The 41,761-nt window shown below is 72.1% G+C and carries 31 protein-coding genes, 1 tRNA gene and 2 pseudogenes; 15 read left to right on the top strand and 19 right to left on the bottom strand.

Annotated features, from left to right (window positions below; genetic code table 11):
- Window positions 1-131: 131 nt before the first annotated feature.
- The 3 genes from ACFWTE_RS19095 to ACFWTE_RS19085 all read right to left on the bottom strand — a co-directional run bounded on the left by ACFWTE_RS19095 (window position 132) and on the right by ACFWTE_RS19085 (window position 4,510).
- Window positions 132-1,889, bottom strand: coding sequence for an LCP family protein (locus ACFWTE_RS19095; RefSeq protein ID WP_378780887.1), 1,758 nt, complete (start codon window positions 1,887-1,889; stop codon window positions 132-134).
- A 446-nt stretch (window positions 1,890-2,335) separates the two neighbouring features.
- A complete protein-coding gene (locus tag ACFWTE_RS19090; RefSeq protein ID WP_378780886.1) occupies window positions 2,336-3,010 on the bottom strand; it encodes a hypothetical protein in 675 nt (224 codons plus the stop codon).
- Window positions 3,011-3,322: 312 nt separating this feature from the next.
- On the bottom strand, window positions 3,323-4,510 hold the full coding sequence (locus tag ACFWTE_RS19085; protein ID WP_378780885.1) for an ROK family transcriptional regulator: 1,188 nt from the start codon (window positions 4,508-4,510) through the stop codon (window positions 3,323-3,325).
- Window positions 4,511-4,713: 203 nt separating this feature from the next.
- On the opposite strand from ACFWTE_RS19085, the gene zwf reads away from it, so the two are divergent.
- From zwf to eda, 3 genes are all read left to right on the top strand, one after another.
- Window positions 4,714-6,195: a glucose-6-phosphate dehydrogenase gene (zwf, locus tag ACFWTE_RS19080; protein ID WP_378780883.1), complete on the top strand. Its 1,482-nt coding sequence runs from the start codon at window positions 4,714-4,716 to the stop codon at window positions 6,193-6,195.
- On the top strand, window positions 6,192-8,027 hold the full coding sequence (edd, locus tag ACFWTE_RS19075; RefSeq protein ID WP_378780882.1) for a phosphogluconate dehydratase: 1,836 nt from the start codon (window positions 6,192-6,194) through the stop codon (window positions 8,025-8,027). The genes zwf and edd overlap by 4 nt, the downstream gene beginning before the upstream one ends.
- A gap of 101 nt (window positions 8,028-8,128) precedes the next feature.
- Window positions 8,129-8,761, top strand: coding sequence for a bifunctional 4-hydroxy-2-oxoglutarate aldolase/2-dehydro-3-deoxy-phosphogluconate aldolase (eda, locus tag ACFWTE_RS19070; protein ID WP_378780881.1), 633 nt, complete (start codon window positions 8,129-8,131; stop codon window positions 8,759-8,761).
- Window positions 8,762-8,864: 103 nt separating this feature from the next.
- Here the strand turns inward: eda and ACFWTE_RS19065 are convergent, their stop codons facing one another.
- From ACFWTE_RS19065 to ACFWTE_RS19055, 3 genes are all read right to left on the bottom strand, one after another.
- On the bottom strand, window positions 8,865-9,581 hold the full coding sequence (locus ACFWTE_RS19065; protein WP_378780880.1) for a class I SAM-dependent methyltransferase: 717 nt from the start codon (window positions 9,579-9,581) through the stop codon (window positions 8,865-8,867).
- A gap of 205 nt (window positions 9,582-9,786) precedes the next feature.
- On the bottom strand, window positions 9,787-10,563 hold the full coding sequence (locus ACFWTE_RS19060; protein ID WP_378780879.1) for a TetR/AcrR family transcriptional regulator: 777 nt from the start codon (window positions 10,561-10,563) through the stop codon (window positions 9,787-9,789).
- Window positions 10,564-10,745: 182 nt separating this feature from the next.
- Window positions 10,746-11,315, bottom strand: coding sequence for a DNA-3-methyladenine glycosylase I (locus tag ACFWTE_RS19055; protein WP_378780878.1), 570 nt, complete (start codon window positions 11,313-11,315; stop codon window positions 10,746-10,748).
- 337 nt (window positions 11,316-11,652) lie between these two features.
- On the opposite strand from ACFWTE_RS19055, the gene ACFWTE_RS19050 reads away from it, so the two are divergent.
- Entirely contained in the window at window positions 11,653-12,222 is a 570-nt protein-coding gene (locus tag ACFWTE_RS19050; RefSeq protein WP_378780877.1) for an HD domain-containing protein, read from the top strand.
- A gap of 63 nt (window positions 12,223-12,285) precedes the next feature.
- Here the strand turns inward: ACFWTE_RS19050 and ACFWTE_RS19045 are convergent, their stop codons facing one another.
- On the bottom strand, window positions 12,286-14,058 hold the full coding sequence (locus ACFWTE_RS19045) for an ABC transporter ATP-binding protein (RefSeq protein WP_378780875.1): 1,773 nt from the start codon (window positions 14,056-14,058) through the stop codon (window positions 12,286-12,288).
- Window positions 14,059-14,174: 116 nt separating this feature from the next.
- Window positions 14,175-15,941: an ABC transporter ATP-binding protein gene (locus ACFWTE_RS19040; RefSeq protein ID WP_378780874.1), complete on the bottom strand. Its 1,767-nt coding sequence runs from the start codon at window positions 15,939-15,941 to the stop codon at window positions 14,175-14,177.
- 333 nt (window positions 15,942-16,274) lie between these two features.
- On the opposite strand from ACFWTE_RS19040, the gene ACFWTE_RS19035 reads away from it, so the two are divergent.
- Both ACFWTE_RS19035 and ACFWTE_RS19030 read left to right on the top strand, forming a co-directional pair.
- The gene (locus ACFWTE_RS19035; protein ID WP_378780873.1) at window positions 16,275-17,234 is read left to right on the top strand and encodes an ATP-binding cassette domain-containing protein; all 960 of its coding nucleotides are present in this window, start codon (window positions 16,275-16,277) and stop codon (window positions 17,232-17,234) included.
- Window positions 17,231-18,088, top strand: coding sequence for an ABC transporter permease (locus ACFWTE_RS19030; RefSeq protein ID WP_378780871.1), 858 nt, complete (start codon window positions 17,231-17,233; stop codon window positions 18,086-18,088). The genes ACFWTE_RS19035 and ACFWTE_RS19030 overlap by 4 nt, the downstream gene beginning before the upstream one ends.
- 63 nt (window positions 18,089-18,151) lie before the next feature.
- On the opposite strand, the gene ACFWTE_RS19025 is transcribed toward ACFWTE_RS19030, so the two are convergent.
- Window positions 18,152-18,802, bottom strand: a complete 651-nt coding sequence (locus ACFWTE_RS19025) for a hypothetical protein (RefSeq protein ID WP_378780870.1) — start codon at window positions 18,800-18,802, stop codon at window positions 18,152-18,154.
- 352 nt (window positions 18,803-19,154) lie between these two features.
- On the opposite strand from ACFWTE_RS19025, the gene ACFWTE_RS19020 reads away from it, so the two are divergent.
- Window positions 19,155-21,119 (top strand): M3 family metallopeptidase, encoded by a 1,965-nt coding sequence (locus tag ACFWTE_RS19020; RefSeq protein WP_378780869.1) that lies wholly within the window; start codon window positions 19,155-19,157, stop codon window positions 21,117-21,119.
- A gap of 66 nt (window positions 21,120-21,185) precedes the next feature.
- Here the strand turns inward: ACFWTE_RS19020 and ACFWTE_RS19015 are convergent, their stop codons facing one another.
- Window positions 21,186-23,354 carry a sensor histidine kinase gene (locus ACFWTE_RS19015; RefSeq protein WP_378780868.1) on the bottom strand — a complete coding sequence of 723 codons (2,169 nt, stop codon included), beginning with the start codon at window positions 23,352-23,354 and terminating at the stop codon, window positions 21,186-21,188.
- Window positions 23,335-24,042 (bottom strand): response regulator transcription factor, encoded by a 708-nt coding sequence (locus ACFWTE_RS19010; RefSeq protein ID WP_378780867.1) that lies wholly within the window; start codon window positions 24,040-24,042, stop codon window positions 23,335-23,337. Before ACFWTE_RS19010 ends, ACFWTE_RS19015 begins: the two co-directional genes overlap by 20 nt.
- Before the next feature lie 219 nt (window positions 24,043-24,261).
- Here ACFWTE_RS19010 and ACFWTE_RS19005 point away from each other — a divergent pair, with 219 nt between their 5' ends.
- The 4 genes from ACFWTE_RS19005 to ACFWTE_RS18990 all read left to right on the top strand — a co-directional run bounded on the left by ACFWTE_RS19005 (window position 24,262) and on the right by ACFWTE_RS18990 (window position 26,048).
- On the top strand, window positions 24,262-25,032 hold the full coding sequence (locus ACFWTE_RS19005; RefSeq protein WP_378780866.1) for a L,D-transpeptidase: 771 nt from the start codon (window positions 24,262-24,264) through the stop codon (window positions 25,030-25,032).
- Window positions 25,033-25,097: 65 nt separating this feature from the next.
- Entirely contained in the window at window positions 25,098-25,421 is a 324-nt protein-coding gene (locus ACFWTE_RS19000) for a hypothetical protein (RefSeq protein WP_378780865.1), read from the top strand.
- A gap of 239 nt (window positions 25,422-25,660) precedes the next feature.
- Window positions 25,661-25,749 (top strand) — tRNA-Ser (locus tag ACFWTE_RS18995).
- 152 nt (window positions 25,750-25,901) lie between these two features.
- Window positions 25,902-26,048, top strand: a complete 147-nt coding sequence (locus ACFWTE_RS18990; RefSeq protein ID WP_378780864.1) for a hypothetical protein — start codon at window positions 25,902-25,904, stop codon at window positions 26,046-26,048.
- A gap of 90 nt (window positions 26,049-26,138) precedes the next feature.
- On the opposite strand, the gene ACFWTE_RS18985 is transcribed toward ACFWTE_RS18990, so the two are convergent.
- The gene (locus tag ACFWTE_RS18985; protein ID WP_378780863.1) at window positions 26,139-27,308 is read right to left on the bottom strand and encodes a transposase; all 1,170 of its coding nucleotides are present in this window, start codon (window positions 27,306-27,308) and stop codon (window positions 26,139-26,141) included.
- Between the two features lie 264 nt (window positions 27,309-27,572).
- Window positions 27,573-29,174: an MFS transporter gene (locus ACFWTE_RS18980; protein ID WP_378780861.1), complete on the bottom strand. Its 1,602-nt coding sequence runs from the start codon at window positions 29,172-29,174 to the stop codon at window positions 27,573-27,575.
- Window positions 29,175-29,292: 118 nt separating this feature from the next.
- Between ACFWTE_RS18980 and ACFWTE_RS18975 the strand changes: the two genes are divergently transcribed.
- Window positions 29,293-32,043 (top strand): BTAD domain-containing putative transcriptional regulator, encoded by a 2,751-nt coding sequence (locus ACFWTE_RS18975; RefSeq protein WP_378780859.1) that lies wholly within the window; start codon window positions 29,293-29,295, stop codon window positions 32,041-32,043.
- Between the two features lie 17 nt (window positions 32,044-32,060).
- Here ACFWTE_RS18975 and ACFWTE_RS18970 read toward each other — a convergent pair whose 3' ends face one another.
- Entirely contained in the window at window positions 32,061-32,681 is a 621-nt protein-coding gene (locus ACFWTE_RS18970; protein WP_378780858.1) for a hypothetical protein, read from the bottom strand.
- A 138-nt stretch (window positions 32,682-32,819) separates the two neighbouring features.
- Complete coding sequence (locus tag ACFWTE_RS18965) at window positions 32,820-33,446, bottom strand: hypothetical protein (RefSeq protein WP_378780856.1); 627 nt, start codon at window positions 33,444-33,446, stop codon at window positions 32,820-32,822.
- Between the two features lie 797 nt (window positions 33,447-34,243).
- Between ACFWTE_RS18965 and ACFWTE_RS18960 the strand changes: the two genes are divergently transcribed.
- The 3 genes from ACFWTE_RS18960 to ACFWTE_RS18950 all read left to right on the top strand — a co-directional run bounded on the left by ACFWTE_RS18960 (window position 34,244) and on the right by ACFWTE_RS18950 (window position 37,810).
- Window positions 34,244-34,435, top strand: coding sequence for a hypothetical protein (locus ACFWTE_RS18960; protein ID WP_378780855.1), 192 nt, complete (start codon window positions 34,244-34,246; stop codon window positions 34,433-34,435).
- Between the two features lie 181 nt (window positions 34,436-34,616).
- A complete protein-coding gene (locus tag ACFWTE_RS18955; protein ID WP_378780854.1) occupies window positions 34,617-35,366 on the top strand; it encodes an ABC transporter ATP-binding protein in 750 nt (249 codons plus the stop codon).
- The gene (locus tag ACFWTE_RS18950) at window positions 35,366-37,810 is read left to right on the top strand and encodes an FtsX-like permease family protein (protein WP_378780853.1); all 2,445 of its coding nucleotides are present in this window, start codon (window positions 35,366-35,368) and stop codon (window positions 37,808-37,810) included. Before ACFWTE_RS18955 ends, ACFWTE_RS18950 begins: the two co-directional genes overlap by 1 nt.
- Before the next feature lie 30 nt (window positions 37,811-37,840).
- Here the strand turns inward: ACFWTE_RS18950 and ACFWTE_RS18945 are convergent.
- From ACFWTE_RS18945 to ACFWTE_RS18930, 4 genes and pseudogenes are all read right to left on the bottom strand, one after another.
- Window positions 37,841-38,485 (bottom strand): annotated as a pseudogene (locus tag ACFWTE_RS18945) (response regulator); the annotation flags it as partial.
- A gap of 17 nt (window positions 38,486-38,502) precedes the next feature.
- On the bottom strand, window positions 38,503-39,918 hold the full coding sequence (locus tag ACFWTE_RS18940) for a sensor histidine kinase (protein ID WP_378780852.1): 1,416 nt from the start codon (window positions 39,916-39,918) through the stop codon (window positions 38,503-38,505).
- A gap of 242 nt (window positions 39,919-40,160) precedes the next feature.
- Window positions 40,161-41,069 carry an ectoine hydroxylase gene (gene thpD / locus ACFWTE_RS18935; RefSeq protein ID WP_378780851.1) on the bottom strand — a complete coding sequence of 303 codons (909 nt, stop codon included), beginning with the start codon at window positions 41,067-41,069 and terminating at the stop codon, window positions 40,161-40,163.
- Between the two features lie 601 nt (window positions 41,070-41,670).
- A pseudogene (locus ACFWTE_RS18930) lies at window positions 41,671-41,761 on the bottom strand (SigE family RNA polymerase sigma factor); the annotation flags it as partial.

Here is a 41,761-nt window from a genome sequence, read left to right as displayed (position 1 = left end):
TTTTTTTTTTTTTTTGTTTTTTTTTGTTTTTTTCTTCCGGTGGCCCACGCTGGGGGCCGGCGGCGGCGCGGCGCGGGCCCCCACGGCGCGGTCCGGTCCGCGCACGCTCGGAGGCGGGCCGGAACGGGTGCCTACTCCGTTTCCTCCCCGGTGCCGAAGCCCAGGCCGTCGGCGCACGGGTTGGACGTGGCGTCACGCCCCTCGCCGGGGCGGGCGGACTCCGCGTCATCCGGGGAGGGGGAGTCGCTGGGCGGGTCCTGCGGCGCCGCCGCGTCGTCGGCTGCGAGCAGGGCGGGCAGGGGCCGGTCCTCGCGCACAGCGGCGAAAAGCTCGGCGGACTCCGCCTCGTCCCACATCACCCGGTTGGGGTCGGAGGGCGCCTGGTACCAGGGCACGGTGTGGAACTCGATGTCGGACAGGTCCACGTCGGCCAGTGTGACGGCGATCGAGAGCATCCGGTCGAGCGTGAGCTCCCGGTCGGTGGCGCTGTGCTGCGCCACCGCCTGGAGGACGCCGTTGAGCTTGGTCGGGCTGCTCATCACGTCACTGCTGGTCACCTGGTCCGCCAGGGCGGCCAGGAACATCTGCTGCCGGTCGATGCGGCCGATGTCTCCGCCGTCCCCGATCTCGTACCGGGCGCGTACGAAGGACAGGGCCTCGTCCCCGTCGAGCGTCTGCTGACCCGCGTCGATGTCGAGTTGGGACCGGCGGTCGCTCATCGGCTCGGGGATGCAGATGTCGACGCCGCCGATGGCGTTGACGACGTCCCGGAAACTCATGAAGCTCAGGTGCACGAAGTGGTCGACGCGGATGTCGGTCAAAGACTCGACGGTGCGGACCACGCACGGAGGTCCGCCGTGGTACATGGCGGCGTTGACCATCCCGAAGTAGCCGTACGTGCCCTCGGTGTTGCCGTAGGAGTCGCACTGGGGAAGCTGGACCAGGGAGTCCCGGGGGAAGCTGACCACGGAGACGCGGTTGTCGGGCGAGATGTGCGCCAGCATGATCGAGTCCGAGCGCTCACCCTCGAACTCGTCGCGGTACGCGGTGCTCCCCTCCTCGTAGCCGTCGGAACCGATGAAGAGGATGTTGACGGCGTCGCTGATCTTGTCGGGGCGGTCCTCCTCCTTGAGCGCCGAACCCAGGTCGTGCTGGATCATGCCGGAGCGCAGTGAGTGGTAGTAGCCGTAGGCCGTGGCGACCCCGGCCGCCAGGACGAGGGTGAGGACGGCCGCGGTCCACCCGGCGATCCTGCGGCCACGGCGGCGTTTGCGCGGGCCTGGGGGCGGAGGCGGCGCGGCCCCTGCTCCGTCGCCCCCGGAACCCCCGGAACCTGCGTCGACCGCGCTGCCGTCGACCGGCACCGGCGTCGTGGACTTCTCGCTCCCATGCCCCCCGGGTTCGGCGGGGGAGCCGGTCCCGGACGCGGTGGGTTCCGCTCCGGAGGCCGGAGCCGCGGAGTCGGCACCACGGTCCGTGTCCTCGGGCCCCTCGGGCTTCGACGACGATGGCGAGATGGCCGTCACCAGCGCCATCACGTCCTCGTCGCCGAGGTCCTCGGTGGGCGCGGTGCCCTCGGCGGGACGCTCGTGCCGACCGGTCTGCGGGGGCTTCCCGCCGTGGGTGGGCGCGGCGGGGGTGCCCCGGGGTTCGTCCGGGGCGGTGGCGTCCTCCGGTACGCCGGAGGCCCCGGCGTCCGTGGCCTCGGCGGGTGAGCCGTCCGGCTCGTCACCGTTCACGCCCTCGCGCACGGTTCCGTCCGCTCCGGGACCGGTGGCCGCGGAGGTCCGCGCTCCGGGCCCGGGGTCTGCGTCGGATGCCTTCTCGGGCGTCTTGTCTGGGGTCTTGTCCGCGCCGGGATCGGCGGAGGAGTTCTCGTCAGCGCGCATCGTTGCAATCTCGGTGAGTTCGGACAGCGGGACGTGCCAACGGTCGGACATCTGACCGAAGGGCCACGTGTCCGTGTCTGGGGGAGGGTGGAGGTCGCGCGGGACACTGGTGCGGGTGGCCGCCCGGGCCGGGGCAGGCTGGGGATCCGGATGCGGCCCACAGGGGGCCGGCCATACCGGAGAAAGGACGCGGCCGACGACACGGAAACCCGCGTGTGGCAGAGATCCTAGGTGAAGTTCTCTTCGCTTGCGCACTCAGGTTGTCCACGCGTGAGGCTCCTGACCACAATTGCGCAGCACAATTCCTTTGTCGGGCGGCTGGCTACCGACCCCTCCGTGCCCGACTTTCTCATCCATGCCCGCAAGAATCACTTCTGACCCGCCGTGCGAACGGCAGATCAGGTCCGCACGGCGGGATCATACGCAAGAAAGCTGCGTATTCCGGGTCAGTCGTCCCAGAAGGCGCTTCCCTGCTCGGGCTCCTCCGCGGTGGCCGTGGATCTGCCGCCCTTGGCCGCAGGCTTCGCGGTGGGCTTGGCCGTGGCCTTGTCGGGGGTCGCCTTGGTGGTCTTTCGCGCAGCGGGCTTGGTTCCCGTGTGCCGGGGGCGGGCGGTCACGGCGCTCTTGGCGATGGGTTCGGTGGGGCGCGGCGTCTCACCGGAGTGGATGCTCAGCGCCTCCTCCTCGATGGTCAACATCTTGCGGACCTGGGAGGGGACCTCGGGTAGCCGCTCGGAACGCAGGTGGGCGCCCAGCACCTCCAGGGCGTGGTCGCACAGCAGCCGCCGGGCACGCTCGGACTTGACGCCGCTGAGCTCCTCGATCTCGGGGAGGCCGCGCTCGCGGAGCAGGCGGATGATGTCGCGCAGCCGGTCCCGGGTCTTGCGGTCGGTCATCGACATGACCGTCAGCTCGGCCTCGGCGAGAAAGCTCTCCTGGCCGCCGTCGGAGTCGCGCTCGGCGATGAGGGCACTGGTCAGGCTACGAGCGGAGGAACGGGAGGAGACGCGTATGTCGTTGCGCCTGGTGTGCCGGGCCTGGAAGCCGGTCACCACGACACTGGTGGCCAGGCTGATTCCGGCTCCCAACAGGATCAGCACGAGCGGGTTCTCTAGAAGCACGGGAAGGACCTTTCCGGGCGGGGGTCCGCACGGGGTGCGGTCACGGGGTGGTGACTGGGGATGTGCGGGGGTGGGGGCCGGTGCTGGGCGACTATTCGCCACATCGGGGGTCATTGTCAAGTGGCAACGCAAGCCGGACGCTCGCCGCGGGGAGCGTCATCGCAGGTCGACAAGGTCGGCGTGGGGCGGGGCAGGGGTGGGTGGGCGCGGTGGGACGGTCGTCCCCTCCTCAGAGAGGTGCCCGCTCGCGTGAAGAGATAACACGCTCTGTCCACAGCCTGTGGACAGGCGATCGTCCGGACCCCGGAGGCGTCACCCGGCCAGGAGTTTGTTCACCGACTCCGGTGACAGGATCTCCTCGGTGACCATGGCCGCGCAGCCGCGCACCCCGGCGTCGTCCCACAGGGAGCTGGACACCACACGCAACTGGCGGGTCGCCAGGGCCGTGCACTGCTGGAACACCACCTCGCGGACGCCCGCGACCAGGTGGTCGTAGGCCTCCGACAGATCCCCACCCAGCACGATGACCTCGGGGTTGAGGAGGTTCACGGCTCCGGCGAGCGCCTCGCCGAGCCGACGCCCGGCCTCTCGCACGAGGGTCACGGCCACGGGGTCGCCGCCGACGGCCAGGGCCACCAGGTCCTTGAGCGTGTCCGCCCGCCGCCCCCGCTCGGCAGCCTGCTCAAGGAGCCGTCGGCCGCCCGCGACCGCTTCCAGGCAGTCGGTGTTGCCGCAGCGGCAGGGCAGGCCTCCGCCGTCGCGCACCGGGATGTGACCAATCTCGCCGGCGGCGCCCAGTGATCCGCGCAGCAGGCGCCCCCCGGACAGCAGCCCGGCGCCGATCCCGGTGGAGACCTTCACGAAGACCATGTCGTCGGGATGGCCGTGGCCCCCCGCGATGTGTTCGCCCAGAGCCATCACGTTGACGTCGTTGTCGACCATCACCGGGACGGGGAAGCGCTCTGCCACGAGCGGGGCCAGGGCCACGCCCGCCCACTTGCCCAGGAAGGGGCGGTCGTCGGCTCGGCCCGCGTGGAACTCGACGGTTCCGGGCAGTCCGATGCCCACGCCGCGGACGTCGCCGGGCCCGCGTCCGAGGGAGGCGATCTGCTCCGACCACGCTTCGAGCAGCCAGGGGACTGTCGCGTCGGGACCCTTCTCCATGTCGGGGGAACCGGGCGTGCGCACGAGGACGTCGCCGTTGAGGTCGCACACGGCCGCCTGGCTGCGGGCCATGCCGAGAGCGCTGGTGAGGATGAGCCCGCTACCGGCGTTGAACTCCAGGAGTGTGGGGGGTCGACCGCCGCTGGAGGCCGCTCCGGTTCCCTCCGTGACGAGGCCGCCGCCGATCAGCTCGGTGACGCGCAGGGCCACGGAGGGTCGGGAGAGCCCCGTGACCCGGGCGATCTCGGACCGGCTGGTCGCGGTGCCGGAGCGGATCAGCTCAAGGATGTGGCCACTGGTGGCAGCAGAGGACAGGCGTCCCGGGGTTCTGGCCATATCTCATTCAACCATGGGGTTAAGCCTCGAAGACTGGGAGGTTATGTAAAGAAGTGTGCTCAACTGTGCTTGGTTTTTTACCATAGTCCGGCGTAAGGTCGAAAGCGGCGAATGGTCCCGAACCCCCCGGGTCATCCCACTCCGCACCACCCCCCGTCGCAGCACCGCCCTCTCTTCTCCCTCCCCGCAGGAGCAGCCCGAAGATGTCGCAGCAGTCCGCGCCCCGCCCCACCGACCTGGTGGTCTTCGGGGGCACCGGCGACCTGTCCATGCGCAAACTCCTCCCCTCCCTGTACCTGTTGGACCGCGACGGCCACCTGGACGAGGGGACGCGTGTCATCGCCGTCTCGCGCGACGGCCTCACCGGTGCGGACCTGAGGGACAAGACCTCCTCGGCCGTTCGCGGTCATCCCGCTGTCCAGGTGGTCGAGCCCGACGTGCTCCGCCGTTTCCTCGACCGCCTCTCCCACGTCACCGTGGACGTCGGCGGAGACCCCACCGGATGGACCGACCTCGCCTCCGCCCTCGTCCCGGACCGCGACCGCGTCTTCTACCTCGCCGTCCCGCCGATGATCTCCGGCGACATCTGCCGAGGACTGGACGAGGCCGGGCTCGTCACCGCCGAGGCCCGGGTCGTCATGGAGAAGCCACTGGGACGCGACCTCGCCTCCTCCCAGGCCGTCAACGACGCCGTGGGCGCCGTCTTCGACGAACGGCGGACCTACCGGATCGACCACTACCTGGGCAAGGAGACCGTGCAGAACCTGCTCGTGCTGCGGTTCGCCAACGTCTTCCTCGAACCCCTGTGGAACTCCCGCTGGATCGACCACGTGCAGATCACCGCCACCGAGACCCTCGGGACCGGCGGACGGCGCGGTTACTACGACACCTCCGGCGCCATGCGCGACATGGTGCAGAACCACCTCCTGCAGCTGCTCTGCCTGACCGCCATGGAACCCCCGGCCAGCTACGACCGCGAGGCCGTGCGCGACGAGAAGCTCAAGGTCCTCCAGTCGCTGCGGCCCCTCACCGGCGACCAGGTGGCCGAGGACACCGCCCGGGGCCAGTACGGGCGCGGCACCGTCCAGGGCACCGAGGTCCTCGGCTACCTCGACGAGGCGGGTGGCCCCGCCGTCAGCGACACCGAGACCTTCGTGGCGCTGCGCGCCGAGGTCGCCAACTGGCGCTGGGCGGGCGTGCCCTTCTACCTGCGCACCGGCAAGCGCGTCGGCCACGCCCGCTCGGAGATCGTGATCCGTTTCCGGGATGTGCCGCACACGATCTTCCCCGGTGCCGACACCGGTCCCGGAGCGGGCAGCCTCGTCATCCGGCTCCAGCCGGACGAGGGCATACACCTGACCATGCTGGCCAAGACACCCGGCGCGGGGGCACTGCGGCTCCGGCCCGTCCCCCTCGAACTCAGCTTCGCCGACACCTTCTCCACCCGCTCGCCCGAGGCCTACGAGCGGCTGCTGATGGACGTGCTGGCGGGGGACTCCACCCTCTTCATGCGCCGCGACGAGGTCGAGGCCGCCTGGCGCTGGGTGGACCCCGTCATCGAGGCCTGGAACAACACGGACACCACCCCCGAGACCTATCCGGCCGGAAGCGCGGGCCCCGCAGGCGCGCACCGGCTCATCGGCCGCACCGGCCGCACGTGGTACGAAGAGGAGCAACCCCGATGACCGCGAACACCCCTGAGACGACCGGGTACGGGCCCGGAGTCCACCCCGTCGTCGCCGACGTCACCCGGCGCCTGGCCGAGCGCAGCGCCGACACCAGGTCCGCGTACCTGGCCCGGATCGCCGAGGCGGCGGGCCAGGGACCGGCCCGCTCCGCCCTGGGCTGCGCCAACCTCGCCCACGGGTTCGCGGCCTGCGGCGTCTCCGACAAGCTCGCGCTGTCCGGCGACGTCAAGCCCAACCTGGCGATCGTCTCCTCCTACAACGACATGCTCTCCGCGCACCAGCCGCTGGAGACCTACCCGGCACTCATCAAGGCCGCCGTCGCCGAGGCCGGCGGCGTCGCCCAGTTCGCGGGCGGGGTGCCCGCCATGTGCGACGGCATCACCCAGGGCCGCGCGGGCATGGAGCTGTCCCTGTTCAGCCGGGACGTCATCGCCATGGCCACCGCCATCGCCCTGTCCCACGACATGTTCGACGGCGCCCTCATGCTCGGGGTGTGCGACAAGATCGTGCCCGGCCTGCTCATCGGCGCCCTGTCCTTCGGCCACCTCCCGGTGGCGTTCGTGCCCGCCGGGCCCATGCCCTCCGGGCTGCCCAACAAGGACAAGGCGCGGGTGCGCCAGAAGTTCGCCGAGGGCAAGGCGGACCGCCGCGAACTCCTCCAGGCCGAGTCCGCCGCCTACCACTCGCCGGGTACCTGCACCTTCTACGGCACAGCCAACTCCAACCAGATGCTCATGGAGGTCATGGGCCTGCACCTGGCCGGGTCCAGCTTCGAGCAGCCGGGCACCCCGATGCGTGAGGCGCTCACCGCCGAGGCAGGCCGCCGCGTGCTCGGACAGACCGCGCTGGGGGACTCCCACAACCCGGTCGGAGAGCAGGTCGACGAGCGCGCCGTGGTCAACGCCGTGGTCGCCCTGCTGGCCACCGGTGGATCCAGCAACCACACGCTGCACCTGGTGGCCATCGCCCGCGCCGCCGGGATCGATCTGACCTGGGACGACTTCGCGGACCTGTCCGAGGTGGTGCCGCTGCTCACCCGCATGTACCCCAACGGCGCCGCCGACGTGAACCAGTTCCACGAGGCCGGAGGCATGGCCTACCTGATCGGCTCCCTCCTGGACGCCGGACTGCTCCACGAGGACGTGCGCACCGTCATGGGCGAGGGGCTGGGCCGCTACCGGCAGACCCCCAGCCTCGAAGGGTCCACCCTGACCTGGGGGGACGGGCCCAAGGAGAGTGGCGACACCACCGTGCTGCGCGGAGTGGACGACCCCTTCGCCCCCGACGGCGGCCTGCGCATGCTCTCGGGCAACCTGGGCCGCGCCGTCATCAAGACCTCGGCCGTCGCGCCGGAGCGGCACGTCGTCGAGGCCCCCGCCAGGGTCTTCGCCGACCAGTCCGAACTCCAGGCGGCCTTCACCGCGGGCGAGCTCACCGGCGACTTCGTCGCGGTCGTGCGCTTCCAGGGGCCGCGTGCCAACGGCATGCCCGAACTGCACAAGCTCACCCCGCCGCTGGCCGTGCTCCAGGACCGGGGCCAGAAGGTGGCGCTCGTGACCGACGGCCGCATGTCCGGAGCCTCGGGCAAGGTGCCCGCCGCCATCCACGTCTCCCCGGAGGCGGTCGCCGGCGGCGCCCTCGCCTACGTGCGCGACGGCGACGTGATCCGCCTGGACGCCACCACGGGCACACTGGAGGTGCTGGCCGACCTCTCCGGGCGCGAGCCCGCGCGACCCACCGCGGACTCCTCGACCGGAACCGGCCGTGAACTGTTCGCCGCCCTGCGCGGCGTGGTCGGACCGGCGGAGGCCGGAGCCGGGGTCTTCTGACCCCGGCAGCCCCAGCCCGGACCGCGGGCGCGCCGGGGTACCGGCCCCGGGCCACGGCGCGCCCGCACCGACCCACGGACACCAGACAGACGGAGACACACATGACGACGAGCCCCCGTTCGGGCGCGGACATCTTCGACCTCGCCCCGGTGATGCCGGTGGTGGTGGTCTCCGACGCGGAGACCGCCGTGCCGCTGGCACGCGCACTGGTCGCGGGCGGTCTGCCCGGCATCGAGGTGACGCTGCGGACCCCGGCCGCGCTGGAGGCCATCGAGCGCATCGCGGCCGAGGTGCCCGAGGCCGTGGTCGGCGCCGGAACAGTGGTCACCCCCCAGCAGGCGCGTGCGGCGGCCGACGCGGGTGCACGGTTCCTGGTGAGCCCCGGGTGCACGGCCGCTCTCGCCTCCGCCATGGCCGACACCGGCCTGCCCTTCCTGCCGGGCGTGGCCACCGTCTCCGAGGCGATGGACCTCCTGGAGCGCGGCCTGTCGGCGATGAAGTTCTTCCCCGCGGAGGCGTCGGGCGGCGCGGCGTTCCTGAAGTCGCTGTCGGGCCCCCTGCCCCAGGTACGTTTCTGCCCGACCGGCGGGATCACCGTCGGATCGGCCCCCGACTACCTGGCCCTGCCCAACGTGGGCTGCGTGGGCGGCAGCTGGCTGACACCGGCCGGCCTGGTGACGGCGGGCGACTGGGACGGCGTCACCCGGCTGGCCAAGGAGGCCGCGGCGCTCTAGGGAGTGCTCTTCCCGGCCCCGCCCCGCTCCGGTACGCCTGCGCTCCCTCGGGCGCGCGCCCGAGTGGGGGCGGGGCCGGCCCTGACCGTCGGCGGAGCGCTGTTCAGGCGGCGGGCGGGTGCACGGGCATCCGGAAGTAGATCATCGGGTTGTCCGTGCCGGCGCGCACCGGCTCTCCCAGACCCAGGTCCTCCCTGAGCTCCAGGAGCGCGGTGTACGGGGCGGGTGCCCTCCTCCGGGAGGGTGTGAAGAAGTCCGTGCCCGTCCTCCGCAGCCACGCCAACACGACCGCGCCCTCGGTCAGCGGCAGGGCCCGCTTCCCGTGGAAGACGTCGTGGACGCTGACCGGGGTGCCGGGGGCGACCCGGGGGAACAGCTCCGACAGGTACCACCGCGCGAACCGGCCGTTGTGGGCGGCGTCCACGAACAGGTAGCCGATCCCCTCCGGGACCCGCGCCAGGTTCTCCCGGACATCGCCCCCGTGGAACTCCCAGCGGCCCAGCGACAGGTCGGTCGGCACGTTCTCCACCACGTTGTCCACGATGTCGAAGGAGTGCAGGGTCCCCGCCCTGTTGTCGCGCAGCGCCGACAGGATCCACGTCGTGGACCAGCCGTGGAACGTGCCCAGCTCCATGACCGTGTCCGGCCGGGTCTCGCGCAGGAGCAGGTAGGTGATCTCCGCTTCCAGGTCGTCGAGCTGCGGGGTCATGCGGCCCCGCGTGTCATGGAGGAACTCGCGCTGTGCGTCGCGCACCTTCGCCAGGGGTTCGCGGTACCTGCGGTACAGGTCCCCGATCAACGCAAGGCCGATGTCCTCCATGCCGCTCCCCGGGTTCGCTCCGCGTGGCTCCGGACCTCACCGTATCGATCCGGGGGCCTGCGGACGGGAAAATTGGGCCTGTCCCCCCGGCGGGTCGCGGCCGGCCGTCGCACACCGGGCGGATCGGGCAGGTGGCGGCAGGGCTCCGCCGGTGGGAGCACCTGCGGGCTAACCGACGGGGACCGCGCATCATGTGCCGTGAGGGCTACGTGTCCCGCGTCGAGGGGGCCCGGGAGTCCACGAGGACCTGGACTCCGTCGAGGATGCGCTCCAGCCCGAACGCGAAGGCGTGCCCGGCGGGGTAGACGGCTTGGTGCTCACGCCCGACGGAGCTCCCGACACGGGAGGCGATCGGGTAGTCGCTGTCCCTCACCAGGGAAGCGAGGACCGGGCCGTGCGTCCGCCACCACTGGCCGTCGGTCATGCCCGACGCCCGCTCGGTCTCGCTGACCGCCACCGCCTGGCCGGCGGCGCCCTCCGCGTAGCTGTTGACCAGGCTGACCGTGGAGTCCATCTCGTCGTCGGTCAGACCGAGGCCGTCGACGGCGGCCAGTTCGTACTCGTACTTGGCGACGAGGTGGGGTCCCAGCAGGCGTCCGCGGGAGGCCTGGAGCATCCACGGGTGGCGCAGGAACAGCCGCCAGTTCGCGTGCGCGATCGCGTGCAGCCGGTCCCGCCAGTCGTCGTGCCGCTCGCCACCCGGGTGCAGGCCCGCGTAGGCGGCGTCGAGCATCAGGTCGACCAGCTCGCCCCGGCCCGGGACGTAGGTGTACAGCGACATCGTGCCGACGCCCAGGCGTTCGGCGACCTTGCGCATGGAGAGTGCGGCGAGACCGTCGGCGTCGGCGAGTTCGGAGGCCACGGACACGATCCGGTCCACGCTGAGGTTTGGCTTGTTGCGCCTGCTGGTGGGTTCCTGGGTGCGCCACAGCAGGGCGAGGCTGCGCGCGGGGTCGCCGCTCGTGGTGTGCTGGGTGGACATTGACGGCCCTGCTCTTCCGGTCCGGTGCCCGGTCAGTGTACGGCAGGGTGGTCACGGGGGGCCGGTGCCTGCCCGCACGGCCGTCCCCGGTGAGGGGCTGTGACCGCCATGGAGGCGAGGTCCGCCCCGTGCACACGGAAACGGGCGTGGAAGGGCCGCGACGGACCTCGCGGAGGGGCGGATCAGGCGGGCTTGGCGGGGCACCCGACCAGGTGGTCGTCGACCACCCCGACGGCCTGGAGGTAGGAGTACACGATCGTGGTGCCGACGAAGTTGAAGCCGCGCTTCTTGAGGTCCTTGCCGATCCGGTCGGACAGCGGGGTGCTCGCCGGAACCTGTGACGGCTCAGTGAAGCGGTTGACCACGGTCTCGCCGTCCACCCACCCCCACAGGTAGTCGGCGAAGGTGCCGTACTCCTCGCGCACCCGCTCGAAGGAGCGGGCGTTGCGCACCACCGAAGCCACCTTGAGCCGGTTGCGGACGATGCCGGCGTCCGCGAGGAGCCGGTCGGTGTCGCCTTGGCCGTACTCCGCGATCCGGGCGCGGTCGAAGCCGCCCAGGGCGCGACGGTAGTTCTCCCGCTTGTTGAGCACGGTGGCCCAGGAGAGCCCTGCCTGTGCGCCCTCCAGTACGAGCATCTCGAACAGGTACGCGTCGTCCCGGGACGGCCTGCCCCACTCCTCGTCGTGGTAGGCCGTCATCAGTTCCGACGCGTTCCTGGCCCAGGCGCAGCGCTGGTCCTGGTCGGGCATGTGGGCTCCTCGGTTGTGGGTGGCGGTCCCCGCATTGTTCCCGAGAGTGCCGACGGTTCGCGGGAGGCGGCGACGCCTTGCGCCGGGCTGAACCGTTGCGGGCAGCACCCCTGCGGCGGCGCGAGCCGCCGGGTACGCTCGGCACGCCGACGCCCTCCTGCGCCGAAAACGGAGCGGGTGCGAACACCGGCGTGCTTCGCCCTCCCCCTTCGCGTCCGCGTCCCCGGGAGCGGCCGAGGGCTCAGCGGCAGGACCGGTCCCCGGGGGCGCGGGGTGGCACGCGGCTGCCCCCTTCTGATGTGCGCGCGGACCGCGCGGGAGACGGAGAGCCGGACCGATGCACACGACCCCGATCCCGGTTCCGGACGAGGCGTCCCGGCTCCTGGCCGCCACGGGGGCGCCGCCCCGCCTGCGCGCGCACGGTGAACTGGTCCACGGGGTGGCGGTGGCCCTGCTCTCCTGGCTGTCCGACCACCATCCCCGCCTGCCGGTGGACGCCGAGGCGGTTCGCTTCGGCGCCGCCGTGCACGACATCGGCAAGACCGAGCACCCCGAGGAGCTGACCGGGCCGGGCCGCCGGCACGAGGAGGCGGGGGAGCTGCTGCTGCTCTCCCGGGGCGTCCCCGCGCGTCTGGCCCGGTTCTGTGCCACCCACGGCGACTGGTCAGCCGAGGGGAGAACCATGGAGGACCTGCTGGTCAGCCTCTCCGACAAGGTCTGGAAGGGCGCTCGTGTCGAGGGTCTGGAACTCCTCCTGACCCGGCGGATCGCGGCCGAGGCCGGGCTGCCCGACTGGGAGGTCTTCGCGTCGCTGGACGACGCGCTCCAGGCTCTGGCCGATGGCGCGGACGCCCGGCTGGCACACCAGGCCCGGTATCCCGTCGCCCCCTACCCCCACGCCCGCTGACCCACCGGCCGCGCCGGGCGGTAGGCGGTGGTGTCGGCCCGGCGCCACGACGCGACGGAGAGGTCACGTGGTGCCGCCGTGCCACGACCTCCACAGCGCCGAGTACGGTCCGCCCGTGCCGACGAGGTCGTCGTGCGTCCCCAGTTCGGTGATCCTCCCACCCTCCACCACCGCCACCCGGTCGGCGTCGTGGGCCGTGTGCAGCCTGTGCGCGATCGCGATCACCGTGCGGCCCTCCAGCACCGCGGCCAGCGAGCGCTCGGTGTGCCGTGCCGAGGCCGGGTCCAAAAGCGAGGTCGCCTCGTCCAGGACCACCGTGTGGGGATCGGCCAACACCACCCGGGCCAGAGCCACCTGCTGCACCCGGGCCGCGTCCAGTACCGTGCCGTCCGCCCCCAGCGGGGTGTCCAGCCCCTCCGGTAGGTCCCGCACCCAGTCCGCGTCCACCGCCGAGAGCGCGCGGAGCAGGACGGTGTCCTCGGCTTCCTCCGCCGCGATGGCGAGGTTGTCGCGCAGCGTCCCGACGAACACGTGGTGCTCCTGGGTGACCAGGACGATCCGTCTGCGAAGCTCCTCCGGCCCGAGTTCGGCGACGGGAACCCCGCCCACCAGCACCCCGCCCGAACGCGGCGCGTCCATCCCGGCCAGCAGGCGGCCCAGCGTGGTCTTGCCCGCGCCCGACGGGCCGACCAGCGCCAGCCGCTCACCCGGACGCACGGACAGGTCGATCCCGCACAGCACGTCCTGGCCGTCCACGTACGCGTAGCGGGCCTCCCGCACCTCGATCCGGTCGTCCGCCGGAATCCGGGGCGCGGACACCGGTTCAGCCACGGCGCCGCCGATCCCGCGGAGCCGGGCGAACGACGCACCGCCCCGTTGCAGCTCCTCCACCCAGAACATGATCCGGGCGGCGGGTTCCTCCACCTGCCGCATGTACAGGCAGCAGGTCACCACCAGCCCGAGGCTCACCGCGCCCTCCAGGTGGAGCAGCCCGCCCGCCACCAGGACCACGGAGGCGGGCAGCAGGAACGCGATGTCGGCGACCGGGTACAGCACCGAGCGCAGGCGCAGGGTACGCCGCCGGGTGAGGTAGAGCTCCTCCGCGTCCCGGTCGGTCCCCGCCACCCGGGCGTCCCGCAGGTTCAGGGCCTCCACGGTGCGGCCCCCCTCCGCTGTGGCCGTCACCCCCTCCAACGCGGTGGAGACGGCGGCCCCCTCCGCCAGGTAGGCGGGTCGCGAACGGCGCAGGTACCAGCGTGATGCCAGCCAGACCGGGGGCACGCCCACCAGGACGACAACCCCCATCGGCGGGCTGAGCCAGAACACCGCCGCGAGGAGGAAGAGGATCTGCACCAGGGCGGGGAACACGTCCGGGACGGCGTTGCGCAGGGTCGTTCCGACGACTCCGACATCTCCGGAGGCCCGCGCGGTCAGGTCACCGGTCCCGGAGCGCTCCACCAACCGGACCGGCAGGGCGAGGACCCGGTCGACGAACTCCTCCCGCACCCGGCTCAGGGAGCGCTCCCCGAAACGGAAGGCACACAGGCGCACGTACCGGGTCAGTACCAGCTGCGCGATCGCGCATACCAGGACGGCGAGGGCCAGTCCGTCGACCGCATCGACGGTGGCCTCCCCCGCCTCCAGCAGGTTGACGATTCGCCCCAGCAGGTAGGGGCCGACCAGACCGACGGCGCTCGCCAGGCAGGTGACCGCCATGAGCAGGACGAGCGGTTGGCGTTCCGCGTGCAGGAACCCCCAGAAGTCCCGCCGTACGGTGGCGGCGTCGGCCACCGGTAGCCGCGCCCCGTGTCCACTCGTTTCGGTTCCGGTCCTCATGTCCAGCCTCCGCTTCGGCCGCCCCGCCACCTGGCCCCGCCACCGTCGTCCACCTTGTCGGAGGCCGGGGTCGCGGGCTTTCCGGGCTCGGGGCCCCGCTCGCCCGGGACCGTGCCTCACGATCCGTCCCCTCCGGCCTCCTCCGAGCCCCGCAAGACCAGCGCCCGGTAGTCCGGTCTGGTGTCGAGCAGTGCGCCGTGGGTGCCCTCCGCAGCCACCCGGCCCCGGGAGAGAAGGACGACCCGGTCCATGCGGGCGAGCAGTAGTGGAGAGGTGCTCACGACCACCGTGGTCCGCCCGCGTCGCGCCTCGCGGAGCCGGTCCGCGACGGTCGCCTCGGTGTGGGCGTCCACCGCGGAGGTCGGCTCGACCAGGAGAAGGACCTCCGGGTCGGCGAGTACCGCGCGCGCCAGCCGCACCCGCTGGCGCTGTCCGCCGGACAGGTTGCGGGCCTGGGCCTCCACTGCCGAGTCCAGCCCGCCGGGCACGGTGGAGACGACGTCCAGTGCCCCGGCCGTCCGCAGGGCCGCCATGACCTCCGCGTCGGTCCGGTCTCCGTGCACCGAGACCACCTCGCGCAGCGGACCGGCGAACAGGTACGCCTCGTTGTCCCCGACCAGCACACGGTCCCGGACGGCCGCGGGATCCATGTCGCGCAAGGGCACCCCTCCCCAGGTGGCCTCGGAGTCGGTGTACCGGCCCAGGCGCTCCACCACGTCGGCGGCGTCCCCGGCCTCGACGGAGACCAGCGCGATCGTCTCCCCGGGGCGCACCCGTGTCCCGGTCCGGGGGTCGACGAGTTCGGACGGTCCGGCCGGGGGAGCCGCGCCGACCTCGGAGGACGGCGGGGAGAACCCGAGCAACCGCACCACCCGCTTCAGCGACACGTGTCCGCGGGTGAGGTCGCCGGCTGCCTCGATCAGGGAGAACACCGGGATGACCAGCACGGCCACGTACCCGTACACGGCGACCATCTCGCCGACGGTGATCTCCCCGGACAGCGCCAGCCGGGCGGCGATCCAGGTGACCGCGGCCAGGAACACCACCGGTAGGCAGGAGCTCACCGCGTCGAACCAGCTCGTGGTGGACCCGAGCCTGTACCCCTGGCGGAGGAGCGCCGACGAGCGCTCCCGGTACCGGGCCGCGAAGCGGTCCCGGCCACCGATACCGCCGAGCACGCGCAGGCCGGCCACGATGTCGCCGGCCAGCTCGGTGAGACGGCCCTCCCGCTCCCGGTACTCGCTCTGCCTCCCGTGTACGCCACGCAGCAGCGGGCCCACGGTCACGGCCAGAAGGGGGACGCCGACCACCACGACCACGGCGAGCGGGAGGGAGATGGTGAACAGGAGGGCGGTGACACCCGCGTAGGCGACCACCGCACCGACACCGGGGCCGGTCAGGGTGAGGATCTGCGCGATCCGGCCCACGTCCAGCACCTGCAGGGCGGACAGTTCGCCGGAGGAGATCCGGAGGGGCAGGGCGGAGCCCAGACGCGCCGCGTGCCGGGCCACCACACGGATGGTGCGCAGCGTCGCGTCCAGCCGTACGAGGGTCATCGTGCGGTGGCGCATGATCGAGACGAGCGCGTTGGCCAGGCCCACCGCCGCGAACGCGGACGCCCAGAGCAGCAGGGCCGACCGGTCCCCGGCGCGCAGCCCGTCGTCCACGGCGCGGGCCAGCAGGTAGGGCGGCACCATCAGGCCGACCATCCAGACGGTGCCCCAGAAGGAGCCGGTCAGGACTCGGAGGGGCTGCGCGGCGACGAGCCACCACAGGTAGTGCCAGGGGCCGCGCCGGTCGGGGGTACCGGGACCGGGGAGCCGGGGGTGTGGGGCGGTCCCGCGCCGGAGCGTCACGGTGGGCGGGGTCCTGGTCTCCGGCACCGGCTTCTCCGTCCTGTCGTCCACTTTCACCCCATGGAATCAGGAGCCGGAAGGAAGCGGTAGATGGCGATCGGCCCTGTGGACAACCGCGGTCGGCGGCCGCGCGCACCCTCCGGGCCACCGGCTGTGGTGCTTCGGAGGGTGCCCGCCCGTGCCGGTGGGTCGGGTCGGCGGTGCTGGGGCACCGAGCCGCTCCAGAGGTCGGGTCCGGGGTGCGAGGAGTAATGCTTTATGCCGTACGGAATTATCTGCGGAGTCCTTGTGTTCCTCAGAACGTAGACCGTACAGTACGGCGTACGGAAGCCGGGAGCGGCTGAGGGAGAGGGGAACACCGTGGAGACGACCGAGAGCGCTGTCACCGCGCGCGGTCTGGGGAAGAGGTACGGGAGGAGCTGGGCGCTCAGGGGGTTCGACCTTGAGGTACCCGCCGGCAGCGTGTGCGGACTCCTCGGACCCAACGGGGCCGGCAAGACCACCGCCGTGCGCGTGCTCACCACCCTGCTGCACGCCGACGAGGGCACCGCCCGCGTTGCCGGCCACGACGTGGCCGCCCACGGGAGCCGGGTACGTCGGCGGATCGGCCTGGTGGGACAGAACGCCGCCGTCGACGAGGTGCTGAGCGGGCGCCAGAACCTGGAGATGTTCGGGCGCCTCTACCACCTGGGCGCCCGGCGGGCCGCCGCACGGGCGGGCGAGCTGCTGGAGCGGTTCCGCCTCGCCGACACCGGGAGGAAGCCGGTCAGCGCCTACTCCGGCGGCATGCGGCGCCGCCTCGACCTGGCCGCGAGCATGGTTCTGGCACCGCCCGTGCTGTTCCTGGACGAGCCCACCACCGGACTCGACCCGCGCAGCCGCAACGAGGTGTGGGGCGCGGTCCGGGAGCTGGTCGCGGGCGGTACGACCGTCCTGCTCACCACCCAGTACCTGGAGGAGGCGGACCGCCTCGCCGACCGTGTCTCGGTTGTCTCCTCCGGCAGGGTCGTCGCCGAGGGCACCCCTGACGAGCTCAAGTCCCGCCTGGGCGGCGACCGTGTCGACCTGGTGGTCCACGATCCGGCCGCGCTCGACAGGGCCGTCGGCCTCATCCGGCGGATCGTCGGTGCGCAGCCGGAGACGGACGCGGAGAACCGCCGGATCAGTGTCCGCGTGAAGAACCGGGTCGCCGCGCTCACCGAGGTGGCGCGGGCCCTGGAGGACCACGGGATCGAGGTGGAGGACATCGCCCTGCGCCGCCCCAGCCTGGACGAGGTCTTCCTGCACCTCACGGAGAACGAGGAGGTACCCGTCCGATGAACGCCATCGCCACCCCGGCCGACGCGACCGCCGTGGGCGGCGCCCCCGAGGAGGGCGGCGTCGCCGACCGCCTCCGCTGGGCGGTCGCCGACGGGTGGACCATCACCCGCCGTGACGTCGCCCACTGGCTGCGCCGCCCCGGACAGCTCGTCGCGGGACTGCTGTTCCCCGTGATGATGCTGCTGATGTTCGGGTTCCTCTTCGGAGGGGCGATGACCGTGCCCGGAGACGGGGACTACCGCGAGTTCCTGATGCCCGGCATGTTCGCCATGACCATGGTCTTCGGCGTGGGCGAGACGGTGACGGCCGTGTCCAACGACGTCGCGCGCGGCGTCACCGACCGCTTCCGGTCCATGCCTATGGCGCCCTCGGCCGTCGTGGTGGGCCGGTGCGCCGCGGACATGGTCAGGTCGACGATCACGCTGGCGGTCCTCGTCGGTTGCGGCCTGCTGGCGGGGTGGCAGTGGAACGGTACCGGGGGAGAGGCCGCCGCCGGCATCGGACTGCTCCTGCTGCTGCGTTTCTCCCTGGTGTGGCCCGGCATCTACGTCGGACTGCTCGCCCGGGGCGAGGGGGCGGTCACGGCCGTGCACACCCTGGAGTTCCCGCTGGGGTTCCTGTCCAACGCGTTCGTGGCCACCGCGACCATGCCGCTGTGGCTGGGCGCCCTCGCGGACTGGAACCCGCTGTCGTCCACCGTCACCGCCACCCGTGAGCTGTTCGGCAACCCGGGGTGGGGAGGCGAGACCTGGGTCGCGCAGAACGCCCTGCCGATGGCGGTGGTGTGGCCGCTGGTCATCGTCGCGGTCTTCTTCCCGCTCTGCGTCCGGCGCTACCGGAACATGGCCAGATAACCGGAGCCGGGGGCACGGTACTCCGCGCAGGCCCGGTGGCCGGACCGGGTCCGGCCACCGGGGTCACCAGGGTCCCCCCTGGCGGGGCGGTCCTTGGCGGGCCGCGTCGTACAGAGCGAGGAACCGGTGCGCCCTCGCATTCCTTGCGCGGGAGAGAGGCACCAAGGACGCGGAGCCGACGAAGAGGAGGAAGGTGTTCACTCCGGACGCGAGACCGTTGAGGTCGCCCTCCCGGAGGGCCCGGGCGGTGACGTAGAGACCGCAGGCGACCATCAGGACGAGGCAGGCGATCGACACGGGGAGCATGTTCCGGAGCGGGTGGGGCGGGAGGGACGGGTTTCCGGGAGACGCCTCCGACAGGGCCCGGGCGACCTGGTTGGTGCGGACGTCGTCGCCGAGCAGCCCGCGGCGGTGGAGGACCCGAGCGGCGCGCAGGTGTTCCGGCGTCGTCCACGGGGGAAGCTGATGCGGTTGCGGCCACCAGTTCACCATGTACGCCAGGACCGAGCCCATGAGCGGCGGAACGGCTACCAGGGTGAGGACGGCGACCGTGTCGGCCCACACAGGGGCGGACCGCGCCCATGCCATGCCGCTGAGAAGCCCGAAGGGCCCCCTCGGCTCGGCGGCGACGACCATCGCCGCGAAGTTCCCCGCCAGGAGCGTGGAGGCCGTACCCAGGAGGGCGTACACGGTGACGAGCCGTCGCTCGTACACCCGGACGTAGCTCCCCGCGCCACGCGGGGGAACCACGTCCGGCGGGGGCGATGGGGGATGCTGCACAGGGTCCTCCCCTGGGCCCGTGGGCGGGGGAGGCGCAGCCGGGCCGGACCCGCGCCTGTCCGAAGCGTAGGGGAGACCGGACGAATCGGTCGCCATCCGTCCTTCGCCGGACGTCCCGACCGGGAGGCGGTGCCCTGGGCCCCGCCGGCCCCGGACCTGCGCGGGGCTTCCCCCAACGAGGTGCAAACACGGCGTGACAGGGCAGGCCGGTCACGATAGAACAGCACCGGCATTCCCGGCACACGGATCTCCGGGCCTACGCGCACGAACACGAGGAGCCCGAACCTTGACCGACAACCCGTTCTTCGCTCCCAGCGGTCTCCCCCACCAGCTGCCCGACTTCGCCGGCATCCGGGAGGAGCACTTCCTTCCCGCGTTCACACGGGGAATGGCGGAACACCTCGCCGAGATCGAGGCGATCGCGAACAACCCCGAGCCCGCGACCTTCGACAACACACTCGTCGCCCTGGAGCGGTCCGGCCGGACCCTCCACCGCGTCGAGACCGTGTTCCGCACCCTGGCCGGCTCCGACGCCACCGACGGCATCAGGGAGATCGAGAAGGAGATCGCGCCCAGAGCGGCGAACCACCGGGACGCGATCTCGCTCCACCGCGCCCTGTGGGAGAGGATCAAGCAGGTCACCGCCTCCGACCCCGAGGAGGCCCGCCTCCTGGAGCGGTACCGGACCGACTTCGCCAACGCGGGCGCCGACCTCACCGGCGACGAACAGGCCAGGCTGCGACAGCTCAACGAGGAGCTCGCCGGACTCGCGACGGACTTCGCGCAGAACGTGCTCAGCGCCTCCTCCGACTCCGCACTCGTCGTCCGCGATCCCGCCCGGCTCGACGGACTCGACGAAGCCCAGATCAGAGCGATCGAGAAGGACGGGGAGTACGTCCTCCCGCTGCTCAACTTCACCATGCAGCCCGCTCTCGCCCAGCTCACCGACCGCGGCACGCGCGAGCGGCTCTACACCCTGAGCGTGGAACGCGCCCCGGCCAACCTCGACCTCGCCGCGCGGATCGCCGAACTGCGCGTCGAGCGGGCCGGCCTCCTCGGCCACCCCGACCACGCCTCCCACAAGGTCTCCGACCAGACGGCCAGGACCGTCGAGGCGGTCGAGGAACGGCTCGGACAGCTGGTCGGCCCCGCCGTCCGCAACGCCCTGAAGGAGGCCGAGGCGCTGGCCGAACAGGCCGGACACCCCATCGAGCCGTGGGACTGGTCCTTCTACGCCGAGAAGGTCAAAAAGACCCGCCACGACTTCGACAAGAGTGCCCTGCGGCCCTACTTCGAGCTGGACCGGGTCTACCGGGACGGGGTGTTCCACGCCGCCGCCCGCCTGTACGGGATCACCTTCACCGAACGCTCCGACCTGCACGGATACCACCCCGACGTGCGCGTGTGGGAGGTGTTCGAGGAGGACGGCACCGCGCTCGGGCTGTTCCTGCTCGACCCCTACGCCCGCCCCACCAAGCGCGGCGGCGCCTGGATGCACACCCTGGTCGACCAGTCGTTCCTCCTGGACGAACGGCCCGTGGTGGTCAACAACCTCAATGTCACCAAGCCCGCGTCCGGGCCGACGCTGCTCACACTGGACGAGGTCCGCACGGCCTTCCACGAGTTCGGCCACACCCTGCACGGCCTGTTCTCGGCGGTCCGCTTCCCCCGCTTCTCGGGCACCAACGTCCCCCGTGACTTCGTCGAGTACCCCTCGCAGGTCAACGAGATGTGGGCGTACCAGCCGGAGATCCTCGCCAACTACGCCCGGCACCACGAGACCGGCGAGCCCGTGCCCGCCGAGCTCGTCGAGCGGATGACCGCGGCCGCACGGTTCAACCAGGGCTTCGCGACCGTCGAGTACCTCGCGGCCGCGCTGCTCGACTGGTCCTGGCACCGCATCGGCGCCGGAGAGGCGGTGGAACCCGCCACCTTCGAGGAGCGGGCCCTGGAGTCCTGGGGGGTCTCCCTGGCGCAGGTGCGGCCCCGCTACCGCAGCACCTACTTCATGCACGTGTTCTCCAACGACTACAGCGCCGGGTACTACTCGTACGTGTGGAGCGAGGCCCTGGCCGCGGACAACGAGGAGTGGTTCGCCGCCAACGGCGGACCCACCCGGGAGAACGGCGACCGCTTCCGCGCCGGTGTGCTGTCGGTGGGAGGCAGCGTCGACGCGATGGGCGCCTTCCGCGGCCTCCTCGGCCGCGACCCGCAGATGGGCCCCCTGCTGCGCCGCCGCGGACTGGAGTAGACCGCGCGGGGCACGGTACGGAGGCCCGCAGCACCGGCCGCACGACCGCCGGGACCGGGGACCGCCTCAGGCCACTGAGGGTCCCGGCGGTTCCGGCGGCCCCGAGAGCGGCAGCCGTACCGTGAACACGGTTCCCACGCTCCGCACGCTCTCCACCGACACCGAGCCCCCGTGCAGCTCCACCAGACCGCGCACGATGGCCAGCCCCAACCCGCTGCCGCCGGTCCGCCTGTTGCGCGACTTGTCGGCACGCCAGAACCGGTCGAACACGTGCGGGAGGTCGTCCCGGGCGATGCCGACCCCCGTGTCCTCCACCTCCACGACGACCTCGCCGCCGGTACCGCCGGGCGGCCCGTCCGTACCGTCGCCCGTCCCTCCGCGCGCGCCGCCCCCCACCGCACCCTCGCGGCGGACACGCACGGCGACCGTTCCCGGCGCGGGGGTGTGTCGCAGCGCGTTGCCCACCAGGTTTCCGACCATCTGGCGCAACCGCGTCCTGTCGACCACGGCCACCACGTCCTCGACCTCCGAGAGCACCCGCAGACCCGCCGTCTCCGCACGCAGCCGCTGACCGTCCACCACCTGCTCCACCAGGGCGCCCACGTCCACCGGCTCCGGAGACAGCCGAAGCTTCCCCGCGTCCGCCAACGCGAGGTCCTGGAGGTCGTCGATGATGTCCTGGAGCAGCAGGGTCTCGCCGACCAGCATCCCCATGCGCTCCCGGTCCAGGTCCGCGACCCCGTCCTGGGCGGCCTCCAACCAGCCCCGCAGGTTGCTCAACGGGGTCCGGAGCTCGTGGGAGACGTCACTGACCATCGCCTTCCTCTGGTCCTCCAGACGCGCCAGGTGCTCCGACATCTCGTTGAACGCGGCCGCCAGCTGCCCGATCTCCCCGGAGTCGCGCACCTCGACCCGTGCGGACCCCCGGCCGGCGCGCATGCGCCGGACCGCGTCGGTGAGAGCGCGGACCGGGCGGACGAGCCTGGTCGACACCGCCACGCTCACCACCACCGTCAGCACCAGCACCAGCAGCACCACACCGACGACGCGCAGGAGACCCTCCCGGGACAGCGACAGACCGGACTCCGGCTCCTCCGACGGGTCGTCGATGAACAGCAGCGCGGCCGGGGCCACGTAGGGGTCGAGCTGATCGCGGACCGCGGAGTCGAGGCAGGCGGAGATCCGTGCGTCGAACCTCGGAAGCGTGGGCGGCGCAGGCGGCTCGGACAGCTGCGGGTCCGCGGGGTCCGGGGCCGTCTCCGGGGGTGGGGCCGGGGTCGGGGACGGGGATCCCGGGTCGGCGGGGACACCCGGCAGAACCGGATCACCGCCTCCGTTCCAGCCCGCTCCGCTGCCCGCCTCGCTGCCCGTGGGCTCCTCGCTCGGTACCCCGGGCAGGCCTGTGCCCTCCTCGGACTCCTCGGGCCACTCCGCCTCCGGTCCCCACGGCGTGCGCGCCCCGTCCTCCTCCGGCATCCCCCACACCCTGACGGCCTCGGGTGCCCCGGTGGCGCCGTCCATCCGGAACTCGGCCTCGGGCAGCTCGTCGTCACCGAGGCCCAAACAGGCCAGGACCAGGCTGTTCAGCTCGGCCAGGGCCTCCTCCTCGTCAGCGGTCGGCTCGTCCAGCGCGTCGAGCCCGCAGTCGGCCCACACCGTGTCGTCCACGGGGTCCCCGACTACGGCGGGCCGCCCGCTCGGACCGACTTCCACCTCCACGGCCAGCAGGTACACCTCGTTCAGGCAGGCCACTCCGGTCTCTGCGACATCGAGCAGCCGCTCCCGGTCCTCCTGGGGCAGCGCGAACGGGCCGACCGCGCGCGGGTCGATACGCCCGGAGAGGTCGGAGGCCAGCGTGACGTCCACCGCCAGCGGGTCGACCACCGAGGACGTGCGGTGGGGGAGCGGCTGCTCCCCGCCCGCAGAGTCCGCCAGCAGGCCGTGGCTCTCGGTGGTCAGCGCGATCCGTCGCCCCGTCTCCTGCGCCAGCTCCTCCACCGTCGCCCCCACGCCGCCCCACTCGGGATGGGTGGCCGCGTACGCGACCAGGGAGTCGTGGATGCGGGTGTCCACAGCGAGGGTCTCCCCCTGCTGGACGTTGATCGACTCCGACGTCCCCTGCACCGCCAGCCACGCCGTCGCGGTGATCGAGCAGACCGCCACCAGCACCGAACTCGCCAGGAGCCGCGCCAGCAGGCTGTGCCGTAGGGCGCCCCTAACCCGGGGACGTGCCATGGCCCGTCCCGACGAGTTTGTAGCCGACGCCGTAGACAGTGACCAGCCGCACCGGCCTGCGCGGGTCCGGTTCCAGCTTCTTCCTCAGGTTCTTCACGTGGACGTCGATCGTGCGCTCGGTGATGAACCGGCTCATACCGTGGATGTACTCCAGCAGCTGGGCCCGGGTGAGGACCCGCCCCGGCTGGGCGGCGAGCGCGGCGAGCAGCTGGAACTCCGCGGGAGTGCACTCCACCGGGGCGCCGTCCACCCGCACGGCGTGCCGTGACGGGTCCACCGCGACCGGGCCCGCGCGCAGCACCCGGTCCCGGCCCTCGGAGTCCCTCCGCGACCGGCGCAACAGCGTGCGCACCCGCGCCATCAGCTCGCGCGGGCTGTACGGCTTGGTCACGTAGTCGTCCGCGCCCAGGTCGAGGCCGGTCAGCAGGTCCTCCTCGGTGGAGCGCGCGGTGAGCATCAGGACCGCGACGTCCGACTCGGCCCGGAGCGTCCGGCACGCCTCAAGACCGCTCATGACCGGCATCATCACGTCCAGGACGACCAGGTCGGGCCGTTCGCGGTGGTGCTCCTCGACCACCGCGCGGCCGTCGTGCACGACGCGGACGAAGTGCCCCTCGTGCTCCAGGTAACGCCGGATCAGGTCGGCCTGGTTCACGTCGTCCTCGGCGACCAGCACATGCGCGCACACGGCGACCTCCGCTCGACTCGGTTGGCGGCCGGGCCCCGGGCCCCGCCGCGGCTCGATCGTACGTGCCTCCCCACCGGGCCCGGACCGGCGTTTTCGGGCTGCTCCAGGTCACCACACGGAAGACACACGACGGGCACACGGGTTCTTCACATTCGTTCGCCAGTGTTCGGACTCGTCCGGCACGAAACGGTCCGCCGGACGCCTCCCGAACGAAGCCGGATGGATTCCATGCGTCGATCCACGCCGCCCCGACGAACCGTCGGAGCCCTGCCGTCACTCGCGGCCACCGCGGCCCTGGCCGCGCTCACGGCCTGCTCGTCGGTCCCCGGGGCCGAGGACACCCCGGAGTCCGGGGAACCGGCCGCCGGGACGACCGGGGCCGCTGAGACCGAGGGGACGGAGATCGCCACGGTCATCGGTGACGCGATCGACGTCCACGCCGGGAAGGGGGACGACGAGGTGTCGCAGACCCTCACAAGCCCGAACGACTTCGGGGTGGACCGCGCGCTCCTCGTCGAACAGAACGAGGGCGAGTGGCTGGAGGTGCTCCTCCCGGTGCGGCCCAACGGGACCACCGGCTGGATCAGGAGCGACGAGGTGGAGCTGTCCACCACCGGGTTCCGTGTCGAGATCGACACGCAAGCCTTCGAGTTCACCGTCTACGACGGAGAGGAGGAGATACGCGCCGGGGTGATCGGCACGGGGGAGAGCGAGACCCCCACCCCGCCCGGCCGCTACTACTTCACCGAGCTGCTCAGGCCCCCGGACCCCGACGGGGACTACGGGGTCTACGCCTTCGGGCTGAGCGGCTTCTCCGAGACGCTGGAGACCTTCGCGGGCGGCCCCGGCCAGCTCGCCGTGCACGGCACCAACGACGAGGAAGCCCTGGGAAGCCAGGTCAGCCACGGGTGCATCAGGGTCTCCAACGACGACATCACGTGGATGGCGGAGAGCCTGCCGATCGGCACACCGGTCGAGATCTCCGGCTGACCCGGGCCCCGAACCGCCACGCGGGGCGGCACCCCGCGCACACCAACCGACACGAAGGACCCACCATGCGCCTGAAGACCTACCTGCTCGCCGCCGGCGTCACGGCATTCGCCCTGTTCGGCGCCTCCCCGGCTTTCGCCGCCGACGACCCCGCAGAGCCGCCCCTTCCGGCAGACTGCGTCGCGGCGCCCCCCGAGGAAACCGCGGACAGTGTCGCCCCCGAGCCGACCGAATCCGCAGAGGACAGCGTCTCCGCCGACCCGACCAATTCCGCTGAGGGCATCCCGTGTGAGGAGAGCGGCTCCCTTGAGCCGAACCCCAGCCCGGAGCCGGGCGCCGGAGCCCCTCCGGCCCCCGCAGTGGAGCGGGATCCGAACTACACCGGCTGATCCCCGTGAGGGCCGTGGGGCGACCGCCCCACGGCCCCGTGACCGCGCGGACGGGGCCCGTCGCACACTCGGCGGGCCCTGCCCCGACCGGGGCGGACGGGGGCGCGTCGCGCGGCGGCGCCACCGCCCCGACCGCCGTTGCGCGCGGTCACGCTGCCCTCCGGGGCCCGTGGTCCGGAGGGTCCCCGGGCGTTCGTTTTGCGCAACGGTCCGTGGTGTCTGTAGTCTTGTCCCAGCCAGGAGGATTCGCCTAGTCAGGTCTATGGCGCCGCACTGCTAATGCGGTTAGGTGGCAACGCCTTCCGGGGTTCAAATCCCCGATCCTCCGCGCTCCGACCTGGGGCCCTCGCACAGCGAGGGCCCCAGGTCTTCTCATGTTCAGGGGCTTGCCGGCACAGGATCCGTGTCAGGCACGCACGTCAGCCGCCCACAGCCCCCGCCCCTGGCCGCCGAACTGCGAGGACGAGCCCTCGGGGCAGTTTGAGGCCGAGGGTCGCCGCCATCTCCGAGACGCTGGGGCACAGCAGCTGTTCCTTCACCGCTGACGTCTACACGAACGCGATGCCCTACAACGACCGCCAGGCCGCCGAGGCGATCTTCGCCCTCCTCGGCCACCCTCCTGACTGAACTCCGATGGGCAGCAGCGCTCAGTAGGCGCGTACTTCCGTCCAGACGCACGTGTGGGGCGGTCGCCAGCGATTTTCGTTGAGGGGTGGCTCAGCTGAGGGAAGAGACCCGGTCTGCCAGGGCGAGGCCAGCCGGGTTGGATCCCAGATCGGCCACGAGAGAGTGGAGCCGTTGCCGTGTGGTGGCTCGTAGCGACCCGGCAGGAACAGCGTCGAGCACACTCTCACCCAACGAAGCCGCGTCGTGTCTGTGGTGCTGCGCGGCCAGGGCCCGCGCACGCACGGTCACGGCCGCCGCCCACCCGGGCGATCCCGAGCGTTTGAGGGTCGCTGACGTTTGAGCGTGATCGACTGCCTTGACCGGGTTGAGTGAGACGAGTGCTTCGGCCAGGTGCAGCTCGAACTCGGCTCGGTCGAACCCGAACCGGCCGGGAACATCCTCCGCCCGGTCCATCTCACGCTGCGCCTGGGCGGTGTGCGCGAAGAGCTCATCGGTGTAGCCAAGGGCAGCAAGGGGGCGCAGCCGGCACCAGGTGTTGATCTGCGCCGAGCGTAGCGGTGTGCTCGCCAGATGTGCGGCCTGCTCGGCCAGTTCAAGAGCTTCGACCGGACGGTGTTGGGCCATCACGACCATGGACTGGGCGCCCAGGGCCCATGTGGTCAGGGCGGGATCACCAACGTGCTCACCCACGCGGGCAGCGGTACCCAGGTGGATCAGGGCACCGGTGGGGTCCTGGGTGTGGTGGGCCAGGTTGCCCAAGAGGGCGGACATCCATCCGAGCACTCGTTGGATGTCGGTGTCGGTGCTGCCCATCAGCAGGGTTCGGCAACGGGAGACTTCGGCCGCGAGTACCTGTGGTGGAAAGTCGCTGTAGCGCTGCTCGTAGAAGTTCAGCGCGTGTTGGGCGAGGTCCCCGGTGGTGTCCTGGCCGTGCAGGGTGATGCTGTCGGCGATGGCCGTCAGCTCGGGGTACTCGGGGGGCATGTGGTGCTCCTGTCGCGGCTGCGGTATGGGGTGACCGTACCAACCGCGGCCTTGCGTGGGCAGGCGTTGGGCCTGGTCGGTGGTGGTGCCGGGACGGTCTCCGGCATCCACCTCGGCCTGGGTGACCCAGTTGCGCAGGGTCTCGCGGTTGATGCCCAACTGGTCGGCGATACGGGCGATGGCGCCGCTGCGGCTGGCCGGGTTCCGGCGAGCGTCCACGGCCATGCGGATAGCGCGTTGCCGCAGCTCATCGGGGTATTTCCTCGGTGCTGGCATGTCTGGCATCCTTCCCAGGTTTGAGAGCCTCCATCACACCCGGCACGAAACACGCTGCTGCCGTAACGAGCCCCCGCAACCGATGGTTGCGGGGGCTTCCTTGCGCCCGAGGAACAGATCTTTTCAGGGCGGGCCGGGGTTGAAGACGGCTCGATGACCTGCGACCCCCGGCGGCGTCCCCCCGTCCGCGGTGCCCTCCGTCACAGGCGCTCCGTGCGGTGGTACGGCCTCAGTCCAGCCGTGGCGGGAGCGAGGGCCGCGGCCTCATCGTGCGGAGTCGGCGGCGGTACGGCCCGCAGCGCAGGCGGCACCACCGGGGCCGGACCGGTCCTCCCCCGAGCCGTCCCCGGGGCCGGCGGCGTCCTCCGCGCCCACGTGCCGGAGCATCACCGCGGTCACCGCCGCAAGGACGAGGACGACCGCGGCGCCCGTCCAGCCCACCGTGTTCAGGCCGACGATGAACGCCTCCTGCGCCTGCCCGAACACCGGCGCGGGGATCTCCTCGGCGACGGAGGCGGCCCCGGAAAGGCTGTTCTCCACCGTCTGCGCCGTGTGCGCCGGGAGGGCGGCCAGCGCCTCCGTGTCCATCCTGCTGCTGTAGAGGGAGGCGGACAGGCTGCCCACCAGGGCGATACCTGCCGCCAGCCCGAGCTCCTGGACGGTCTCCGACATGGCCGACGCGGACCCGGCCTTCTCGGGGGGAGCCGCACCGACCACCAGGTCGGTGCCCAGAGCCGCGATCGCGCCGAGCCCCAGGTACACCAGCGAGAAGGCCCCGACCACCAGGTACAGGCCGCCGGACGGGCCCACGAGGCCCAACAGCGCATAGCCCGCGGAGGAGAGCCCCAACACCCCCGCCACCACGTACCCCGGGCGGACGCGCCGGGCCAGGACCGGAGCGAGGATCGACGAGAGCATCATCATCAGCGCGGGAGGCCCGTACCACAGGCCGGCCACCAAGGGAGGGAGCTGCTCGACGAGCTGTAGGTACTGGGTGGTCAGGAGCATGGTTCCGCCGACGCCCACCAGGCCGACGAGCATCATCCCCAGGGAGACGCTGAAGGCGCGGTTCCCGAAGAGGGTCACGTCGAGGAGCGGGCTCTGGAGGTGGAGTTGGCGGCGGACGAAGACCACCGCGAAGACCGCGCCGGCCGCTGCCGCGGTGAGCACCGGCAGACTCGGCCCCTCCTTGGCGAACTCCTTGACCGCGTAGACGACCGGCAGGATGGCCAGCAGTGACAGAAGCACGCTGAGCAGGTCGAAGCGGCCACTGCGCGGGGCGCGGTACTCGGGCAGCAGGACCGGCGCCAGCACGAGCATCAGGCCGATCACCGGGACCGCCAGCAGGAAAGCCGCACCCCACCAGAAGTACTGGAGGAGCACACCGCCGACCAGCGGCCCGGCCGCCATGCCGCCGGCGAAGAACGTGGCCCACAGGCCGATCGCCAGCGCCCGCTGACGGGAGTCGTGGAACATGTTGCTGATCAGCGCGAGCGTGGAGGGCATCAGCGTGGCCCCGGCCACGCCCAGCGCGGCGCGGGAGGCGATGAGCACCTCGGGTGTGGGCGCGTAGGCGGCCGCGAACGAGGCGGCGACGAAGGCGACCCCACCGATCATCAGGAGTCGGCGGCGGCCGATCCGGTCCCCGAGGGTGCCCATCGAGATGAGGAACCCGGCGACCAGGAAGCCGTAGGCGTCCACGATCCACAGCTCCTGGGTGCCGCTGGGGCTCAGGTCCACGGCGAGGGAAGGCAAGGCCAGGTGCAGGACGGTGAGGTCCAGACCCAGGAGAACGGTGGGCAGGGCCAGCACGGCCAACCCGGCCCACTCCACCGGGCCTGCCCTGCCACTGCTGGGGCGTGTCATGTCACGGCTCCTCTCGTCATCGGAACGGTTCCAGCCTCCGGGGGGCCGCGCACGTCGCGCGCACGTCGCGCGCACGCGGCGCGCACGGGGGTCTGAGGGCGACTTGTATGCTGACGCCATGCGTTTTGGGGTGCTCGGTTCGCTCACGGTGCGGGACTCCAACGGCGACCAGGTCCCGATCACCGAAACGAAGGTCCTGAGGGTCCTGGCCAACCTGCTGGTGCACCACGGCCGTCCCGTCTCCGCGGACCAGCTCATCGAGGACCTGTGGGAGGGGCTCCCGCCCAGCCGTCCCCTGAACACCCTGCAGACCAAGATCTCCCAGCTGCGCAGGGCCCTGGGAGCCGAACGCGTGCTCCGCTCCCCGGCCGGCTACCGGGTCTGCGTCGAGGAGGGCGAGCTCGACTCCGCCCGGTTCCGGCGGGCCGTCGAGGAGGCGGACCGGATCGACGACCCCGGCGCCCGCGCGCGGCTGCTCGCCGAGGCGCTGGGCCTGTGGAGGGGGCCGGCCTTCGCTGACTTCGCCGACGAGCCGTTCGTCCGCGCCGAGGCCGCCTGTCTGGAGGAACTGAGGGTCGGGGCCGCGGAGCGCCTGGCCGAGACGCGCATCGAAACCGGCGAAGGGGCCGGGGCGGTCGCCGGGCTGCGGGAGCTGGTGGAGGAGTACCCCCTGCGGGAGCGGCTCCACGGCCTGTACATGCTGGCCCTGTTCCGGGCCGGGAGGCAGGGGGAGGCCCTGCGGGTCTTCCACGACCTGCGCACCAGGCTCCGCGACCAGCTGGGGGTCGACCCCGACCCGGCGGTCAGCGGGCTGTACACCTCGATCCTGCGCCAGGAACCGGAGGCGACCGTGCTCCCGCGCATCGCGGACCGCCCTCGCAGCAACCTGCCCAGTCCGCCAACGGCGCTCATCGGCCGTGAGTCCGAGAGCGCGCACGTTCGCGAGGTGCTCTCCGCCCCCCACGGCGACCGCCTGCTGACCCTGACCGGCCCGGGGGGCGTGGGCAAGACCCGCCTGGCGATCGCCGTCGCGAGGTCGCTGGCCGAGGGCTTCCCCGACGGCGCGTGGATCGTGGAGCTGGCCGGGGTGGACCGCGGTGCGACGGCCGCCGACCTCACCGAGCGCGTCATCACGACGCTGGGGCTGTGCGAAGGAGTCACGGACCCCGCCTTCGACCTGGTGGAGTGGCTCCGCGGGGCCCTGGAGGGTCGGAGGACACTCGTCGTCCTGGACAACTGCGAGCACGTGGTGGCGCAGGTCGCGGAGCTGGTGGGGACGCTGCTGGCCGTCGACGGGGTGCGCATCGTGGTGACCACGCAGGAGGCGCTCGACGTGCCCGGGGAGACCGTCTTCCCGCTGGCGCCGCTGACGCTACCCGAGCGCGTCCGCGATCCGCAGGAGATGATCGCCTCCTCCAGCGCGGTGCGGCTCTTCGTCGAACGGGCCCGGGCAGCGTCGCCCGGATTCGCGCTGACGGCGGAGAACGCCCCCGTCGTCGCCGCCATCTGCCGCCGCCTGGACGGCATCCCCCTCGCCGTCGAGCTGGTCGCGGCCCGGCTGCGCGCGCTCACGACCGAGCAGATCGCCGCCGGTCTGGACGACCGCTTCGCCCTGCCGACCGGGCCGGGACGCGGTCGGCCCACCCGGCAGCAGACCCTGCGGTCGATGATCGACTGGAGCTGGCACCTGCTGGCCGACGGAGAGCGCGGGGTCCTGCGCAGATTGGCGGTGCACCGCGACGGATGCACGCTTGAGGGGGCACGGGCCGTCTGCGCTGACGGGCACGACGTGCTCGACGTGTTGTCGCGCCTGGTCGACCGGTCCCTCGTGGTGCGCGAGGGTGAGCGGTACCGGCTGCTGGAGTCGGTCGCGGCGTACTGCGTCGAACGGCTGGCGGAGTCCGACGAGTTGGAGGACGCACGCCGCAGGTTCATCGCCTTCCACGTTCGGGAGGCCGAACGCAGGGACCCGCTTTTGAGGGGCGCCCGGCAGCGGCGGGCCCTGGAGTGGTTCGACGCCGAGACGGTCAACCTGCGCCACGCGCTGGAGTTGGCCGTGCGTGGCAAGGACGCCGACGCGGCGCTGCGGCTGGTCGACGCGCTGGCGTGGTACTGGCGCCTGCGCAACCGGGTGGCCGAGGCGCAACGCTCCTTCGACGCCGCTCTGCGGATCCCGGGCGGGCCCCCGCACGCGCGGTGCGTCGCCGAGGGCTGGCTCGCGGCCTTCGAGGGGCGCCCGCCCCGCGAGGAAGGCCCCGTGGAGGCGGCGGCGTTGCGGCTGCTCTGGTTCGCGGGGTCGGTCCTCTACCGGGCGGGGGACCGGGAGACCGGGCGCGGCCTCGTCGAGAAGGCGCTGGCCCGTGCCGGAGAGACGGGTGACCGCTGGGTGGAGGCCGCGGCGTTGGCGGAGCGCGCCGGACACCGCCTCGACGACGGCGACGTGTCCGCCTCGCGTGCCGACGCCAGGCGCAGCTCCGGGACCTTCGTGGACCTGGCGGACCGCTGGGGGCTGCTGCGGGCGAACGCGTCGCTGGCCCGCGCTGCGGAGATCGGCCTCGACGACCTCGGTGTCACCGACCTGCTGGAGGAGGACCTGCGGGCCGCAGAGGAGCTGGGCCTGTGGGTCGACGTCATCGAGACGCTGTTCCGCCTGGGCCGCCTCGCGGCCGCGCGCGGCGAGCACTCCCGCGCGCGCCACCTCCACGAGCGGGCGCGACGGATCGCTACGGAGCGCTCCTACAGCTCCGGGGTGGTGGAGGCCGACGTCTGGCTGGACCGGACCGACGCAGCCCCGGCGGTCAGCCGCGCCGGGCACCCGCCGGACGCCTCCCTCCACAGCGGAGGGGCCGGCACCGCCTCGATGCGCTGATCGTGGAGGCCGGCGGCTCACTCCAGCGCTGTCACCGCGCGCTCGGCGATGGAGATGAGGAGTTCCTCGTCGCCGGTGAAGTCAGCGCTTCCGGTCCGGCTCTCCCAGCCCTCGTTCATCGAGACCTCGACCAGAACGCCCCCCACCCGCACCAGCACTTCGGCCGTGCTGCTCGACTCGTCAGAGCCCTCCCGGTGATGGGACACCACCGCCTCGTCCGCGATGTCGAGCTCGCGCGCCTCCTGGACCTCCACGGTCCAGTAATCGTCGTCGTTGCCCTCGACCAGGTCTGCCGACCGGCTCCCGTACTCGTCCTCGGCGGCCGACTCGTCGTGCTGCGGCTCACCCTCGGTGTCGAGGGGAAGCCTGTACCTGACGCTGAGGACCCCGACCGTTCCGTCCGAGAACTCGGCGTACCACGTGCACGAGACGGCCTCCTCGGCGAACGACGCGGACGGCAGGAGGGCGGAGACGGCTCCTAGCTGGGACCGTGACGCGGCCGAGCACGGGTCGGCGGGGAGCCCTTCGTGCTGCGGCTCGGGTCCGCCCCGGTCACCCCCGGTGGTGGCCATCACCGTCCCGGCGACCCCGGCCACCGCGGCGTAGGCCGCGAGCGTCGCCGCCGCGGTGATCGCCACGGTGCGACCGGTCGAGCCCCCGCGCGGAGGAGGCGGGGCCGGAGCCGCGGGAAACTGGGGGAAGCGCTGCGCTGGGCCGTTGTACACGGCGGGTCTCCTGTTCTTGACGTCGTCCACACGCTGCTCGAAGGAGGGGTGTCAGCCGAACGCGTCGGCGGCCACGTCGGCGAGCAGGGCCTCTGCCTCGTCCGCGTCGATGTCCCCGCTGTCGGTGGACGTCAGCGTGAAGGTGAACTGGCTGACGAGATCGCCCTCCCGGACGATGAGGTTCACGCGTTGGCTGACGGAGTCGGAATACCCGTAGTCGATATCGGTCACGACGACGACGCTCTCGTCCCCGAAGCCGAGGTCCTTCTCCTCCGTGTCGGCGACGTGCGTCTCCTCCGAGTCGTAGCCGAGTTCACCGGTCTCGTCGACGATCCTCCGATAGAGCCCGTCGGCGTCGCGGGGAACGGTTTCGTCGTCGATCTCCTCAAGCCTCTCCGCGTCCGCCCCGCCCATCGGCACGTGACGACTGAAGTACAGCGACGTCTCCTCGGTCTCGGCCAGGGAGGTCGTCCAGGTGCAACCGTTGGCGTAGGAGCTCGTGTACCAGGAGGAGAGCTCACCGTCCATCCCGTCGAGGGTCTCGTCCCCCAGGGTCGCGCAGGGGTCGGCCGGCAGTCCGTAGGCGGGGCGCAGCCCGGAGGGGGACGCGAAGGCGGCGAAGAGGACCCACGTGAGGAGCCCTGCCGCGGCCAGGGTCACCGCCGAGGTGATCGCCACGGTCAGCGCTGTGCGAGGCCGACGCGGGGGCGGCGGATACGGCACGGGGTGACCGGGGTGGGGAGTCCCGGGAGGGTGCGGGCCGGGAGTTCCGAGGGGCCCGGGAGGGTGCGGCCCGGGCTGGCGCGGGGGGAGGGGCTGTCCCATACGAGGGGGTCCGTCCGAGCGGTGGCCGACGACTGACGCCCCGCATCGTCCCATGGCAGTACGTGAGAAAGCACGGCACATCCCGGATATGGCCCATACCGGTCACCAGACGGGCACCGGTGTCCGTCTGGTGCGGGCGGACCGGGCAGGCATGGAGGTTGGTCCGGAAGCGGGACAAGGTGGACAAGGGCTCGGCGTGGGCGTCGCCACGGGCAGGACCCGTCACAGCGGCCGTCTCCGAGTGCTTCGTTCTGAGGCCGGTCCTCGTACGCACAGGGCGCCCCGTCCAAGGCACGGGGCGCGTCGGCCTCCCGGCCGCTCGAACGACGCGCCCTTGCGAGAAGTGGCGCGCGAGCCGCGAGCCCCCGTTCCCGGCCGGTCCACTTCGCCCGCCGATCGGATCCGCGCACTTCGGCCCGCCGCGTGCGGGCACGTTCGTCCGCAATCGCGCCCGCTCCTGCTGGGGGGTCCCACGCTCCTCGGGGAAGCCACGAGCCTGGCCCTACCGCGCCTGGCAGGGCACGCCATCAATACCCCCGCAGCCGGGGGAGGCCGTACCGCGGTCGGTCCTCTACCTGACCGCCCTCGTCCTCGGCAGCGCGATCCTCGGTGCCGTCAGGGTTCTTCTGTTCGAACGCACAGACCAAGGCGTGGTCCTCGGAGCGAGACGTGACCTGGTCGGTGGTGCCCAGACCTCACACGAGGGAGATTCAGTCGACCAGTTCGAACCCGGTGACCCGGTGTCCCGCCCGGCCCCCGACACCACGCTGCTCCGCGGCGCTGTCACCAACGGGCTGGTCACCATCGCCCCCAGCGGCGTCCCGTGGACCGACCCGACGTGACCGCGTGTTTCCGGCCGATCCTGTCGTACCGGGGCGGGGCGTTGCCACGCATCCGTCCGCCACTGTGATTCCGGGGCACCCCCGACGATCGTCAGGGGTGCCCCCCGTCGGTCGATACTTTCTGCGTGACGACGCCCTTCCCTAGCGTGGGCCCCGAGAGGCCCATCGAGGGAAAGGCGTCATGAACACACCGACAACCAGGCGGAAGGGCGCCGCTCTCGAAGCGGTCGACCTCGTCAAAAGGTTCGGCGAGGGCGAAACAGCGGTGACCGCTGTGGCCGGGGTGAACATCGGTTTCTCCCCTGGTGAGTTCGTCGCCGTCATGGGTCCTTCCGGTTCCGGGAAATCCACCCTGATGAATCTGTTGGCCGGGCTGGACACACCCACCTCCGGGCGTGTGATGGTCGAGGGCAAGGACCTCGCCGGCCTCGACGACCGACGGCTGACCCGGCTCCGGCGTGAGCGCATCGGTTTCGTCTTCCAGGCGTTCAACCTGATGCCGACCCTGACGGCGGAGCAGAACATCCTGCTACCGCTCAAGCTCTCCGGCCGCACCCCGGACCGGGCGTTCTTCGACGAGATCGTGGGCTCCCTGCGCATCCAGGACCGGCTCGCGCACCGCCCCTCCGAGATGTCAGGAGGCCAGCAGCAGCGCGTCGCGGTTGCCCGCGCCCTGCTGACCAAGCCAGCGGTGGTCTTCGCGGACGAGCCGACCGGTGCCCTCGACGTCTCCACCAGCCACGAACTCCTCGGCCGGCTGCGCGAGGCGAGCACCCGGCTCGGACAGACGATCGTCATGGTCACCCACGACCCGGTCGCGGCCACCTACGCCGACCGGGTGCTGCTGTTGTCCGACGGTGCTCTCCACGGCACCATCGAACGACCGACCACCAACGAGGTACTGGCCGCCATGGCCCGGGCGGAGGGCTGATGCTCGGCTACGCCTGGGCGCAGATCGTCGCCCACCCCGCCCGACTGGCCTCGGTCCTGTCGGCGATCGTGCTCGGCACGCTGTTCCTGGCGGCCACCGCCGTGTTCGCCGCGACCTCGTCCGCCGGCCTGCGCATCGTCGCCGCGGCCCCGCTGTCGGCCGCCGACGTGATCGTGGACCGCGATCCGGAGGCGGCCGATCCCGGTGCCGGGTGGCCCGCGCAGGTGGCCGAGCACCCCGACGTCACGGCCACGGCCCACATCCACGCGGGCACCGTCCAGCTCGTCACGGACGGCATCCGCGCCACCGCCAACCTCTACAGCATCTCCGGCCAGGACGAACTCCGGTGGTTCGAGCTGGCGGAGGGGGAGTGGCCCACGAACGCCGCCGAGATGGTGGCCGACGCGCCGACCCTCGACTCCGCGGGGCTCGCAGTGGGCGATACCGTGAGCCTCCTCGCAGGCGACGGCGAGGAGACCGACATGACCGTTGTCGGCGCGGCCGACATCGGATTCCAGCCGTTGACCGGAGTCCAGTACCAGTTCTACACGTCGGAGGACTTCTTCGCCGGGGAGAGCCCGCTGAGCGTCACGGCCGGCATCGCCGACGGGACTTCTCCGGAGGCGGTGGTCGAGAGCCTGGGGGCCGACCTGCCCGACGACCTCCACCCGATGACAGCGGAGGAACAGTCCCAGCTGGCGGCGGACCGGTTCGCGGGCGGTTCCCAGCAGCTGGAACTCATCCTGCTCGTGTTCGCCCTCATCGCCCTGCTCGCGGCCGCCCTGGTCATCGCCAACACGTTCACGATCCTGCTCTCCCAGCGGCGCCACGACACCGCGCTCCTCAGGCTGGTGGGCGCGGAGCGGTCCCAGGTGCGCAACCTGGTCCTCGCCGAGGCGCTGATCGTCGGCTCCGTCGGTTCGACGATCGGTGTGACCGCGGGCGTGGGCGCGGGGTACGCGGGCGCTTCGCTGATGGAACTGACGGGGGGCGGCCTGCACGTCGGTCTCCCGGCCCTGGCCGGGTCGTTCCTGACGGGTGTGGCCACCACCGTGTGCGCCGCGTGGCTCCCCGCCCGCAAGGCCGCGGGGACCGCGCCGGTCGAGGCACTGCGTTCGGCTCCGCTCCAGAGCGAGGTCCGCTTCGGACTCGTCCACACGGTGGGGCTCGGTGCGGCTGTGACCGGTGCGGCGGTGATGGTGTTCGGCACGCTGGCCGAGAACCTGCCCGTGGCCATCGCGGGCGGATTCGTGGGCGCCGTCGGCCTGCTCCTGGTCCTGCGCTACGTGATCTCCCGCCTCATCGGAGGGGCCGACCGCCTGCTGAGCCTCCGGGGAGGTGTCTCCGAGCTGGCGGGGGCCAATCTCCGGCGCAACACGGGCAGGGCGGCCACGGCCACCCTCACCCTGGTGCTCGGGCTCGGGCTGATCGCGGCCCTGGCCACGGCCGCGAGCACAGGGCGGGCCACCATCGACGGCGATCTCGACGACCGGTTCCCCGTGGACGTGAGCGCGCGGGTGGACACCGGATCGGTGTCCGCGGCGACCGTGGACATGGTCCGCGACGTCGACGCACTGGTGCTGGTGGAGACGCCGCGCACCGAGCAGGCGACCGTCGGGGGTCTGGGCGAGACCACCCTGGTGGGGGTCTCCCCCGAGTTGGCGCGGGAGACCGGGGCCGAGGCACTGACCGGGACCGGCTCGGGTGCACCGGCCATGCTGGTGACCGCGGGCCAACTGGACGCCGTCGGGGTCGGAGCCGGGGAGGCGGTCGACCTCGACATCGACGGAGAGACCCACCGCTTCACCCTGTACGTGTCCACACTCGCCACGGCTTCCGGAGCCGCGAGCCCGGTGGTACGGGACGACGTTCTGGACTCCGTGGCTCCGGGCGACGACCGCGGCATGGTGTGGGGCCTGGCCGCCGAGGGCGCCGACAACGACGCCCTCGCCGAACGCATGAGCCTGGTCGCCGGCGCGGACCCCGGAATCACTCTGAACGGAGCCCTCAGCGAGCGGGGCGACCTCACCGACGTCCTCGACGTCCTCGTCAACCTGTCGCTGGCGATGCTCCTGGTCACGGTGGTCATCTCCAGTCTCGGAGTGGCGAACACCCTGAGCCTGTCCGTCCTGGAGAGGACGCGTGAACTGGCCCTGTTGCGGGCGCTGGGACTGACCAAGGGGGGACTGAGGAGCACACTCGCGGTGGAGGCCGTGGTCATCGCCGTCCTGGGCGCACTACTGGGGCTCGTGGTCGGCATCCCCTACGGGTTGGTCGGGGTGAACGCGATCATCGGTGGGACCGCCCCCCTCGTCGTCGCGGTCCCCTGGGCGGAGCTGTCACTCGTCCTCGCGGCCGCCGTGGTCATCGGGCTCGCTGCGACCCTGGTCCCCTCCCGGCGGGCGGCGCGGATCTCCCCGGCCGAAGGACTGGGCGTCGACTGACGGGTGCGGTGCCGCGGGCCCGCCCCTGCCGATCAGGTCCGCCTCGTGCGCCAGCACGGCCGCCTCGACACGGTTGCGGACCCCCAGGCGCTTGAGGATGGTGCTGACGTGACCCTTCACCGTGCCCTCCACGAGGAAGAGCCTGCGACCGATCTCCAGGTTGGACAGCCCCGCGCCGAGAAGGGCCAGGACCTCGCGTTCACGGCCGGTCAGAGCACCCATCCGTTCACCGGCCATGACGCGCTCGGCGGACCGGCCGCGTTCCAGTTCGGTGAGGACCCGCCGCGCCACCTTCGGGGAGAGGAAGGCCCCGCCCTCGGCCACGGCCCGCACCCCGAGTAGTAGTTCCCGGGGGTCGCCGGTCTTGAGGAGGAACCCGTCGGCGCCCCCGGAGAGGGCGCGGACCACGTACTCCTCCTCGCCGAAGGTGGTCAGGATGATCACCCCGGTGCCCGGCGACACGCGCCGGATCTCGGCCGCCGCGTCCAGCCCGTCCATCACCGGCATACGGATGTCGACCAGGACGACGTCCGGGCGGTACGCGCGCACCAGCTCGACACCCTCCCGGCCGTTGGCGGCCTCTGCCACCACCTCGATCCCCGGGTCGTTGGCGAGGATCGAACGCACGCCGGCGCGGATCATCGCCTCGTCGTCCACCAGCAGGACTCGCACCATGGTCGGCGGTACCCTCCTCACCACGTCACCACCTCGGCCGACACCAGGGTCCCGGAGTCGAAGCACAGCCGGTACCGATCGTGGTCACCGTCGAAGATCTGCGGGCTCGACCGGTAGAGGCCGCACTCCAGCCCCGGCCGTGTCCCGTTCTCCTCCCCGCCGTCAGAGGCCGCGTCCAACCGGTTCTCGGGCAGGACGGCCTCCACCTCGGCCCGGTCCTGGCCCGGGCGCAACCGCTCGAAGACCTCGGGCTCCAGCGTGGCGGTCGCGGCCTGGTGCGCCGTGAAGGCGAGAGCCAGCCCGTATCCCAGGAGAGCCGCTGCCACGGGGACACCCACGATCAGGCCTATCGCCCACGCGGTACGGCGGCGGGCGAGGCGGTGGGTGCTCAGCCCCGATGGTTCCGCGTGTTCGTCCTGCGCCTGCGCGGCCCCGGGGTGCGGTCGCCCCCGCAGCGGCACACGGGCCGACACGGCCCATCCTGGCCCCTCGGGCCCCGCGTGGAACGTCCCACCGACCAGCCTGACGCGTTCGCGAAGACTCGCGAGCCCGGTTCCGCCACTCACCCCGTGGGCTCGCGGGAACCCCTTCCCGGGCGCGGATCCGACGACCCGGACCAGGACCTCCCCGGCCTCCGTCCCGACCGTGACCCGCACGACCGCGCCCGGAGCGTGCCGGGCGGCGTTGGTCAGGGACTCCTGGACCACCCGGTACACGGCCCGGTCCACGAGCACGGGCAGCCCACGCGTGTCACCCTCCTGGCTCAGAACCACCTCCATCCCGGACGACCTGGAGCGCTCCACCAGGGCGGTGAGGCTGTCGTCCGCCGGACCCAGAGGTGCGGTCTCGCCGTCGACCCTCAGCACACCGAGCGCCTCCGCCAGCCGGTCGGCCGCACGTGCCGCCGCCTCGCGCAGTTCGGCGGCCTCGGAACGCCGCCGCTCGGACAGGTCCCCCGCCATCTCCAGGGCACCGGCGCGCAGCGACAGCAGGCTGAGCTCGTGGCCCACGGCGTCATGGAGGTCACCCGCGATACGGGAGCGCTCGCGCAGGCGGACCCTTTCGGCGACGAGTCTGGCCTCGCTCTCCAGGATCCGCGCCCGATCCCACCCCGCCTCCTCCAGAGCCGCGGCGTTGCGCAGGTACAGGCCCACCAACCAGGGCAGGGGCACGGCGAACAGCACCAGGGCACCCCCGGTGATCCACAGGCCCAGGGGCTGGCCGGACAACAGCAGCCATCCGGCGCCTCCCGCCACACCGGTCGCGTACACGGCGACCGCGGGACGCGGATCCGATGACAGGCGTCCGGTGAGCAGGGCGGGGAACGGGAGGAGGAGGAACAGCAGGGGCCACACAAGAGCCGACAGAGCCACGAGGACCGAGCAGGCCAGGGCGGCGAGACCGGGTGGGATCGTGGCCGGGAAGGTGCGCATAACTCGGAAAGTAACGCCCGTCGGCGGTCCCGTCATCTGACGAAAGTCAGGGTGGGGGCCGCGCGGGCCCGGTCACGGATCCCGGCGCGGACTCCCTCCGGGGTGTCGCGGGGGTCGGCGACCGCCGCGGCCCCGTCCATGCGGAGATCACGGAGGGGTTCCCCGTGACCAAGACCGTCCGGCCCGCTCTTCGGCGGGCCGGACGCAGGCGCGCACGGTCACCCGTGGGCCTGACTCCCCTGTCAGGGCCGCAGCGGCGTGAAGTCGCGCGACGCGACGAATCCGGGCCGGCGCTCCCGCGCGGAGAACGGCTCGACCAGAGCGTTGTCCACGCTGTTGAACACGACGAAGATGTTCGAACGCGGGTACGGCGTGATGTTGTTGCCCGACCCGTGCATGCTGTTGCAGTCGAACCACAGCGCCGAACCGCTCGAACCGGTGAACTGCTCGATCCCGTGGCGGCGCGCCAGTTCGGCGATGTCCTCCTCCTGCGGGACGCCGACCTTCTGGGCCTTCAACGAGGACCTGTAGTTGTCGTCCGGCGTACGGCCCAGACACGGGACGAACGTCCTGTGCGCGCCGGGCATGAGCATGAGCCCGCCGTTGAAGGCGTGGTTGTCGGTCAGGCCGATGGACAGGCTGACGGCCGACATGTCGGCCATTCCGTCCTCGGCGTGCCACGTCTCGAAGTCCGAGTGCCAGTAGAACCCGTTACCCCGGAAACCCGGCATGAAGTTGACCCGGCTCTGGTGGACGTAGACCTCCGACCCGAGGATCTGCCGTGCCCTGTCCAGCACACGGGGCTCCCGGATCAGCCGAGCGATCCGGTCGCTGATCAGGTGGGCGTCGAAGATCGAGCGGACCTCGTCGGAGTCCGGCTCGATGATCGTGCGCTCGTCGGAGCGGAGCGCGGGGTCGTCCGTCATCGCCCGGAGTTCGTCCAGGCAGCCCGCGACCTCCTGGTCGGACAGCAGGTCCCGTTGGATGTGGAACCCGTCGCGGGCGTGGTCGGCGAGTTCGTCGGCGGAGGCAGGTCCTTCCTGCACCCCTGGCCGGACGGCCGGTTCGTCGCGGACGATCCATGCCCGGCCGGAGCCGGAACCCACGCGTGTCGGATATCGATCTTGGATGTGGACGTCTACCAGGGTCATGGGACGCCTCTCCTTTCTCGGTGTCCGTCGTTTCCCTCGTCGGTCGGCGGCTGCGGACCGGGGCGCCGCCTGTCCGTGCCACGACCTCCGGTGCGTGCGGAACCGTGTTCCTTCGCGGTCGGCCGGAGCCGTCGTGGGCGCGCTGCGGCGGTGCCACGGGACGGCCGGCACGACGCGGTTCCGCGTCGGGCGCCGACCTGTGGCGGTGCCGTCGGCATCGTCGGCTCCGATCGGAGCCGACGGTGTGCGGTCCTGCCTCGTCGACGCCCTGGACGGGAACCGGGCCACGCGGTCGCATGCCGCTGGTCCGCAGTTCCACCTACCGGACCAGGACATTCCCGCCGAGAACTTCGATAATCATGCCCGAGGGCGGCTGTCGCGCCACGGAGGGTGACCGGTCGCGTCCGCTCCGGGCGGGGGCGTCGCGTCAGCAGGCGGTTCCGTCGGGGGGCACCGGGCCGCGCGCCGACGTGCGGCGGCCGAGATCGTCGCCGCCCAGGGTCGGGATCCGTCCGCCCCGTGGTCCGTGGACGCGCACGAGAGGCGTGCGAGGGCACGCGCGACGGGCCGGCGCGGACACCGCGCCGGTCGGGAGAAGGGTTCAGCCGGTGGTGCGCTCGATGATGAGGTCGGCGTCGCGGCGCAGCTTGTCCACGGCGCGGGACAGCGTGCTCTTCACGGTCCCGAGGGTC

This window comes from Nocardiopsis sp. NPDC058631 (assembly GCF_042716955.1).
Classification (GTDB): domain Bacteria; phylum Actinomycetota; class Actinomycetes; order Streptosporangiales; family Streptosporangiaceae; genus Nocardiopsis.
Note: the sequence above shows the minus strand (reverse complement) of the source record. Positions and strands in the feature narration are given on the sequence as shown.

Coding starts and splice junctions, on each gene's coding strand:
- ACFWTE_RS19095 (WP_378780887.1), bottom strand. CDS start 1,889: ATGCGCGCTGACGAGAACTCCTCCGCCGATCCCGGCGCGGACAAGACC.
- ACFWTE_RS19085 (WP_378780885.1), bottom strand. CDS start 4,510: ATGGCCAGAACCCCGGGACGCCTGTCCTCTGCTGCCACCAGTGGCCAC.
- zwf (WP_378780883.1), top strand. CDS start 4,714: ATGTCGCAGCAGTCCGCGCCCCGCCCCACCGACCTGGTGGTCTTCGGG.
- edd (WP_378780882.1), top strand. CDS start 6,192: ATGACCGCGAACACCCCTGAGACGACCGGGTACGGGCCCGGAGTCCAC.
- eda (WP_378780881.1), top strand. CDS start 8,129: ATGACGACGAGCCCCCGTTCGGGCGCGGACATCTTCGACCTCGCCCCG.
- ACFWTE_RS19065 (WP_378780880.1), bottom strand. CDS start 9,581: ATGGAGGACATCGGCCTTGCGTTGATCGGGGACCTGTACCGCAGGTAC.
- ACFWTE_RS19060 (WP_378780879.1), bottom strand. CDS start 10,563: ATGTCCACCCAGCACACCACGAGCGGCGACCCCGCGCGCAGCCTCGCC.
- ACFWTE_RS19055 (WP_378780878.1), bottom strand. CDS start 11,315: ATGCCCGACCAGGACCAGCGCTGCGCCTGGGCCAGGAACGCGTCGGAA.
- ACFWTE_RS19050 (WP_378780877.1), top strand. CDS start 11,653: ATGCACACGACCCCGATCCCGGTTCCGGACGAGGCGTCCCGGCTCCTG.
- ACFWTE_RS19045 (WP_378780875.1), bottom strand. CDS start 14,058: ATGAGGACCGGAACCGAAACGAGTGGACACGGGGCGCGGCTACCGGTG.
- ACFWTE_RS19030 (WP_378780871.1), top strand. CDS start 17,231: ATGAACGCCATCGCCACCCCGGCCGACGCGACCGCCGTGGGCGGCGCC.
- ACFWTE_RS19015 (WP_378780868.1), bottom strand. CDS start 23,354: ATGGCACGTCCCCGGGTTAGGGGCGCCCTACGGCACAGCCTGCTGGCG.
- ACFWTE_RS19005 (WP_378780866.1), top strand. CDS start 24,262: ATGGATTCCATGCGTCGATCCACGCCGCCCCGACGAACCGTCGGAGCC.
- ACFWTE_RS19000 (WP_378780865.1), top strand. CDS start 25,098: ATGCGCCTGAAGACCTACCTGCTCGCCGCCGGCGTCACGGCATTCGCC.
- ACFWTE_RS18985 (WP_378780863.1), bottom strand. CDS start 27,308: ATGCCAGCACCGAGGAAATACCCCGATGAGCTGCGGCAACGCGCTATC.
- ACFWTE_RS18980 (WP_378780861.1), bottom strand. CDS start 29,174: ATGACACGCCCCAGCAGTGGCAGGGCAGGCCCGGTGGAGTGGGCCGGG.
- ACFWTE_RS18975 (WP_378780859.1), top strand. CDS start 29,293: ATGCGTTTTGGGGTGCTCGGTTCGCTCACGGTGCGGGACTCCAACGGC.
- ACFWTE_RS18955 (WP_378780854.1), top strand. CDS start 34,617: ATGAACACACCGACAACCAGGCGGAAGGGCGCCGCTCTCGAAGCGGTC.
- ACFWTE_RS18950 (WP_378780853.1), top strand. CDS start 35,366: ATGCTCGGCTACGCCTGGGCGCAGATCGTCGCCCACCCCGCCCGACTG.
- ACFWTE_RS18940 (WP_378780852.1), bottom strand. CDS start 39,918: ATGCGCACCTTCCCGGCCACGATCCCACCCGGTCTCGCCGCCCTGGCC.
- thpD (WP_378780851.1), bottom strand. CDS start 41,069: ATGACCCTGGTAGACGTCCACATCCAAGATCGATATCCGACACGCGTG.